The 55,842-nt window shown below is 59.5% G+C and carries 57 protein-coding genes and 1 pseudogene (1 of these 58 only partly in view); 39 read left to right on the top strand and 19 right to left on the bottom strand.

Annotation, left to right across the window (positions count from 1 at the left end; all coding sequences use genetic code 11):
* The 8 genes from GLP52_RS17770 to GLP52_RS17735 form a co-directional block, all read left to right on the top strand.
* Nucleotides 1–368 carry the end of an NAD-dependent epimerase/dehydratase family protein gene (locus GLP52_RS17770; RefSeq protein WP_237273902.1) on the top strand. Its footprint begins 550 nt before the window's first position, so only the last 368 of its 918 coding nucleotides appear in the window; its start codon lies beyond the left edge, outside the window; the stop codon is at nt 366–368.
* A gap of 128 nt (nt 369–496) precedes the next feature.
* Complete coding sequence (locus GLP52_RS17765; protein ID WP_237273934.1) at nt 497–1,336, top strand: shikimate dehydrogenase family protein; 840 nt, start codon at nt 497–499, stop codon at nt 1,334–1,336.
* Between the two features lie 38 nt (nt 1,337–1,374).
* Nucleotides 1,375–2,502 carry an ABC transporter substrate-binding protein gene (locus GLP52_RS17760; protein WP_199908050.1) on the top strand — a complete coding sequence of 376 codons (1,128 nt, stop codon included), beginning with the start codon at nt 1,375–1,377 and terminating at the stop codon, nt 2,500–2,502.
* Between the two features lie 125 nt (nt 2,503–2,627).
* Nucleotides 2,628–3,758, top strand: a complete 1,131-nt coding sequence (locus GLP52_RS17755) for an ABC transporter substrate-binding protein (protein WP_237273901.1) — start codon at nt 2,628–2,630, stop codon at nt 3,756–3,758.
* An 86-nt stretch (nt 3,759–3,844) separates the two neighbouring features.
* Nucleotides 3,845–4,723, top strand: coding sequence for a branched-chain amino acid ABC transporter permease (locus GLP52_RS17750; protein ID WP_107717308.1), 879 nt, complete (start codon nt 3,845–3,847; stop codon nt 4,721–4,723).
* Nucleotides 4,720–5,691 carry a branched-chain amino acid ABC transporter permease gene (locus GLP52_RS17745; RefSeq protein ID WP_107717306.1) on the top strand — a complete coding sequence of 324 codons (972 nt, stop codon included), beginning with the start codon at nt 4,720–4,722 and terminating at the stop codon, nt 5,689–5,691. The genes GLP52_RS17750 and GLP52_RS17745 overlap by 4 nt, the downstream gene beginning before the upstream one ends.
* The gene (locus tag GLP52_RS17740) at nt 5,691–6,440 is read left to right on the top strand and encodes an ABC transporter ATP-binding protein (RefSeq protein ID WP_237273900.1); all 750 of its coding nucleotides are present in this window, start codon (nt 5,691–5,693) and stop codon (nt 6,438–6,440) included. Before GLP52_RS17745 ends, GLP52_RS17740 begins: the two co-directional genes overlap by 1 nt.
* Before the next feature lies 1 nt (nt 6,441).
* Complete coding sequence (locus GLP52_RS17735; protein WP_237273899.1) at nt 6,442–7,173, top strand: ABC transporter ATP-binding protein; 732 nt, start codon at nt 6,442–6,444, stop codon at nt 7,171–7,173.
* Nucleotides 7,174–7,195: 22 nt separating this feature from the next.
* Here the strand turns inward: GLP52_RS17735 and GLP52_RS17730 are convergent, their stop codons facing one another.
* Together GLP52_RS17730 and GLP52_RS17725 are read right to left on the bottom strand one after the other, a co-directional pair.
* Nucleotides 7,196–7,972: an SDR family NAD(P)-dependent oxidoreductase gene (locus GLP52_RS17730; RefSeq protein WP_107717303.1), complete on the bottom strand. Its 777-nt coding sequence runs from the start codon at nt 7,970–7,972 to the stop codon at nt 7,196–7,198.
* The gene (locus GLP52_RS17725; protein ID WP_237273898.1) at nt 7,973–9,664 is read right to left on the bottom strand and encodes an FAD-dependent oxidoreductase; all 1,692 of its coding nucleotides are present in this window, start codon (nt 9,662–9,664) and stop codon (nt 7,973–7,975) included.
* A 158-nt stretch (nt 9,665–9,822) separates the two neighbouring features.
* Here GLP52_RS17725 and GLP52_RS17720 point away from each other — a divergent pair, with 158 nt between their 5' ends.
* Both GLP52_RS17720 and GLP52_RS17715 read left to right on the top strand, forming a co-directional pair.
* Entirely contained in the window at nt 9,823–10,728 is a 906-nt protein-coding gene (locus GLP52_RS17720) for a helix-turn-helix domain-containing protein (RefSeq protein WP_237273897.1), read from the top strand.
* An 81-nt stretch (nt 10,729–10,809) separates the two neighbouring features.
* Nucleotides 10,810–11,376 (top strand): NIPSNAP family protein, encoded by a 567-nt coding sequence (locus GLP52_RS17715; protein ID WP_237273896.1) that lies wholly within the window; start codon nt 10,810–10,812, stop codon nt 11,374–11,376.
* Here the strand turns inward: GLP52_RS17715 and GLP52_RS17710 are convergent.
* On the bottom strand, nt 11,373–12,128 hold the full coding sequence (locus tag GLP52_RS17710) for an SDR family NAD(P)-dependent oxidoreductase (protein ID WP_237273895.1): 756 nt from the start codon (nt 12,126–12,128) through the stop codon (nt 11,373–11,375). The two genes, GLP52_RS17715 and GLP52_RS17710, sit on opposite strands and share 4 nt — an antisense overlap.
* A gap of 179 nt (nt 12,129–12,307) precedes the next feature.
* On the opposite strand from GLP52_RS17710, the gene GLP52_RS17705 reads away from it, so the two are divergent.
* A complete protein-coding gene (locus tag GLP52_RS17705; protein ID WP_237273894.1) occupies nt 12,308–13,081 on the top strand; it encodes an SDR family NAD(P)-dependent oxidoreductase in 774 nt (257 codons plus the stop codon).
* A gap of 4 nt (nt 13,082–13,085) precedes the next feature.
* Here GLP52_RS17705 and GLP52_RS17700 read toward each other — a convergent pair whose 3' ends face one another.
* From GLP52_RS17700 to GLP52_RS17675, 6 genes are all read right to left on the bottom strand, one after another.
* A complete protein-coding gene (locus tag GLP52_RS17700; RefSeq protein ID WP_237273893.1) occupies nt 13,086–14,972 on the bottom strand; it encodes a bifunctional sugar phosphate isomerase/epimerase/4-hydroxyphenylpyruvate dioxygenase family protein in 1,887 nt (628 codons plus the stop codon).
* Nucleotides 14,973–14,992: 20 nt separating this feature from the next.
* Nucleotides 14,993–15,826 carry a shikimate dehydrogenase family protein gene (locus GLP52_RS17695; protein ID WP_237273892.1) on the bottom strand — a complete coding sequence of 278 codons (834 nt, stop codon included), beginning with the start codon at nt 15,824–15,826 and terminating at the stop codon, nt 14,993–14,995.
* Nucleotides 15,823–17,325: a tripartite tricarboxylate transporter permease gene (locus GLP52_RS17690; protein WP_237273933.1), complete on the bottom strand. Its 1,503-nt coding sequence runs from the start codon at nt 17,323–17,325 to the stop codon at nt 15,823–15,825. Before GLP52_RS17690 ends, GLP52_RS17695 begins: the two co-directional genes overlap by 4 nt.
* Nucleotides 17,326–17,337: 12 nt before the next feature.
* Nucleotides 17,338–17,898: a tripartite tricarboxylate transporter TctB family protein gene (locus GLP52_RS17685; protein WP_237273891.1), complete on the bottom strand. Its 561-nt coding sequence runs from the start codon at nt 17,896–17,898 to the stop codon at nt 17,338–17,340.
* A gap of 104 nt (nt 17,899–18,002) precedes the next feature.
* Nucleotides 18,003–19,007, bottom strand: coding sequence for a Bug family tripartite tricarboxylate transporter substrate binding protein (locus tag GLP52_RS17680; RefSeq protein WP_237273890.1), 1,005 nt, complete (start codon nt 19,005–19,007; stop codon nt 18,003–18,005).
* A 167-nt stretch (nt 19,008–19,174) separates the two neighbouring features.
* Nucleotides 19,175–20,089, bottom strand: coding sequence for a LysR family transcriptional regulator (locus GLP52_RS17675; protein WP_107717919.1), 915 nt, complete (start codon nt 20,087–20,089; stop codon nt 19,175–19,177).
* A gap of 126 nt (nt 20,090–20,215) precedes the next feature.
* Between GLP52_RS17675 and GLP52_RS17670 the strand changes: the two genes are divergently transcribed.
* Together GLP52_RS17670 and GLP52_RS17665 are read left to right on the top strand one after the other, a co-directional pair.
* Nucleotides 20,216–21,910 carry an FAD-dependent oxidoreductase gene (locus tag GLP52_RS17670; RefSeq protein WP_237273889.1) on the top strand — a complete coding sequence of 565 codons (1,695 nt, stop codon included), beginning with the start codon at nt 20,216–20,218 and terminating at the stop codon, nt 21,908–21,910.
* Nucleotides 21,911–21,912: 2 nt separating this feature from the next.
* Nucleotides 21,913–22,713, top strand: a complete 801-nt coding sequence (locus tag GLP52_RS17665; protein WP_237273888.1) for a sugar phosphate isomerase/epimerase family protein — start codon at nt 21,913–21,915, stop codon at nt 22,711–22,713.
* A 201-nt stretch (nt 22,714–22,914) separates the two neighbouring features.
* Here GLP52_RS17665 and GLP52_RS17660 read toward each other — a convergent pair whose 3' ends face one another.
* Nucleotides 22,915–23,670, bottom strand: a complete 756-nt coding sequence (locus GLP52_RS17660) for an IclR family transcriptional regulator domain-containing protein (protein ID WP_237273887.1) — start codon at nt 23,668–23,670, stop codon at nt 22,915–22,917.
* A gap of 108 nt (nt 23,671–23,778) precedes the next feature.
* Between GLP52_RS17660 and GLP52_RS17655 the strand changes: the two genes are divergently transcribed.
* Genes GLP52_RS17655 through pcaF form a run of 3 tightly spaced genes read left to right on the top strand, consistent with a single transcriptional unit; the run spans nt 23,779 to nt 26,389 of the window.
* On the top strand, nt 23,779–24,498 hold the full coding sequence (locus tag GLP52_RS17655) for a 3-oxoacid CoA-transferase subunit A (protein WP_237273886.1): 720 nt from the start codon (nt 23,779–23,781) through the stop codon (nt 24,496–24,498).
* Nucleotides 24,498–25,193 carry a CoA transferase subunit B gene (locus GLP52_RS17650; protein WP_272903662.1) on the top strand — a complete coding sequence of 232 codons (696 nt, stop codon included), beginning with the start codon at nt 24,498–24,500 and terminating at the stop codon, nt 25,191–25,193. The genes GLP52_RS17655 and GLP52_RS17650 overlap by 1 nt, the downstream gene beginning before the upstream one ends.
* Entirely contained in the window at nt 25,190–26,389 is a 1,200-nt protein-coding gene (gene pcaF / locus GLP52_RS17645; protein ID WP_237273885.1) for a 3-oxoadipyl-CoA thiolase, read from the top strand. The genes GLP52_RS17650 and pcaF overlap by 4 nt, the downstream gene beginning before the upstream one ends.
* Before the next feature lie 9 nt (nt 26,390–26,398).
* Here pcaF and GLP52_RS17640 read toward each other — a convergent pair whose 3' ends face one another.
* Nucleotides 26,399–27,316, bottom strand: coding sequence for a LysR substrate-binding domain-containing protein (locus GLP52_RS17640; protein WP_237273884.1), 918 nt, complete (start codon nt 27,314–27,316; stop codon nt 26,399–26,401).
* A 79-nt stretch (nt 27,317–27,395) separates the two neighbouring features.
* Between GLP52_RS17640 and pcaD the strand changes: the two genes are divergently transcribed.
* From pcaD to GLP52_RS17615, 5 genes are all read left to right on the top strand, one after another.
* Nucleotides 27,396–28,178, top strand: a complete 783-nt coding sequence (gene pcaD, locus GLP52_RS17635; RefSeq protein ID WP_237273883.1) for a 3-oxoadipate enol-lactonase — start codon at nt 27,396–27,398, stop codon at nt 28,176–28,178.
* A complete protein-coding gene (gene pcaC / locus GLP52_RS17630; RefSeq protein ID WP_237273882.1) occupies nt 28,175–28,573 on the top strand; it encodes a 4-carboxymuconolactone decarboxylase in 399 nt (132 codons plus the stop codon). The genes pcaD and pcaC overlap by 4 nt, the downstream gene beginning before the upstream one ends.
* Entirely contained in the window at nt 28,570–29,313 is a 744-nt protein-coding gene (pcaH, locus tag GLP52_RS17625) for a protocatechuate 3,4-dioxygenase subunit beta (RefSeq protein ID WP_237273881.1), read from the top strand. Before pcaC ends, pcaH begins: the two co-directional genes overlap by 4 nt.
* A 1-nt stretch (nt 29,314) precedes the next feature.
* Nucleotides 29,315–29,920, top strand: coding sequence for a protocatechuate 3,4-dioxygenase subunit alpha (pcaG, locus tag GLP52_RS17620; protein WP_237273880.1), 606 nt, complete (start codon nt 29,315–29,317; stop codon nt 29,918–29,920).
* A gap of 69 nt (nt 29,921–29,989) precedes the next feature.
* Nucleotides 29,990–31,045, top strand: coding sequence for a 3-carboxy-cis,cis-muconate cycloisomerase (locus GLP52_RS17615; protein ID WP_237273879.1), 1,056 nt, complete (start codon nt 29,990–29,992; stop codon nt 31,043–31,045).
* 18 nt (nt 31,046–31,063) lie between these two features.
* Here the strand turns inward: GLP52_RS17615 and pobA are convergent, their stop codons facing one another.
* Entirely contained in the window at nt 31,064–32,239 is a 1,176-nt protein-coding gene (gene pobA / locus GLP52_RS17610; protein ID WP_237273878.1) for a 4-hydroxybenzoate 3-monooxygenase, read from the bottom strand.
* A gap of 87 nt (nt 32,240–32,326) precedes the next feature.
* Here pobA and GLP52_RS17605 point away from each other — a divergent pair, with 87 nt between their 5' ends.
* Entirely contained in the window at nt 32,327–33,181 is an 855-nt protein-coding gene (locus GLP52_RS17605; RefSeq protein WP_237273877.1) for a helix-turn-helix domain-containing protein, read from the top strand.
* On the opposite strand, the gene GLP52_RS17600 is transcribed toward GLP52_RS17605, so the two are convergent.
* The 4 genes from GLP52_RS17600 to GLP52_RS17585 are packed head-to-tail and all read right to left on the bottom strand — an operon-like array spanning nt 33,178 to nt 38,995.
* Nucleotides 33,178–34,728, bottom strand: a complete 1,551-nt coding sequence (locus GLP52_RS17600; protein WP_237273876.1) for an acyl-CoA dehydrogenase family protein — start codon at nt 34,726–34,728, stop codon at nt 33,178–33,180. The genes GLP52_RS17605 and GLP52_RS17600 overlap by 4 nt on opposite strands.
* Nucleotides 34,725–35,573, bottom strand: a complete 849-nt coding sequence (locus GLP52_RS17595) for an amidohydrolase family protein (protein WP_237273875.1) — start codon at nt 35,571–35,573, stop codon at nt 34,725–34,727. Before GLP52_RS17595 ends, GLP52_RS17600 begins: the two co-directional genes overlap by 4 nt.
* An 11-nt stretch (nt 35,574–35,584) precedes the next feature.
* Entirely contained in the window at nt 35,585–36,106 is a 522-nt protein-coding gene (locus GLP52_RS17590; RefSeq protein WP_237273874.1) for a hypothetical protein, read from the bottom strand.
* The gene (locus tag GLP52_RS17585) at nt 36,107–38,995 is read right to left on the bottom strand and encodes a Tn3 family transposase (RefSeq protein WP_237273873.1); all 2,889 of its coding nucleotides are present in this window, start codon (nt 38,993–38,995) and stop codon (nt 36,107–36,109) included.
* Between the two features lie 120 nt (nt 38,996–39,115).
* Between GLP52_RS17585 and GLP52_RS17580 the strand changes: the two genes are divergently transcribed.
* On the top strand, nt 39,116–39,727 hold the full coding sequence (locus GLP52_RS17580) for a recombinase family protein (protein ID WP_237273872.1): 612 nt from the start codon (nt 39,116–39,118) through the stop codon (nt 39,725–39,727).
* Here the strand turns inward: GLP52_RS17580 and GLP52_RS17575 are convergent.
* A complete protein-coding gene (locus GLP52_RS17575; RefSeq protein WP_237273871.1) occupies nt 39,692–40,054 on the bottom strand; it encodes a LysR family transcriptional regulator in 363 nt (120 codons plus the stop codon). The genes GLP52_RS17580 and GLP52_RS17575 overlap by 36 nt on opposite strands.
* Nucleotides 40,055–40,228: 174 nt before the next feature.
* On the opposite strand from GLP52_RS17575, the gene GLP52_RS17570 reads away from it, so the two are divergent.
* From GLP52_RS17570 to GLP52_RS17550, 5 genes are read left to right on the top strand one after another with little or no spacing between them, the layout of a single operon-like run.
* Nucleotides 40,229–40,774, top strand: coding sequence for a MarR family winged helix-turn-helix transcriptional regulator (locus GLP52_RS17570; protein ID WP_237273870.1), 546 nt, complete (start codon nt 40,229–40,231; stop codon nt 40,772–40,774).
* Entirely contained in the window at nt 40,771–41,316 is a 546-nt protein-coding gene (locus GLP52_RS17565) for a GlcG/HbpS family heme-binding protein (protein ID WP_237273869.1), read from the top strand. The genes GLP52_RS17570 and GLP52_RS17565 overlap by 4 nt, the downstream gene beginning before the upstream one ends.
* A gap of 16 nt (nt 41,317–41,332) precedes the next feature.
* Nucleotides 41,333–42,178: a siderophore-interacting protein gene (locus GLP52_RS17560; RefSeq protein WP_272903661.1), complete on the top strand. Its 846-nt coding sequence runs from the start codon at nt 41,333–41,335 to the stop codon at nt 42,176–42,178.
* A gap of 8 nt (nt 42,179–42,186) precedes the next feature.
* Entirely contained in the window at nt 42,187–43,293 is a 1,107-nt protein-coding gene (locus tag GLP52_RS17555; RefSeq protein WP_237273867.1) for an NADH:flavin oxidoreductase/NADH oxidase, read from the top strand.
* A gap of 44 nt (nt 43,294–43,337) precedes the next feature.
* Nucleotides 43,338–44,063, top strand: coding sequence for an SDR family oxidoreductase (locus GLP52_RS17550; protein ID WP_237273866.1), 726 nt, complete (start codon nt 43,338–43,340; stop codon nt 44,061–44,063).
* A gap of 211 nt (nt 44,064–44,274) precedes the next feature.
* Here GLP52_RS17550 and GLP52_RS17545 read toward each other — a convergent pair whose 3' ends face one another.
* Nucleotides 44,275–44,625, bottom strand: coding sequence for a TetR/AcrR family transcriptional regulator C-terminal domain-containing protein (locus GLP52_RS17545; RefSeq protein ID WP_237273865.1), 351 nt, complete (start codon nt 44,623–44,625; stop codon nt 44,275–44,277).
* Between the two features lie 12 nt (nt 44,626–44,637).
* On the opposite strand from GLP52_RS17545, the gene GLP52_RS17540 reads away from it, so the two are divergent.
* The 4 genes from GLP52_RS17540 to GLP52_RS17525 all read left to right on the top strand — a co-directional run bounded on the left by GLP52_RS17540 (nt 44,638) and on the right by GLP52_RS17525 (nt 47,972).
* The gene (locus GLP52_RS17540; RefSeq protein ID WP_237273864.1) at nt 44,638–44,814 is read left to right on the top strand and encodes a cytochrome b/b6 domain-containing protein; all 177 of its coding nucleotides are present in this window, start codon (nt 44,638–44,640) and stop codon (nt 44,812–44,814) included.
* Nucleotides 44,815–44,845: 31 nt separating this feature from the next.
* Entirely contained in the window at nt 44,846–45,004 is a 159-nt protein-coding gene (locus tag GLP52_RS17535) for a hypothetical protein (protein WP_237273863.1), read from the top strand.
* A 23-nt stretch (nt 45,005–45,027) separates the two neighbouring features.
* The gene (locus tag GLP52_RS17530; RefSeq protein WP_237273862.1) at nt 45,028–46,266 is read left to right on the top strand and encodes a sensor histidine kinase; all 1,239 of its coding nucleotides are present in this window, start codon (nt 45,028–45,030) and stop codon (nt 46,264–46,266) included.
* Nucleotides 46,267–46,355: 89 nt separating this feature from the next.
* On the top strand, nt 46,356–47,972 hold the full coding sequence (locus GLP52_RS17525) for an ISL3 family transposase (protein WP_076981265.1): 1,617 nt from the start codon (nt 46,356–46,358) through the stop codon (nt 47,970–47,972).
* Nucleotides 47,973–48,109: 137 nt separating this feature from the next.
* Here GLP52_RS17525 and GLP52_RS17520 read toward each other — a convergent pair whose 3' ends face one another.
* Nucleotides 48,110–49,177, bottom strand: coding sequence for an OprO/OprP family phosphate-selective porin (locus tag GLP52_RS17520; protein WP_009827261.1), 1,068 nt, complete (start codon nt 49,175–49,177; stop codon nt 48,110–48,112).
* A 422-nt stretch (nt 49,178–49,599) separates the two neighbouring features.
* On the opposite strand from GLP52_RS17520, the gene GLP52_RS17515 reads away from it, so the two are divergent.
* From GLP52_RS17515 to GLP52_RS17485, 7 genes and pseudogenes are all read left to right on the top strand, one after another.
* Nucleotides 49,600–49,962 (top strand): NADH-quinone oxidoreductase subunit A, encoded by a 363-nt coding sequence (locus GLP52_RS17515; RefSeq protein ID WP_009827260.1) that lies wholly within the window; start codon nt 49,600–49,602, stop codon nt 49,960–49,962.
* A gap of 59 nt (nt 49,963–50,021) precedes the next feature.
* A complete protein-coding gene (locus GLP52_RS17510; protein WP_237273861.1) occupies nt 50,022–51,893 on the top strand; it encodes a heavy metal-binding domain-containing protein in 1,872 nt (623 codons plus the stop codon).
* Nucleotides 51,890–52,789, top strand: a complete 900-nt coding sequence (locus GLP52_RS17505) for a complex I subunit 1/NuoH family protein (RefSeq protein ID WP_067939422.1) — start codon at nt 51,890–51,892, stop codon at nt 52,787–52,789. Before GLP52_RS17510 ends, GLP52_RS17505 begins: the two co-directional genes overlap by 4 nt.
* Nucleotides 52,786–53,301, top strand: a complete 516-nt coding sequence (locus tag GLP52_RS17500) for an NADH-quinone oxidoreductase subunit J family protein (protein WP_067939419.1) — start codon at nt 52,786–52,788, stop codon at nt 53,299–53,301. Before GLP52_RS17505 ends, GLP52_RS17500 begins: the two co-directional genes overlap by 4 nt.
* Complete coding sequence (nuoK, locus tag GLP52_RS17495) at nt 53,298–53,609, top strand: NADH-quinone oxidoreductase subunit NuoK (protein WP_237273860.1); 312 nt, start codon at nt 53,298–53,300, stop codon at nt 53,607–53,609. Before GLP52_RS17500 ends, nuoK begins: the two co-directional genes overlap by 4 nt.
* A gap of 116 nt (nt 53,610–53,725) precedes the next feature.
* Entirely contained in the window at nt 53,726–55,501 is a 1,776-nt protein-coding gene (locus GLP52_RS17490) for an NADH-quinone oxidoreductase subunit 5 family protein (RefSeq protein ID WP_237273859.1), read from the top strand.
* Nucleotides 55,502–55,518: 17 nt separating this feature from the next.
* A pseudogene (locus tag GLP52_RS17485) lies at nt 55,519–55,842 on the top strand (NADH-quinone oxidoreductase subunit M); the annotation flags it as partial.

Here is a 55,842-nt window from a genome sequence, read left to right as displayed (position 1 = left end):
CCGGGCCTTCGATTGCATTGCGCGCTGCCGCTCTTGGACAATCTGCCACAATTCAGTTTTCCGGTCCTGTGGGATTTGTCCATGTCTCAGACGTTGCTCGGGCCTTTGTGGCTGGGCTTTTTGACGCGTGGGAGGGGGCACAGGTCTATGATCTTCATGGGGTTTCGGCCACGGTTGATGGCTTTATCTCAGCACTCAAGCGGGCGGTGCCGGATGCTGCGGTTTCGGGCACGGGGCCACGGCTCAAAACGCCGGTATTGCTCCAAGGTGGGGGGCATTCGGATTGGTTTGATGCGCTGCGGGTGACCTCTTTGGAGGAAGGGATTGCCGAGACTTTGAGCCATTGGCGCAAGGCTTCTGAAATATAGGCTGCGTGTCAGTGAGAAGGCGATGGCCCCGGCTTTGGGGTCTAGCGAATTGTCCAAGTTATATGGAGCGCCGTCCATTCTTAAATCGGCGAAGGATTGCAATTTTGAGAGCCAGGTGACGTAGCGTGATGCGCGTCAGGGAGGATGATGGGATGGACGTGACGCTTACGGGGGAGACCGTGTTGTTTCCGATCGCCGGGGATCCGATTGGCCAGGTGAAATCGCCGGGCCTGTTGACGGACATCCTTGTGGCGCGCGGGATTAATGGGCTTGTTATCCCGACGCATGTGACGGCGGCGGCGTATCCGGCCTTTGTGGCGGTGATGAAAACGACACGAAATGTGCGCGGCTTGATCGCGACTGTGCCCCATAAACAAGCCACGCTCGCGCTGTGCGATTTTCCCACCGAGCGCGCTGAATTCGCGGGTTCCGTCAATGTGATGCACAAACGTGAGGACGGCACTTGGGAAGGCGATAACACCGATGGTCAGGGCTATCTGAACGGCGTTGCGGCCTGTGGCTATGAGGTTGCGGGCAAACGCGCGCTTTTGGTTGGTGTCGGCGGCGCGGGCGCTGCGATTGCTTATGAAATTCTCGCACGCGGTGCCGCTTATCTTGCGATTCACGATGCGGACGAGGCGCGCCGAGACGCCGCGATTGCACGACTCGACGCGCGGTTCCCCGGACAGGTGGGGGCCGGATCGGCAGACCCGACAGGCTATGATTTCATCGGAAATGCCACGCCCGTGGGGATGCGGGATGGAGATCCGCTGCCGATTGAGGCCGACAAATATCAAAGCCATCAATTTGTGGCCGATTGTATCACCAAACCAGAAATCACGCCGCAGCTTGCGATCGCGCAGGCCAAAGGATGCGTCACCATGCCCGGGCTCGGGATGTTCAATGCGCAAGCGGATCTTTTGGTGAACGCTATGACAGGAATGAAAGCGGGAAAACAAAACACATAGCCCCGTTTCAACGACCAGCATCAATCAGGGAGGATACTATGCTGAAAACACTTCTGACAGGGACCGCGCTTGCCGCAGGTCTGGGATGGGCCGCGCAGGCGGACACATTGAAAATTGCCAATATTGCCGAACTATCAGGTGCCGGGGCCGCCGCCGGGTCGGTTTGGGCTGATGGTGTGCATCTGGCCATTGATGAGATCAACGAAAACGGCGGCATTCTTGGGATGCAGGTCGATATGTCGGAATACGACAGCCAAACCGACCCGTTGCAAAGCCGGGCTTTGGTGCAAAAGGCCATTGATGAGGGCGCTTTTGCGCTTTTGGGGACGGTGTATTCCTCGTCGACCGTGGTGAACATGTTGGTCGCGCAACAAAACGGCATCCCACAATTCACCGGCTCCGAGGCTCCCTCGATCACGCAGAAAGGCAACCCTTATATTTTCCGTACCACCTTTGGCGCGCAAAAGGGGATGCCGAAAATTGGTGCTTATCTCAAAGACGGCCTTGAGGTGAGCAAAGTGGCGATCGCTTGGGCCAATACGGAATACGGTAAGGGCGGCCATGATGCCTTTGTCGATGTGGCCAAAGAGATGGGGCTTGAGGTTGTGTCTGATGTGCCCTCCGAGCAAGGACAGGCCGATTTTTCTGCCGATATTCTGAAGATCAAAAATACCGGCGCCGAAGCCGTGTTTATTTATCTGACCGAAGAGGAAAGCGCGCGGTTTTTGATTGAGGCCAAGAAGCAAGGCCTCACCATTCCGATGATCGGCGACACGGTGTTGGCATCGCAAAAAGTCATTGATCTGTCCGGGGGAGCGGCTGAGGGTGCCTTGGGTCATGTCGCACTTTCGGCTGATGCCCCCGTGCCGCTGTTGCAGGCAATGAGCGCGAAGTTCACCGAGCGGTTTGGCTATCGCCCCGATCACAACGCGATCAAAGGCTACATCGGTGCCTATGCCATCAAATACGGTACAGAGATCGTTGGCGAGGCGGACAGCCAAAAATTGACGGATGCACTGCATGGCACGTGTTTGGATGCAGCCACCTATCCCGGCGTTTTGATGGACATTTGCTGGGATGAAACCGGCGAAGTGTCTCGCGAAAGTTTCATGGTTGAAGTCAAAAACGGCGCACAAGAAATCACAACCATTTTGCCGCCGAACTGAGACAGGGCACCAGCTCTGCACCTGTGACGCGCAGGTGCAGAGTGATCTGGCAAGGGTGCGCAATGACACCAGCCGGATGCACCGTTCTGATGGATCATCAGAGGACTAAAATGGGAGGAATGGATATGAAACGCAGGGTTATTGCGGGTGTGAGCCTGAGCGTCATGATGATGGCGATGTCTGCGCATGCTGAAACGGTGAAAATCGCCAATATTGCGGAACTGTCGGGGCCGGGGGCTGCCGCAGGGTCGGTGTGGTCCGATGGCGTGGATCTTGCGATTGACGAGATCAATGCAAATGGTGGAATCCTCAGTATGCAGGTCGATATGTCAAAATACGACACACAAACCGACCCACAGGTGAGCCGCGCCTTGGTGCAAAAGGCCATTGATGAGGGCGCTTTTGCGCTTTTGGGGACGGTGTATTCCTCGTCGACCGTGGTGAACATGTTGGTCGCGCAACAAAACGGCATCCCACAAGTCACCGCCTCCGAGGCCCCGTCGATCACGCAAAAGGGCAACCCTTATATTTTTCGAACCAATTGGGGTGCGCAAAAGGGGATGCCCAAAATTGCGGCCTATCTCAAGGATCAGCTGGGGGTGAGCACAGTGGCCGTTGCTTGGGCCAATACGGAATTTGGCAAAGGTGGCCATGACAGTTTCGTTGAAAACGTTAAGGCGGTCGGTTTGGACGTTGTGGCGGATGTGCCCTCAGAACAAGGTCAAGCGGATTTTTCCGCCGATGTTTTGAAAATCAAAAACTCCGGCGCTGAGGCGGTTTTTATTTACCTCACCCAAGAGGAAGCGGCGCGGTTTTTGATGGAAGCGGTCAAACAGGGCCTCGACATCCCGCGCATTGGTGACAGTGTTTTGACCTCTGAGAAGGTCATTGATCTTGCGGGTCCGGCGGCCAACGGCGCCAAAAGCCACGCCGCCCTCACCATCGCCGCCGATGATCCTTTGGTGCACGAATTTGCCACAAAGTTCTCTGAACGGTTTGGCTATAGCCCCGATTACAACGGGATGAAGGGTTACATCGGCGCGTATACAATCAAATACGGCACGGAAATGGTCGGCGAAGTGAACAGTCAAAAACTTGCCGATGTCATGCACGGGCTGTGTCTTGATGCCAAGACCTACCCCGGCGTTTTGATCGACATGTGCTGGGATGATGCCGGTGAGGTGTCGCGCAAAAGCTACATGGTGGAAGTTCAGGATGGCCGCGAAACGGTCTCCGAAGTTCTCCCCGCAAACTGAGTTTCGCAACGCATGCGGGGCCGCTCCGCGACCTCTGTTCCATCGGAGCAGAGGGTCTTTTAACACTCAATTGGGAAGGAATGGCGATGGCCGAACTTCTGCAAATTCTCATATCGGGCCTGTCGTCTGGTGCGATCTATGCCTTGGCCGCCGTGGGGTTCACCCTGTTGTGGCAGGCCTCGCAAACCATCAACTTCGCGCAGGGCGAATTCGTCATGTTGCCTGCCTTCTTCGTGTTGGCGGGGATGACCTTGTTTGGATTGCCGCTTTGGGCGGCAATCCTGACTGCCTTTGTGATGTCAATTGTGATCCTTGGCGCGATGTTCAAAAAGCTGGTGGTTGAGCCGATGCTGCCGCATGGTTCAATGCCTTTGGTGATCGCCACCATCGCCTTGGGGCTTTTGATGAAAGAAAGCGTCAAGGAATTCTATTCCGCCCAAGGTCAGCCCTTTCCGCCGCTGTTTCCGCAGCATGTGATGAATGTCTTCGGTGCGTCGGTGTCGGTTCAGGATCTCTGTAACCTTGCCGTGGCCTTTGCGGCGATCATCTCCCTGCAATTGTTCTTGCAACGCACCCGCACGGGCCGCGCCATGCAAGCCACCGCGCAAGATCCGCGCGTGGCCGAAATTCTTGGCGTCGATGTCAAACGAATGGTGATGTACACGTTTTTGATCAACGGCGCGTTGGCGGCCATCGCGTCCATTCTGATTTCACCAGTCTATCTGGCCAAATTTTCCAACGGCGAAACGCTTGGCATGATTGCCTTTATCGCGGCCATCGTTGGCGGGTTTAACCAAATCAGGGGCGCGCTTGTCGGCGGGCTTTTGATCGGCGTGCTCGACAATCTCGCCGCCGTTTATATCTCCGCCGAATATCGCTCGGCGATCCCGCTTATCCTACTCATCGTCATCATCATGGTGCGCCCACAAGGCATCATGGGCACGTCCGAAGGGAGGACCGTATGACCGCTTTTCGCATTCTTTTCCTTATTGCTTTTGGTGTGGCTCTCCTGCTCGCACCGATGGGGCAGGGCAACTACATCATCTACATCCTGTGCTCTTGGTTGATCTTTTCGATCTCCGCTATGGGGCTGAACCTGACACTTGGCTACGCGGGCCAAATCAGTTTGGCGCAGGCCGCGTTCATGGGGATCGGGGCCTATGTCACCGCCCTTTTGACCATGGCAGGCGTGCATTGGCTCGTTGCGGTGTTTTGCTCGATCTCGGCCACGTTCTTGATCGGTCTGGTTTTGGGCTATCCGGCGCTTCGGGTACAACACCATTTTCTTGCCTTCGTGACACTTGCATTCAATGCGCTCGTCTTTCTTGTCTTGCGCAATGAGGATTGGCTTACGGGTGGCTCGCTTGGCCTCGTCGGCATCCCGCGTCCGGTGTTTGGTCCGTTCGATACGATGAAGCAACTGCCGTTCTATTACTTCACGGTTGTGTGTTTCTTGGTGACGGCGGGAGCGATGGCATGGATGTTGCATTCGCCTTGGGGCCGCGCGTTCAAAGCGCTGCGCGAAAATCCGATCCGGGCCAATTCCTTGGGTCTCAACACCACCCGTATGACGCTTTTGGCCTTTGCGATTGGCTCCTCTATGGCCGGTCTGGCTGGCGCACTGCAAGCGCCCTTGGTGCAGTTCATCGAACCCGGCTCGTTCACGTTGATCCTGTCGCTCAAAATCTTGCTCATGGTGATTGTCGGCGGCTCTGGCTACTTCTTTGGTCCTATCCTCGGCGCGGCTCTTGTCGTGCTGCTGCCGGAAATGCTGCGCTTTACCGATGGCTATTACCTCATCATCTACGCGCTTTTGGTGCTCGTGGTCATGATCTTCTCACCGCAGGGGCTTTTGGGCCTTGGGCGTAAACTCCTGATCGCGATGAAACCTCGTAAAGAGCGCGGCGATCTCAAACAGGGAGCACAGTTGTGATGCAAACTGAAACCGTTCTATCGGTCAAAGACATGACCAAGCATTTCGGACCGATCAAAGCCGTCAATGGCGTTTCATTCGAGGTGAAAAAAGGTGAAATTCTGGGTCTTATTGGCCCGAATGGTTCCGGTAAATCGACGCTGTTCAACTGTATTCTCGGACAGCTTGCCCCCAGTGCCGGCACGGTGCAGATCAATGGTAAATCTGTCGCAGGGGCACAGGCGCATGACCTCAACCGGCTTGGCGTTGGGCGCACGTTCCAACAGCTTTCGGTGTTTCCGCAAATGTCGGTGATCGAGAACATCATCATGGCGGGGCAGGAACACCACGGCACGATGCTGACGCGACTGTTTGGCAAATCGGACGCGGGGCTGACGGGGGCTGCTGAGGATATGATCGAATTCTTCCGTCTCGGGCATTTGCGCGACGAGATGGCGGGGTCTTTGTCCTATGGCCAACAAAAGCTGCTGGACGCGGCCATGGCGTTTATGGCGGGGCCGGGGCTGGTGTTGCTTGATGAGCCCGCGGGCGGGGTCAATCTGACCATGCTGCAATATCTCAAAGAGCGTTTGATCACATACAACCACGAACATGGCACCACCTTTGTGGTCATCGAGCACAACATGGAATTCGTGATGTCGCTGTGCACGCGGATCATCGTGTTGGCCGAAGGCGAAATCATTGCTGAAGGCGCGCCCGAAGACATTCGCTCAAACCAAAACGTCATCGACGCATATCTGGGAGGCTGACATGTCGGCAATGTTGGAACTGAAAAACCTCTACGGGGGCTATGGCAAAATCACCATTCTCAATGGCACCACGTTTTCTATCCCGCGTGGCACGATCACCACGGTGATTGGTCCGAACGGTGCGGGAAAGTCGACGGTGTTCAAAGCCATTTTCGGGATGCTGGATATTCAATCGGGCTCTATCATGTTTGATGGTGAGGATGTGACACGCTCGACTCCGAAACAGATGATCGGTCATGGGGTCACCTATGTTCCCCAAGGCCGCAATGTCATCCCGCAGCTTTCTGTGTGGCATAATCTGGAAATGGGCGGGATCACCTCCTCCGATCAACCGAGCGTGAAACGCCGGATGGAACTGGTCATGGATCAATTCCCGATGCTGCGCAAATTCAAAGACCGTAAGGCGATTGAATTGTCGGGCGGACAGCAAAAGCAGCTCGAAATCGCGCGCTCCCTGCTTCTAGACCCGAAACTTGTGTTGATTGATGAGCCGTCGATCGGTCTGTCGCCCAATCTGGTGCAGGAGGTGTTTGAAACCCTCAAAACCCTGCGCGACGAAGGCGTGACGATCCTGATGGTCGAACAAAACGCCAAAGCCGCACTTGCGATGTCGGATGATGGGATCGTGTTGGAACTGGGGCAAATGCGGATGCATGAGCGGGCCGATGTTTTGCTCAACAATCCCAGAGTGGGCCAGCTTTTCCTCGGCGGTCACATGGAGGAGGTGGCGTAATCGCCACCCCCAACTTTTGACGCTATTGCGTATATCCCGGGCGGGGGACACTCCCCATCAAGGTTTGGCTCAACCCCCCGTCCACCACAATCTCCTGGCCATTGATATAGGATGCCCGCGCCGATGCGAGGAAGACGGCCGCATTGGCCATGTCTTGTGCAGTGCCAATGCGGCCTGTCGGCACACGGCGCTCGCGTGCGGCTTTGACCTCAAGATTGGCATAGAACGGCTCGGACATCGGGGTCAGAACCAGACCGGGAGAGACCACGTTCGAGCGCACGCCTTTTGGGCCCCATTCATAGGCCAGCGCCCGCGACAGCATCGCTACACCGGCCTTACCGGGCGAATAGGCGCCCGAAAAGGGCTGGGGCTGACTGGCAGAAATCGAAGCGACATGAACCAAGGCGCCCACGCCCTTGGCGATCATCTGTTTGCCAAAACTCTGAGCCGTGATGAAACACCCGTCCAAGTTGACCTTGAGCATGGCTTGCCAATCCTCAATCGCCAGATCCTCAAGCGGGCCGGGCCGCAGGATACCGGCGTTGTTCACCAACACATCCGCACCACCGAGTTTGGCGATGTGATCTGCCGCTGCCTCAACAGAGCGCAGATCGGACACGTCACAGCCAAAGCCATATCCGCCAACCGCATGGGCTGCCGCTTCGGCATCCTCTGTGCGGTAATCGAGGGCCACCACCGTGGCCCCCAAGGCTTTGAACGCGTCCAACATGGCGCGGCCAATCCCGCCCGAGCCGCCAGTGACGACAACGATTTTTCCTGTAAAATCAATCCAGCTCATTCAGGCCACTCCCGCCAGATGACGGCCCGTGATGTAACCAAAGGTCAGCGCCGGGCCGAGCGTGATCCCCGCACCGGGGTAGTTACCGCCCATGATCGAGGCACGGTCATTGCCCACCGCATAAAGCCCGTCAATCGGCGTGCCTTGGGTGTCGAGCACTTGGCCTTCGACCGTGGTGGCCAGCCCGTCAAACGTGCCCAAATCGCCCATGACGAGTTTGAGCGCATAAAATGGCCCCTCGGTGATGGGCGCGACACAGGGGTTTGGGCGTACGTCGGGGTCGGCAAGATAGCGGTTGAAACTGGTCGCTCCGCGGCCAAATTCGGGGTCCTCGCCGCGCACAGCATCTTTGTTATAGGCGGCCACCGTTGCCACAAGCCCCTTGGCGTCTATCCCTGCGTTTCGTGCCAAGTCCTCAAGCGTCTTGCCCGAGACAAGATAGCCATTCTTCAGATAGGGCGTGAGTGGCACCGGGGCAGGTTTGGCAAAGCCAAGACCGTATTTGCGGATCGTCGGACGGTCTGCAATCAGCCAACACGCGGTCTCTGTTTCACCTTCGCAGGCTTTGATCATCGCGGCACCGACATCGTGATAGCTGGCACTTTCATTGGTAAAGCGTTTGCCGGATTTCAACACGCCGATGATGCCCGGTTTGTAACGATCAATCAGATGTGGAAAGGGTTTGAACCCGGTTTTTGTTGGCACTTTCGAGACCGGCATCCATGCGGAGGTTTCCGGGAACCGCACCTCAAACTGGCCCCCGACAGTGCGGCCAAGATCAATGCCGTCGCCTGTGTTGTCTTCGGGTACGGGCGAGAGATGTTCGCCGCCGCGTTTGAGATGCGGATAGGCCTCGCGGATTTTTGCAATGTCATGGGCAAAGCCCCCTGCGGCCAAGACCACGCCTTTGCGCGCCCGCACAATCACATCGCCCATCTGACCTTTGACCTTGGCGCCGACAACCGCCCCGTGTTCGGTCAAAAGGTCCCGTGCGGGGCTGTCGGTGTAGATCGGAATGTTCAGATCAAAACAGCTTTTCGCCAAACGCGCGGCCAAGGCATTGCCCGAGGTTACATGCGTGCCGCGACCATAGCGGACCACTTCGGCGGCATGCGCGGCAAGGCGTTTGGCGACATAGGCGAAAGAGCGCACACTTTTGGTCGCGTTAAAGAAATGTTTGATGTCGGCATTCGAGGAATTGAACATCATCCCCATGAAGGTGATCGTCGACAACGGCGGGCGCAGGCGTTTGAGGTTGTCCCCCAAGGCGCTGGTGTCATAGGGTGTTGCTGTCAGCGAACGACCCACGTCGGCCCCACCCGGCGCATCCGGGTGATAGTCGGGATAAAGCGAGGGGCTGAATTTGACCTCGGTTTCGCGTTCAAAAAACGCAAGCATTTCGGCACCGGTGTCGAGATAGGCATTCACCGCGCTTTCATCATAAAAATTTCCGGTCTCGTGTTTCATGTATTCGCGCGCCTGTGCGATGTCGTCCGGCGGGCAATTGGGATTGCCGGGTATCCAAACAACGCCACCGGAAAAGGCGGTTGTCCCACCAAAGACTGGGGCTTTTTCGATAATGATGACATCAAGCCCCTGTTTGGCGGCGGTGATGGCGGTGGCCATCCCACCGGCCCCCGACCCGATGACAAGTACATCGCATTCCGTGCCATCCCTGAGACGCGTTTGCATGATTTCTCCTCCTTTTGTGCGGCGCGGATCAGCCGCCTCCCATGGTTGAGATATGGCAAATGCCCTGTGTCGCGCGAATGGACGGACGCCGATATTCATTGCACTATTCACAGGTGCTCCCGGGGGAGGAACTGGGAGCAAAGAGGAGGATACGCCCCATGCTGATCTCAGCAGAGCAACCGATTCCGCGCTACTATCTCTACGGAGATACCCTTGCGGAGGTGGAGCTTGACTTCATTCACGTTGAACCGATCCGCGATCGGTCCGGCGCCAATGATTGGACAATTCGCGCCCATGCGCATCCAGATCACGTCCAGCTTTTGTTCGTGGAACGCGGCGGTGGCGAGATCCAGATCGAAGCCCGGACCTATGCAATCCCCGTGCCTGCGATGGTGGTCATCCCAGTGGCAATGGTGCATGAAATCCGGTTTTTGCCGGGCACGGATGGCTTTGTGATCACCGCCGCGTGCAGCTACGCCAAGGCAACGACCCAAGGCGATGCCCGCTTTGCCGATGCTTTGGAACATCCCGCAGCCTATGCTTTGGCGGAGGGTGACCCAAATTGTGGCACCTTGCGCGAGAGTTTCGACTGGATGCGCCGCGAATATGCGTGGAATGCGCCGGGGCGGCGCTTGGCGATCAAGGCCCAGTTCGAGCGTATCCTCGTGGCGCTGATGCGGTTGCGGCTTGAGGTCGGGGCCGAGGAAACCCAGCGCGTGGACCGTGATTATGATCTCCTGTGCAGATATCGCGAAATCTTAGAGACCCATTTCAAATCCGAGAAAGGGCTTGAATTTTATGCCTCTCAACTGGGTGTTTCCATCCAACGGCTCAATCTGGCCTGCAAAGCGCGGGTGGGCAAAACCGCCTCACAGCTTTTGCATGAGCGGGTGGTGATCGAGGCTAAGCGGTGTTTGATCTACATGACGATGACCGTGGCTGAGGTGGGATATGATCTTGGCTTCGAAGATCCGGCCTATTTTTCGCGTTTCTTTTCGCAACGTGTTGGCGTCCCGCCCGGCGCTTATCGTGAGACCTATCAATCAGAGCGGAAAAAGGCATGAATCGTCCAAGGCAAACCGCGCTCTTTGCATTTTGCGCTGTCGTTTTCTGTGGAATTGTCCAGGCGCAATATGGAGGGTGATATGATTTACGAGCTGCGGGTCTATGACCTCAAACCCGGCACCGGGCCAGAGTATTTGGCGTTGCTGATGCGGAGCGGGGTGAAGGCGCTGACCTCACATTTGCCGATGGCGGGATATTGGCTGACCGACACTGGCGCGCTCAACCGGCTTTACCATTTGTGGATTTACGAGAGTCTTGAAGAACGCGCCGCAGCGCGGGTCGGGTTTGCGGCGAATCGTGACTGGACTGAGGGGTTCGTGCCATATGGCTTTCCGCTCATCGTCACGCAGCGCAATATGATGATGACGCGATTGCAAGGCAGCGCTGCCTTGGACGCGGCAGAGGCGGGACGCAAAACCCAGCACCCGAATGACACGACGGGCCCGCTGTTTGCGCCCGGACTTCAAAGCCTGACTTTTGGCAATGAGGTGCAAAGCGATCAGCCCTTGGTCGCCCGCTGGCGGGTCATTTCCGGTGAAACACCAGGCGAGACCGTCACGCTGTGGGGTGGCGATCCGATGGCCACATCACAAGGCGCGACGCGCCACGAAATCCTGCGCCCGATTGCGGTTTCCCCCCTGCGCTAAAGATCATCTGCGGCGCCATAGGCCATCCAACCGGCATCGACCGAAAGCACGGTGCCGGTGATGGCAGAGGCGGCATCGGAGGCGAGAAAGGCAATCGCTTCGCCAATTTCAGACGGGTCGATCATCCGGCCCAAAGGGGTGCGCTTGAGGATTTTGTCTTCCGCCAAAAGTCCATCCCGGATCAGCCCGCGCACGAGCTCGGTTGCGACATAGCCTGGGGCCACCGCGTTGACACGAATACTTTGACGACCCCATTCGGCGGCCATGGATTTTGTCATCGCCACAAGCCCCGCCTTTGCCGCGCCATAGGCATTGCGCCGGGGTAAGCCAGTGAGGGCTGCGATGGAGGCGAGGTTGACAATGGCCCCGCCGCACCCTTTGTCGATCATGCCCCGTGCCACTTCGCGGCTCATCAAAAAGCTGCCCGCAAGATGGATGTCGAGCAAGCGCCGGACATGGGCGAGGGTTTGGTCGACCGTGGCTGTGTTGACGTCGCCGAGACCTGCGTTGTTGACCAAAATGTCGATTTGGCCGATCTGACTCAAGGCCAAGATCACCGCCTGCTCGTCGGTTACATCGACCCCAAGGCCAATATGATCCGGTCCCAATTCTGCGGCGCGGTGCTGGGCCAGATCGCCGTTTAGATCAAGCAGTGCGACACGGGCACCCCGCGCGGCGAAAAGTGTGGCGCTGGCCCAACCGATACCGGCTGCGCCCCCGGTGATCACAACCGTCTTGCCTGTGAAATTCATCTGCGATGCCTCTCCTATATGACCGGGACATGTTGATGGGATTTGACGGGGGTCGCGATGCACGGGGCATGAAAAATCTTGGATATTTACGAAGGGTTTAAGGCTCTTAGGGAAATGTCCATTGCGGTCCCGTCGGGGAATTGAAATCCTGCCGTAAACGCGCGACTGGGAGGACGATCATGCGGATTATGTTGACAGGTGGAAGCGAAGGTATTGGTGGCGCGACATTGCGCCAAATGGCACGGGAGGCGCAGGCTGCGGGCACGTCTGCAAAGATTGTGACAACGGCATCGGGGCGCAATCCCGCCCCCGCAGCACTGATTGCCGATCTTGAAAATTACGGGGCCGAGGTTTTGTTTTTGACCGGAGATTTGGGTGATGCCGCTGTCGCGCGCGATATTGCGGCAAAGGCGCTTGGGTTTTTGGGCGGGCTGGATGTGTTCGTCTCAAACGCCGGGGCCGGAAAGCCCGCGCCTTTGGCCGAGCAATCGCTTGAGGAATGGGACCGTATGTTCAACCTCAATGTGCGTTCAACCTTCGTTCTGGCACAGGCGTTTTATCCCGCGCTCAAGGCGTCCAAGGGCACGATTGTCGTCGTCGCGTCGATGTCGGGGATGCAAGCGCATTTGGGGCAGGCGGCCTATGCCCCTGCCAAGGCAGCGGTGATTTCACTGGTGGAAAATCTGGCGATGGAATGGGCGTCCGATGGCATTCGGGTCAATGCGGTGGCCCCGGGGATGATCCGCACGCCTCTGACGGCGGCAATCTATGCCAAGGAAGGGTTGGAGCAAGCCCGCGCGCAAAGAGTGCCTTTGGGCCGGGTTGGGCGGCCTGAAGACATCGCCGCCATCGTCGCCTTTTTGGCCGGGGACGGTGCCGCCTATGTCACGGGCCAGACCCTTTTGGCCGATGGCGGCGTGTCGGCGACAGGGCTGAACAACCTGCCGAGCTGATCGGTCAGCGCAACGGCATACCTTTGGGGCGCAGGCGCCGTTTTTGGGCGGCAATACGGAACGGCGCGTTCGGCGCGCCAAATCCCATGTAGCTTCCACGTTGAAGGATTTCAAAGAACAACCCACCGGCGAAACTGCCGGAATAGAGCTGAAAGAACTCGCCTTTCTCATCGCGATCATAGAGCACATGCGCGGCTTTCATTTTTTCAAGAAGGCCCGGCGGGAAATCGAACCGCGCGGCGAGATCGTCATAATAGTTGGGAGAAATCGGCAGGGGCGCAAAGCCGCGCTCTGCCAATCTCGCGGCGGTGTCAAAAATATCAGCCGTTGCCAGCGCGATGTGTTGCACCGAAGCGCCAAAGGTATCGGCCAGAAACCGCCCCGCCAAAGTGCGATGCGTGTCCGCGCCGTTGAGGGTGATCCGAAATGCCCCATCGCGGGTTTCGATCACCTGTGATCGCACCAACCCGTCCGGGTCGATGACATCGACCATCGGACTTTTATTGACGTCGAAAATGGCGGTGTAGAACAGGGTCCAACTCAGCATATCTTCATAGCTCATCGTCTGGGCTATATGGTCGATATTCATCAGACCGACCCCAGTCAAATCGGGCGCCTCTTCGGCCCTAAATTCCACCTTCCAGACCCGATCCAACCCCGTCTCTTTGTCGATGAAATGCATCACAGAGCCGCCAAGGCCCTTGATCGCCGGAATGTCCAATTCACCAATGTCGAGATCTTGGGAAAAACTCTGTGCTCCCGTGGCTGTGGCGCGGTTAATCACGTCCTGTGCGGCGTTGACCAAGATGCCAAGATCACAAACGGTGGTGCCCCGCGCGTTATAGGCATGGGCAGCATGGCCGTCGGTTTCCTCGTTGACGACAAGGCGGATGTCTCCCTGTTGCCACAGTGTGACGGCTTTGTTGCGATGGGTGGCGGCGTGGGCAAACCCGAGCGTTTTGAGCAGCTCACCCAGGGTTTCGGCCTCTTTGCCACGGGAGGCGAATTCGATGAAGGACACGCCTTCGGGCTTCACGCGTTGGGGCAGTGTGGGCAGATTGAGTTTGAGGCCGGGTTCGGCGCGATGCACATCATCCATCAAGGCGATGAGCGAGCGATACCCATCATTGGCAACTTGTTTGGTGTTGGAGCCACGGAAATGATCGTTGAAAATCTCCAGAGAAATCGGCCCCGTATACCCCGCTGCCATGACGGCGCGGGTGAAGCCCGTCACATCAAGATCACCCTCGCCGGGCATATTGCGGAAATGGCGCGACCAATAGAGCAGATCCATGTCGATCATCGGCGCATCGGCCATCTGAACGAAAAAGATTTTGTTGCCGGGGATCGACCGAATGCTGTCGGGCGAAATTTTGCGGGCCAGCGTGTGAAAACTGTCGAGGATGACACCGATGTTTGGATGATCAGCCCGACGCACGATTTCCCATGCGTCGCGATGATCGTTCACATGTTTGCCCCAACACAGCGCCTCATAGCCGACACGCAAACCGCGTTTGGCAGCCCGTTCACCCAGCGCGTGAAAATCGGCTGCGGCGCGGTCAATCCCGCCCAAAGCCTGCGGATGGCACGATGAACAGACCAGCACCAAGTCGGTGCCAAGCTCCTGCATGAGGTCGAATTTGCGTTCGGCCCGGTCAAAGGCCTTGGCGCGTAGCGGTTCGGGTAGGCCCTCGAAATCGCGAAAGGGTTGGAACAGCGAAATCTCCAACCCGTGATCGCGGATCATATTTCCCACATCGCGTGGGCTGCCGTCAAAGGCGATGAAGTCTTGTTCGAAAATCTCGATCCCATCAAAGCCTGCCGCCGCAATGGCGTCGAGTTTTTCGCGGAAATCGCCGGAAACAGAAACGGTCGCAATCGAGGTTTTCATGGCAGGACTCCTTGGACGGCTTAGGACAAAAGATCTTGGCGCAGGCGGTCTTGGTCAAGCGGTAGGTCGGTGAACAGCCCCCAGGCATGAACGCCTTGGAAAAAGAACAATTCCCAGCCCGAGATGATGTCGAGGCCACGGGCCGCGGCATCGGTCAAAAATTCGGTCTCGACAGGTGTGTAAACCGCATCAAAGGCCCATTCGGCCGTGCCCATTGCTGTGGCGGGCAGGGGGGTTCCCTCTTTGCCAACCATACCAACGGGCGTGCAATTGATCAAACCGGCGGCCCCTTTGGCAGCCTCAACTGCGCTGTCAAAAACCGTGACCGTGGTGTCGGGCGCGGCGTTGCGCAGATCGGCGGCAAGGGCCTCGGCTTTGCTGCGGTCCATATCGACCAGACGGATTTCAGCCGCACCAAGGGCAATGAGGCCAAAGGCCACAGCCCGGCCTACTCCGCCTGTGCCGATCATCAGCGTGACGCCCGTTGTGGCATCGCCGCGCTGGCGTTTATAGGCGGCGACAAAGCCGGAATAGTCGGTGTTAAAGCCTTTGGCATGGCCGCCCTCGAAAATCGCGGTATTGACCGCGCCGATGGCCCGCACCAGCGGATCGTCGATCTCGACTTTGGCCACAACCTTTTCCTTGTAGGGATAGGTCACATTGGTGCCGCGATAGCCCTTGGCCGCCAGCCCCGCGAAAATCACCTCCCAACTTGCACCGATGTCATGCGGAACAAGCCGGTCATAGCGGACATGTTTGCCGTTTTGTGCGCCGCAGAGCTCATGCAGACGCGGGGAGCGGGAGGCGGCGATATTGTCACCAATCAGGCCGAGGAGGATGTCGGGAGCACTCATTTTGAAGCGGTCTCTTTCTTGCGGAATTTGGTCCAAAGCGGGGTTTGCGACACAAAGATCAGGATCACGGCCACAAACAGCACGAGCGACAGTGGGCTGGTCAGGATGCCATGGAAAAACCGACCCAAATCTTCGCGTTCAGAGATGATGGCGCGTCGCCAGTTGTCATCCAAAAGGCGCGACAGGATCACACCGAGGATCACGGGACCAAGCGGATAGCCATAATGGCGCATGAAGTAGCCGAAGACACCAAAGCCAAGCATCCAATAGACATCGGTGATCGAATTGTTCACGGCATAGGCCCCGACGATGGACAAGAGCAGGATCAACGGGATCAACACCGCGCGCGGCATTTCGACGATCTTGGTGAACAGTTTGATGCCGGTGAGGCCAAACAGCAGCATAAAGAAGTTGGCCATGACCAAAGCGCCGACGATGAACCAGAACATATCGGGTTGTTCGACCATCAGCATCGGGCCGGGGTTCAACCCGTGAATGAACAGTGCGCCGATCATGATCGCGGTCACCGCATCGCCCGGAATGCCGAGCGTCATCATTGGGATAAAGGCGCCTCCCACGGCGGCATTATTGGCGGTTTCAGGTGCCACAAGACCCTCAATCGCGCCTTCGCCAAAGGGACGCGACGGGTTTTTGGTGACGCGTTTGGCGTGGTCATAGGCCATCAGCGCCGCGATATCGCCGCCGGTTCCGGGGAGTGCGCCGATCAGAACCCCGATGGTCGAGGTCTGAAGTGAAAGTGGCAAGTGTTTGCGGATCGTGCCAAAGGAGGGAACGATCCTGTTGATTTTTTGGCGGATCGCGGGGGTATCGACGTGATGCAACTGCATCAGCGCCTCAGAGACACCAAACATGCCGATCATCACGGCGATAAAATTGATGCCACCGCGCATCAACGGGATGTCAAAAGTGAAACGTTCGGTAAAGGTCAACGGGTCCATGCCGACCGCGCCAATGGCAATCCCAAGAGCGCCGGCAAAGATGCCTTTGACCAACGACCCAGAGGACAAAGAGCCGACCAGCAAAATCCCGAGAACGGCCAAAAGCATATAGTCACGCGGTTGGAATTTAAGAGCGAAATCCGAGACGAACGGGGCCAGGACGGCCAGCACAACGATCCCGACCAAACCACCGAAAAATGACATGACAGTGGTGGTGCCGATGGCTTCACCGGCTTCGCCGCGCTGCGCCATGGGATAGCCGTCCATCGCGGTGGCGATGGCGGAGGGCGCGCCGGGGATATTCAATAGGATTGCCGTGCGCGAGCCGCCGTACACGCCGCCCATATAGATGCCGATCATCAGCGAAATCGCGGGTAAAACATCCCATGAGAAGGTGAAGGAAATGAGGATCGACACGGCCATGGTCACAGACAGGCCGGGGATCGCGCCGACGTAAACGCCAGCGAAGGTGCCCACGCCAACCAGCAACAACAGCTCAGGATGGGTGAAAATCGTCAGAAATGCCATGAACGCGTCCATCATGCACCTCCTTTAAAAAGATTGCGCAACAGCTGAAAGCATTTCAGCCTCGGGAACGATGCCTGCGGGCATCAGCACGGTGAACACGATGCGGAACACCAAATAGATCGCGAGCAGGCTGCCCAGCGAGACGAGCAGGGTGAAGCCCCAGCTACGTTTGGAGAGAAGTTTGATCGACGCGATTAGGAAGAGCGCAGATGTTGGCAAAAATCCAAGCGGTTTCAAGAGGATGCCATAGGCGACGAGAAACAGGGCAAGGATGATAACGAGCGGGGGCGTGATGTCTTCCATCACGGTTTCGTCTTCTGTTTTCGACAGTTTTACAGTGCGCCAAAAGACAATCGCCACACTGATCAGCATCACGGCCGCTGTGGCCATGGGGACAGAGCCCGCGCCGGACAGCGCCTCAAAGCCGGAGATTCCATAGGCGTTCCACAGCAGAACACCGCTGAAGATCACGAGACATGCGGTAAAGACAAGCTCGCCAGGACGACGTTTGTCGACGATGCCACCAGGGGTGGCGTCAGATGAACCGTCCCGCGTCGAGTCATGATGATGAACGTGATCTTGCATCTCTCCTCCAAGAGTTTGTCTGCTGTGAATTGAAACACCGCCCCTTACCGGAAAGGGCGGTGCCCGTGTTCGGCAAAGCCGAACGTGTTTTGGACGTCTGGTGCTTATTCGCCCGGACGGGAGATGCCGAACTCTTCCGGTGAAGATTTGGTCATGCCAGCATCTTGCAGCAACCACGTGGTGCCTTGCTGCCATTTGGTCAGGAAGGCCTCGGCTTCGTCGCCCGAAATGCTCATCAAGGTAAAGCCACGGGTTTCCATCAGGTCGGTAAAGTCCGGGTTGGTCGCGGCCACGGCAAAAGCGCCTTCGAGTTTTTTGACGACATCATCCGGTGTGCCTTTTTTGACGAAAACGCCAAAAAACGGTCCCCAGGGCAGATAGGTCGCAAAGCCTTCGTTGGTTGCTGTCACCGGAGCAACGCCCGGAAGGTATTCGTTTTCTTGCACATCGACCACGGCGAGGGCCTTGATTTTACCGGCGCGCACGCTTTCAATTGCAGCTCCCAAAACCGCAGGCATCACGTCGATGGCGCCCCCTTGCAGGGCGGTCAATGCCGGGCCGTCACCATCGTAAGGCACAGAAATCACGTCCAGATCACCTTCGACGGTTTCGATCATCGCGGTGACAACAGAGGGCACACCGCCCGGACCTGTGGAGCCAAGGCGCACTTCACCCGGATGCTCTTTGATATATGCGATCATGCTGGCGTAATCGTCAAACGGCGCATCAGTTCCAGCCACAAGAATGGGCGTGCCGCGGGCCAGAATGTTGATCGGGGTAAAGTCGGAGTAATCTTTGTCGCCAAAGCCCATGACTTTGTACAACAGCGGGTTTTCGGCACCCATCAAGATTTTGTAGCCATCGGCATCTTCGGTTGCGACATGGTTCAACGCGATTGCGCCAACACCACCTGTCATGTTCTGCAACACGATCGTGCCATCCAAGATGTCTTCCGCATGTGGCGTCACAGCGCGCATCACTGTGTCTGTAGAACCACCGGCTCCCCATTGGATGATCCCTTGGATTTCCTTAGCTGGGTACTCTTGTGCCACGGCCGCAGCAGACATAAGGCTCAGTGCAGAGACTGCGCCGATTAAAAAACGTTTCATAGATGTCCTCCCATCAATGTTTTGCAGAGCCTCTGTCCTTGGCTCCCCTATGCATAACAGATATGCAAATTGTGAATAACGTCAAATACCGAAGCTTTGATATTATTAACATACTGTTATTTTTGTATTTGCCATCGCACAGTTTTGTGCGCAAAAGTGGTGTGATCTTAGGAGCTTAGTGGCTCAGTCGCTGCGAGCACCAGTTCTTTGCGAAACTGTGTTATCGCGTATTCGGCAAAGCTGGATAAAACGCGCCCCTGCTTTTTGACCACGTAGCTGCGGATGCAACTGGCCTCCTTCAGAGGGCGGCGCACGATTCCTGGCATGTACACTTCGGCAACAGAAAAGCGGTCGATCAACGCAACGCCAAGACCATGGCGCACGAGACTGACAACGGTTTGGGCGAAGCGCCCACGCATACTGTGCTGCATATCTATCCCGTGATCCAGAAACGGTTTGATGAGCAAAGCACCATAGGGGTCATCGGGATCGACCCCGACAAGAGGTTCATGGACCAGATCGTGCACCGAGATTTCGTCTTTCTCCGCCAAAGGATGCCCCTCAGGCAACACACAGACCAATGTGGTCGCGGCGATTTCTTCGGTTTCGATGCCCGGGTTGTCGACCTTGGAACTCATGATCACAAACTCTCCGCGTTCCAACAAAAGGTAGTCGACGGTCTCTTCGATCTTGAGAATGTTCAGATCGATATACAGATCGGGGAAACGGGAACGCACGTGGCGCAGAGCACGGGCGGCGATGAACTGGGCGACGGAAGGGGCAGAGGCAAAGGCGAGTTGAACGTTTTCGCCTTTTTGCAGGCTCTCAAGAGACAGTTGCAGGTTTTCAACGCCTTTATATACGGCGCGGATTTGGTCGAACACGGTCTGCGCCTCGACGGAGGGGACAAAAAGCCCGGAGCGGCGTTCAAAGAGCCGCAGGTTCAGCGTTTCTTCGGTGTGTTTGATCAACCGGCTGACGCCCGGTGCCGACACGCCGAGGTACTCCGCCGCGCCCATAATCGTACCGCGCAACATGACGGCGCGAATGACTTCGATTTGTCTCAGGGTGATATCACGCATGGATGGGTCCTCATCGGGTGCTGACGCTAGGCTATGAATAACACAATGTTAATGTTGAAATATACATGATACTTGACGTTAATTCATGCAAGTATGAAAAGTCTTTCCAGTTTGGAGGAAAATATCATGACTGCTCACGCGATCCCTTCCCAAGAGACCTTCGATTTGATCGTGATCGGGTCCGGTGCGGGCGGGCTGAGTGCCGCCGTGACCGCCGCGCACATGGGGCGCTCCGTTGTCGTGCTTGAGAAAGAGCCCGTGATGGGCGGGACCTCGGCCTGGTCTGGCGGATGGATTTTTGCACCCCGTAATCCGGTGGCACAACGCGCTGGCATCGTCGAAGATATCGACGCGCCGCGTCAGTATATTAAGGCCGTCACGGGCAACTATTACAAAGAGGAAAAGGTCGAGGCCTTTCTTGATGCAGCGCCGAAAATGGTCGCCTTTTTCGAAGACAACACCGCCCTGCAATTTGACGGCGGCTTGGTTATTCCCGACACCTATGGCCATCAGCCGGGTGCGGGCATGGGCGGTCGATCGGTGATTGCCAAACCCTTTGATGCGCGGGCTTTGGGCGCGAGCGTGAACATCCTGCGCAAGCCTCTTAAAGAGACCTCGTTCAAGGGCATGACGATTCAATCCGGCCCTGATCTTAAGGCCTTTATGACCATGACGCGCTCCGTCAAATCCTTTGCCTATGTGACTGGCCGGGTGTTGCGACATTTTCGCGATCTCGCGCTTTACAAACGCGGCATGGATCTGCGCAATGGGGCAGCTTTGATTGGACGCTTGATGAAATCGGCCAAGGATGCAGGGGTCGATCTTCGCGTGTCTCAATCCGTCTCTGATTTGATTTTTGAGGAGGGGCGCATCACAGGCGTGCGCCTGAAGGATGGGCCAATACTGATCAGCAAATGTGGTGTCGTTCTGGCCTGTGGCGGTTACGGTCACGATCTGGCGCGTCGCGCGGAAACCTTTGAGCGCAATGACGAAAACCTGACCCTCGCCGTGCCCTCGGCTACAGGCGACGGGCTGCGGCTTGGCGAAGCTGTCGGCGCCGTGATGGATCTCAATCTGGCCAGCGCCACCGCCTATTGTCCGGTCTCGCATGTTGTGTGGCCGGACGGGTCCAAAGGCCCGTTTCCGCATATCATTGATCGCGGAAAGCCCGGTGTGATCGGGGTGTTGGCCAATGGTAAACGGTTTTGCAACGAAGGCCTTGGCTATCATGATTATGTGACATCCATGATGGATGCGGTCGCTGGCGATGCCCCGGCGCGCTCTTGGCTGGTCTGTGATCATCGTTTCTTGCGTCGTTTCGGACTAGGTGTCGTGCGGCCTGCGCCGGTGCCCTTTGGCTATTGGGTCAAGTCCGGCTACCTAAAAACCGGCAAGACGATTGCCAGCTTGGCCAAAGCCTGTGGCATTGATTCGTCCGGGTTGGAAGCAACGGTTGCAGAGTGGAACGAGGGCGCCCAGCGTGGCGAAGATCCGGCCTTTGGGCGCGGAAATACCGCCTATATGCGCCTTCAGGGTGATCCCGAATATACCCCAAACCCGAATGTCGCCCCGATCAAGCAGGGTCCGTTTTATGCGGTGGAGGTTGTGCCGGGCAGCTTTGGCACTTTTGCTGGCCTGAGCACCGATGGATCGGCCCGCGTATTGGACGCGCAGGGCCAGGTCATCGCGGGGCTATACGCGGCAGGCACGGACAATGCGAATGTGTTTGGAGGGTTTTATCCGGCGGGTGGGATCAACCTTGGGCCTGCCATGACCTTTGGTTTTGTGGCCGGGCGTCATGCCGCCACACAGGAGATTTGATCATGCCCCGTCCATTAAGTGCCGCCCATCTCACCGCTATCGATCTTAATCCGCCGCATTTCATCGAAGCCGCCGCAAAAGCCGGGTTTGATGGCGTGGGACTGCGGTTGTTGCGCGTGACGGACACCTCACCCGGCTATCCGCTGTATGACGATCTCGCAATGCTGCGTGCCACCAAGGCTGCGATGGCGGCCACGGGGCTCACTGTCGGGGACATCGAGTTTCTTAAGGTGACGCCTGACACACGGGTTGCGGACTATGAGTGGTTGTTTGACGTGGGGGCGGACCTTGGGGCGCATCACCTGATCACCGCCCCTTATGACTCTGATCTGTCGCGATTATCCGACACGCTGTCTGCGCTGGCGGAGGCGGGTAGATCGCGCGGCGTGGCGATCATTCATGAGTTTTTCCCTTGGACCAATGTGCCCGATCTAGACACCGCGTTGCGGGTGGTGGAGAGGGCCGGACCGGAGGTCCATCTCCTGGTCGACAGTTTGCATTTTGACCGCTCAGGCTCCTCGCTTGTTCAGCTTGCGGCGATTTCGCCCGAGCGTCTTCCCTTTGCGCATCTGTGTGACGCGCTTGTAGCCGAGCATTATACAACCGATGAGTTGTTGTTAACCGCGCGTGAAGCACGGCTTGCGCCGGGTGAGGGCCAGATTGATCTACGCGCTTTTGTGGAGGCTCTGCCTGACGATCTGCCACTGTCGCTTGAGGTGCCTATGGTCTCAGCGGACGGGCCGGAGGCGGTTTTGGGCCATGTTTGCGAAGTCACACGGAATTGGCTGGCTCAGGGAGCCTGATTTATCAGGAGCGGGTAGGTTAGAGGCACATAACCACGTCCAGCACTTTGTGGTTACAGATCAAGTATGGCAGTGAATTGAGTCGCATCTTCCGGGTAAGGTTGGCGATGTATTAGGCAGCACACTCATTAATTCTTGTTTATACTCGGATCCTCAATGACTCCGAGTATAAATGTATGAGGAGAGCGCAGCCCATGCCCATTACAGCAAGCGGCGCAGGCCGGCTTGCACTTGCAACAGGTTGGGCAGGTAGCGCGGCACCAGTGTGGCCACATCATCTTGCGTCGCGGCCATCCCAGTATTGAGCGCGGCAGCGGTGTTCCCTCGCCCGTCAAAGAGCGGCACAGCAATCGAACGCAATCCGATTTCCACCTCCTGGTCGATAAGCGCATATCCTTGATCATGGGCTTCCTTGATGCGCCGCATGATTGTGGCAGGATCGGTTACGCTGAACCTTGTTCGTGGCGAAAGATCGGAGGCCTCGACGATTTCACGCGCCTCGTCGTAGGGCAACGCGCCAAGCAAAATACGCCCCATAGAAGTGCAATGGGCCGGCAATCGTGATCCGGGCATAAGGCCGATGGACATCACACGTTTTTGAGCGGCCCGAGCGAGATAGACGATTTCGGCCCCGTCCAGGATCGACACGGAACAGCTTTGTCCGGTTTGCTCGGTAAGCTGGTCGAGCCAAGGCTGCACTATTTGCGGTAGAGGCAGTGAGGAGATCGCCCCCATGCCTAGCCTCAATGCGCGCGGTGTCAGGGTGAAAAACTTGCCGTCATAGTCCGCATATCCTTCGGCATATAGCGTCAAAAGACAGCGCCGCGATGTTGAGCGATCAAGCCCCGTGACTTTGGAAACATCCGTGATCGAGAGCTTGGGTGTCTCGGCGCCGAAGCATTCGAGGACGCGCAGCCCCTTCGCCAAGGATAAAATTGTATCAGATGATTTGTTCATAATGCGCACCAAATTCTTCGCAATATGAACAAATGTCAATATGCGCACAAAATGACTCGCAGCCTTTGCGACACAGGTCTAAATCAAAACCGTAATCTGGAGGACATTATGGATAAAACGATCTCTTCTGTTGCTGAAGCCGTCGCAGATATTCCAGACGGCGCTGACGTGATGATCGGCGGTTTCGGTGGGTCCGGCGCTCCAATCGAGTTGATCCACGCCTTGATCGACCGTTTCCGCACCACGGGCAGCCCGAAAAACCTGACGGTAGTCAACAACAACGCCGGAAACGGATATATCGGCATTGCCGCGATGATTAAGGCGGGCATGGTCAGGAAAATGGTCTGCTCCTTTCCCCGCAGCTCCAACGCCGACGCATTCAACGAAAAATACCTTGCCGGCGACATCGAACTGGAATTGGTGCCACAGGGCACATTGGCAGAACGCATTCGCGCTGCGGGGGCTGGCATTCCCGCCTTTTACACGCCGACTTCCTTCGGGACCGAACTTGCCGAGGGCAAGCCCACTGAAGAATTCGACGGCAAGATGTATGTCCGCGAACGCTGGCTGAAAGCGGATTTTGCACTCATCAAAGGTGAGAAAGGCGATGCTTTCGGCAATATGACCTACCGTATGGCGGGGCGTAATTTTAACCCGCTGATGGCTATGGCGGCCGCGAAAACCATCGCTCAGGTCGCCGAGCTTGGTGAGCCGGGATCCATCGACCCTCAGCAGGTTGTCACCCCGGGTATATTTGTCGATGTAATCGTTCAGGTCTCCGAGCCTCAACAGGAAGAAGTTCTCGTGCGCACAGGAGTGGTCTACTGATGTCAGATTTCAACATTATGGAAGACAAACTGTCCAACGCGCAGATCGCATGGCGCGCGGCTCAGGACATTGATGACGGCTCCTATGTGAACCTTGGTATAGGCTTCCCCGAAATGATCGCCAAGTTCCAGCCTGAAGGACGCGATGTCACTTACCACACTGAAAACGGTGTGTTGGGGTTCGGCGAGGCCCCTGCTGAGGGTGAAGAGGATTGGGATCTTATCAACGCCGGAAAGAAAGCGATTACGCTCAAGCCGGGAGCATCATTTTTCCACCATGCCGATAGTTTCGCCATGGTCCGCGGCGGTCATCTGGATCTCGCTGTATTGGGAGCCTATCAGGTTGCGCAGAATGGCGATCTTGCCAACTGGCGCGTTGGTTCTAAAGGCGTACCTGCCGTCGGTGGAGCCATGGACCTCGTCCACGGGGCAAAACGCGTTGCTGTGGTAACAGACCACATCACCAAAAAGGGCGAGCCGAAACTGGTGGAACAGTGCACCTTCCCGCTCACCGGAGTGGGGTGCGTGACCCGCGTTTACACTTCTCTGGCTGTGCTCGATATCAGCGAAGGGAAGTTCATCCTGCGTGAAAAACTTCCCGCAATTTCCATGGACGAGCTACAAGCGGTAACTGGCGCAACTCTCCACATCGACGACGATGTGGCTGACCTGATCGCACCGGAGAACCTGAAATGACTGACGTATATATCTGTGACTATATCCGCACCCCCGTTGGCCGTTATGGCGGCGTACTGTCATCCGTGCGGCCCGACGATCTCGGAGCAATTCCTCTAAAGGCTCTGGCCGAACGCAACCCGTCAATGGAACTGTCAGCCATCGACGACGTGATTTTTGGATGCGCAAACCAGGCAGGCGAAGACAACCGCAACGTGGCCCGTATGTCCTTGTTGCTGGCGGGCTATCCCGTGACCGTGTCAGGCACGACAATGAACAGGCTTTGCGGGTCGGGTATGGATGCGATCATCACTGCCGCACGCGCAATCAAAGCGGGTGAGGCTGATCTAATCATTGCGGGAGGTGTGGAAAGCATGTCCCGCGCACCCTTTGTTATGCCGAAAGCGGAAATCGCCTTTTCCCGCGCGAGTGCGGTCTATGACACCACGATCGGCTGGCGCTTTGTCAACAAGCAGATGTTGGCGCAATACGGCGTCGATTCCATGCCGGAAACCGCCGAGAATGTCGCTGAAGACTTCAACATCTCGCGTGAGGATCAGGATCTCTTCGCGCTCCGCTCCCAGCAGAAAGCAGGCGCGGCGATGGAGAACGGACGTTTGGCAAAAGAAATCGTGCCGGTGACGATCCCGCAACGCAAAGGCGATCCGATTGTGGTTCGAGCAGACGAGCACCCGCGCCCGTCAACGACCATTGAGGCACTGAGTAAGCTCAAGACATTCGTCAAAGCCGACGGAACCGTCACGGCTGGAAACTCGTCAGGTGTAAATGATGGGGCGGCGGCTCTGGTTCTTGCCTCGAAAGAAGCGGCCGAAAAGCATGGTCTAAAACCCATAGCCAAAGTTCTTGGCGGCGCGGCCGCAGGTGTCCCTCCCCGCATTATGGGCTTTGGGCCCGCGCCGGCGTCCAAAAAGCTGATGGCGCGGCTGGGGCTCAAGCAAGAGGACTTCGCTGTGATCGAACTCAATGAAGCTTTCGCCTCGCAGGGCCTTGCAACGCTGCGCGATCTTGGCATTGCAGACGACGACCCGCGCGTAAACCCAAACGGGGGCGCGATTGCTCTCGGTCATCCCTTGGGCATGTCCGGTGCGCGGATCACCGGGACGGCGATGCTGGAACTGAAACCGGGTGAAAAATCGCTGTCAACGATGTGTATTGGCGTTGGTCAGGGCATCGCGATTGCTTTGGAAGCCGTCTAGGAACAGGTGTCAGCGGGCAGAGAAATCCTTTGCCCGCTGATGTAGAAGTCCGGCCAGGAAATCTGCCGGACTGCCGCGCGTGAAATCGAATTTCCGTGTCAGACCGACGGCACCCCTCATATACTCCACGCCCAGATCAAGCATATCAAGGCGACCTTCGGAAAGCTCGCGTTCGACAACGCCGCGTGAAATGAACCACAGAATATCGGAGTTCTCCACCAAGGGCAGGCCAACGGGTCTGGCCACGGTCTCGAAGCGCACGGAAAGACTGTCGTCCAGACCCGACGCAATCAGATATTGCATCACCTGCTGGCGAATGATTGAGCCGGGGTTCGGCAGGATCACCGGGTACCGCCGCAGCGCCTCAACGGGTGAAAGCGATCGTCCGGGATGGTCCTTACGTCCGACCAGATAGACGGTTTCATCATAGAGATACTCGAACGACAGCCCCGCCATCTCCCGCGCGGGCGCCATTCGACCGACCACAAGATCAAGCCCGCCAGAACGCATCCGCTCGATCAGATAGCGGTTCGGCCCGGTGATGATGGCGATGCGGGCATCGGGGCGCAGTTCGGAGAATTCCAGCGCCACCGTGGGGAAAAGCCCACTGGCCACCGTCGGCAACACGCCAACTTTGACCACATCCGTCCGCCCGCCGCCGGTGATTGCACGAACACCGTTTTCAAGACTCTGAAGCGACGACAATGCGTGTCGGCGAAACGCCTCTCCTGCGGGAGTCAGAACCGCCTGCCGCCCGGTGCGTGTAAAAAGCGGCGTCCCAAGCTGGGTCTCCAACTCGGAAATGGTTTTCGACAGCGCCGGTTGCGAGACATTCCGTCCGCGCGCTGCCGCCGTGATGGTGCCCGCCTCTGCGACAGCCAAAAACGCCTCAAGGTGGCGCAGTTTCATGCCGTTAGGTATATTCATTTGGTTATGCTTTTTGCGCCATATTGTATTTTCACCATGCAAATACTTATGGCAAACTTAAGAAAAAAGGAAATCCAGAATGCACGCACTGACACGAGCTTGGGGTACGATGCATATCAGCCACAAAGCGGGCGACGGCATCTCTCTTGTTTTCATAAACTCGCTCGGCACCGATTTACGCATGTGGGACAATGTCTGTTCGCACCTACCAACCAATTGGGCAACCCTGCGCATGGACAAGCGCGGCCATGGTCTGTCGGATACTGCGCCGGATGGCTACGGTATTCCAGAACTGGCAGAAGATGTGATTGCGGCGATGGATGACGCCGGCTTTGACAGCGCCGTTCTCGTTGGCTGCTCCATCGGCGGCCTGATCGCGCAACATATTGCTCTGATGGCCCCCGAGAAAGTGCAAGGTCTGGTCTTGTCCAACACCGCTTCGATGCTTGGGGCGGCCGAAGGCTGGCACGCGCGGATCGACGGCGTGCGCGAAAACGGCATGGCAGCGATGGCCGAAGGCATCTTGCCACGCTGGTTCGGGCCCAAAATGCTCGCCAATCCGAACGCGGCTTTGTGGCGCACTCTGCTGGCCCGCACCGACCAAGACGGCTACATATCCACCTGCGCGGCGATTGCGGGAACGGATATCACCGACCGTCTGGGCGAGATTACGCAGCCTGCGCTGGTCTTTGGTGGCAAGCACGATCTGGCGACGCCGCCGGAGATTGTCGAAGCACTGGCGCGCAACCTGCCGCGTGCCGATCTCGTGATGTTTGAAGAAACAGGACACCTGCCCGCCATCGAGGCACCGGAGGCCTTTGCCGGGGCATTGACGAAATTCGTTGAAAGGATCGCCAAATGACCGAGAAAACCGTGAGCGCAAAATTCGATCAAGGGATGAAAACGCGGCGCGAGGTTCTGGGGGATGCGCATGTCGATCGCGCCGAGGCCACGAAGACCGAGTTTGACCTGCCTTTCCAAGGCCTGATCACCGAAGGCGCTTGGGGAACTGTGTGGTCCTCGGATAAGATTTCGCGCCGCGAACGCTCGATGCTGACCATCGCGCTTTTGGCCGCGACCGGAAATTTTGAAGAAATTCCGATGCATATCCGTGCCACCCTGCGCACGGGCGCGTCGAAAGACGATGTGGCGGAAGCGCTGCAACATGTGGCGGTCTACGCAGGCGTGCCGAAAGCAAATCATGCGCTCAAGCTTGCCAAGCAGACCTACGCAGAGATGGAGGAGAGTGAAGAATGACCAATATAATCACGCAGGATCAGGGCCCCCTGATTCCACGCAATCGGGCGATCCATCCGGAGCCTTACGATCCGGCCTATAAGACATCCGTGTCGCGTTCGCCGAACCTGCCGCTTTTGTCGATGGAAAGCTCGCCGTCAGAGGAAACCGGCCCGACTTTCGGTCACAACAAACTTGGCGCTTTGGACAACAATCTGATCCTGAACTGGACCAAAGGTGCCGCGCCAGCCGTGGGCGAACGCATCCTGTTGCATGGTCGGGTGCTTGATGAGAACAATCGCCCGGTGCCCAACACGCTCATCGAGATTTGGCAGGCCAACGCAGGCGGGCGTTATCGTCACAAGAAAGACACCTATTTCGCACCGCTCGACCCGAACTTTGGCGGCTGTGGTCGGACCATCACCGATGAGAACGGCTATTACGAATTCCTGACCGTGCGTCCGGGGGCCTATCCGTGGCCGAACCGCGTGAATGATTGGCGGCCGATGCACATACATATCTCGGTCTATGGCCATAGCTTCGGTCAACGCCTGATCACGCAGATGTATTTCGAGGGCGATCCGCTCATTGATCACTGCCCGATTGCCGCGACGATCAAGGATCGCAGCCAGCTGGACCGCCTCGTCGCGCCACTTAATTTCTCGAAATCGCGTCCGCTCGACTTCCTCGCCTATAAGTTCGACATCGTCCTGCGTGGTCGCCGTCAGACCATGTTCGAAAACAAGATGGAGGGCATGTGAAATGACCCAGAAACTTGATATTTTGCAAGAAACCCCGTCGCAAACCGCAGGCCCCTACGTGCATATCGGCTTGATGCCGACCTATGCGGGCAATGGCGGCTATTTCGAGGAAGAGATTGGCACAACGCCATTCCATGATGAAAGCAAAGCCAAAGGCGAGATCATCGAGATCGTCGGCTCTGTGTTCGACGGCACCGGCTGGGCGTTGCGCGACGCGCTGATTGAAAGCTGGCAATGTGATGCGGCGGGCGTTTTCCCCGGCACGGAGGGGGCCGACCCGGCCTTTACCGGCCATTGTCGTTTCGCGGCTGACGCGGTGACAGGCGAGTTTACGCTTCGAACCGTGAAGCCCGGTTCTTATAAGGGCCGTGGCGGGATTGAGAGTGCACCGCATATCTCGCTATGGGTTGTGGCCCGGGGCATAAACATCGGGCTCAACACCCGGATTTATTTCGAGGATGAGAACAATGACAACGAACCGCTGTTAAACCGTATCGAACAGGGTCCGCGCGTGAACACCCTAATCGCGAAAAAGATCCAAAACGGAAAATACCGTTTTGACATCCGCCTTCAGGGGCAGGACGAGACCGTATTTCTTGACCTGTAAAACTTGCACAAACTCAACTATAAGGGGCGGCAATGACCGCCACTTTGCTGCTCAAACAGGACTTATCCAATGAGCCTATCCGTTTTCGATCACCCTTGGTTGTCTGGTCTTTTCGGCGACCCGGAGATGGCGGCGATCCTCGCGCCCGAGCGTCAGATGGCGCATATGTTGGCGTTCGAGGCGGCTTGGTCGCGGGCCTGTGGCAAGGTGGGGCTCTTCGATGCGACAAAAGCGGAAGAGGCGGCGGCTGCGATTGAGACGGCACAGATTGATCTGGCTGACATTGCCGCCGGAATGGCACAGGATGGCGTGCCGATCCCGCGTCTGGTGAAACAGTTAAAGGCGATCGCACCGGCCGAAGCGCTGCACAAGGGCGCGACCTCACAAGATGTCGTCGACACGGCCATGGTCCTATCCCTGCGGGAGGCGTCCTTTCTGATTGCCGGGCGTCTGATGGAACTGGAAACTCATTTGAAAGCCATTGAAGCTCGGTTTGGCGACGCGCCTCTGATGGGCCGCACCCGGATGCAAGCCGCGACTGAGATAACCGTGCGGGAGCGTATTCTGGCGTGGCGTTTGCCGCTAGCGGATCACCTCAAGACACTAAACCAAAAACGCGCGGATGTTGAAAAAGTGCAAATTGGCGGGGCCTCGGGCGACCGAAAAGCACTGGGCGACAAGGCTGATTTTGTAGTCGCGGATGTCGCGAAAACGCTGAGCCTCACCCCCACCGACAAGACCTGGCAAACCATGCGCCACGGGATTGCGGGCTATGCCTCTTGCCTGTCACTGGTGACGGCAAGCCTTGGTAAAATTGGTCAAGACATTGCCCTCATGGCGCAGCAAGGCATTGAAACTGTGTCAATTTCCGGCGCAGGCGGGTCATCTGCCATGCCGCACAAACAAAACCCGGTGGCCGCCGAACTTTTGGTCACTCTGGCCCGGTTTAACGCCACGCAGGTCAGCGCCATACATCATGCTGTGGTGCATGAACAGGAACGCTCCGGGACGGCTTGGAGCCTTGAATGGATGGTTCTGCCGCAGATGCTAATGGCCACGGGGCGGTCGCTCTCCATGGCCATCGAACTTGTTCAAAACATTCAGAGATTGGGCGATCCGGCGTAATCCGCCGGACTGGTTTTCTCAGAACGGCAAACCGATGTAATTCTCTGCCAGATCGCGCCGAGCGGTCTCAGAAGTGGCAAGATGGTTCAGCGTCGCCTTGCGCATCTGCTCGGCAAAGGCGTCTTCGCCATCAAACCGGTGCAGCATAGTCGTCATCTGCCAACTAAACCGCATCGCCTTCCAGATCCGTGCCAGCGCCTGGGTCGAATATTCGTCGATGCCCGTGGTCTTGCCCTTAACCGCGTCAATCAGGGCAGTATAGAGATAGTACACGTCAGAGGCGGCGAGGTTCAGCCCCTTGGCGCCCGTCGGCGGCACGATATGGGCGCTGTCGCCCACGAGGAAGAGATTGCCCCAACGCAGCGGCTCCGACACGAACGAGCGCAGCGGCGCAATAGATTTCTCAATCGAGGGGCCAGTAACAAGACGACCCGCCGCCTCGGACGGAATGCGGCGGGAAAATTCATCCCAAAATCGCTGATCCGACCAGTCCTCGACCTTATCCGACAGCGGCACCTGTACATAGTAACGCACGAGATTCTCGTTGCGCATAGACGCAAGTGCGAAACCATGGCGGGAATTCGAATAGATCAACTCGTCATGAACCGGCGGGGTTTCCGACAAAATGCCAAGCCAACCAAAGGGATAGAGGCGCTCGAATTCCTTGCGTTTCTTTTCTGGAATGGTCTTGCGCGACACACCATGGAAGCCGTCACATCCCGCAACATAGAGACACTCAAGGCGTTTGCGTATGCCTTCATGGGTGAAATCTACATAGGATTTTTCTTGGTCCAGATCGTGGATCTCCACGTCAGACACCTCATGCAACACACGCGTCCCCATAGCATCCTGAGCATGGTACAGGTCGGTCGTGACCTCTGTCTGACCGTAAACCATGACCTGCTTGCCTGTCAGCTCCTTGAAATCGATGTGCACCATCAACTCCTCGTCGGTCATGTAGCAACCGTCATGTGGGATACCCTCCGCATCCATTCGCGAGCCAACACCCGCCTCATGCAAAAGTTCGACGGTGCCCCATTCAAGAATGCCAGCACGAATACGGGCCAACACATGGGCGCGTGTAGAACGTTCAAGAATGACTGTGTCGATACCGGCCTTATTCAAAAGCTGGGACAAAAGCAGCCCCGACGGGCCGCCGCCGATGATGGCGACTTGGGTGGTCAAATTGGACATGTGCGTCTCCTCCATTTTGAAAAGACAGTAATCCAGAAAGCAAAAAACAGAATGGACCCGCTCGGCAATGAATGGTAATTTTCCGGCATGAGTGAGATCAGCCCCATTCCCGTTTTCAACCTGTTCGGAGAAACCAGCGCCTTTCCGGATGTGATCCATTGCGAACGCATATTCGACCGCGCGCGCCTGCACGGCTGGAACATCTCACCGCATCGACATCACCAGATGGCGCAGGTGTTTCATATCGAGACGGGATTTGCACGGGTGACATTGGATGGACGGGAAAGCTCGCTAAAAATTGGTGAATTTCTCTACGTACCGCCAAAAATTGTGCATGGTTTTGCTTTTGACAGAGGCACGGAGGGGATCGTGCTATCTCTGCCTTCCCCTGTCGTCCATAGACTCGGCCCAGCGGCTCCGGCCATGGCATCGTGGCTCAACGGCGTGCATCGCGGGGGCCTGTCGGAAATGGCCAGTGCACTGCTGTTACAGATTGCACTTTTCCACGATAAATCGGGCACATTTCGCGCACAAAGGCTGGTCGCGCTGTCACATGCGCTCTTGGTCACACTGGCAGAGGACACTGCCCCCAGTGACACGCAGGAACAGGGTCAGCCCCACCGGATGCAGCGCCTCGACGCTCTGATTTCAGAACATCTAACAGAGGGCTGGGGGGCGGCGGAGTATGCCCGCGCGCTCCATATGACCGCCGGCCATTTGAATCGGATCGTGCGCAAAGATACGGGCATGACGCTGACGCAATATCTGGAAACCGCCGTGATGACAGAGGCCTGCCGCCATCTTGCCTTTACCCGCCTGCCGGTGGCTGAAGTGGGCTACCGGCTTGGTTACACTGATCCGCCGTATTTTTCGCGCAGGTTCCGGGCGCGCATGGGAGAGACTCCCACAGAGTATCGCGCTCGGGTCGCGGGAGAAGTTTAGGTGGCCAGCGGCAAACGGACCGGCAAGGGGCGGCGTTCCACATGTTTCGACAGGCGGACAATCTCGGCCTCGCCCGAGCGTGCGAGTTTGCACCAAACCGCCTGAAACAAGAGCTCGGCACACAACGCCATGAAATCATACGCTTTTTCTATTGCACTCTCTGACATAGTGGCGCGTGCGGCCTGCCAATCCGCGAGCAAGGCAAGACAATCTGCATTGTCATCCGCGAGGGTTTCGATCAAGGCCGCGAAAGCGTCTGGACCATCCGGCGCACGCAAACCGCGGGTCGCAATGGCGACGGCATGGATGCCATTCGCGCCTTCGTAAATCGAGGTGATGCGCGCGTCCCGCCAGGTCTGCGAAACGCGATATTCGGTGAGATAACCATAGCCACCCAACACCTGAATACCGAGATCAGCGGCGCGGATACCAGCCTCGGTGCAGAACACCTTGCAGATCGGGGTCAGGAAATCGACCAGTGCGTAGTTCTGGCCAAGCGTGAGCTCAGCCATAGTGAGATAGGCCATCGCACGCGCCCCAAGCGCGAGGGACTTCTGTTCATCGAGCATTCGCCGCACGTCCGGGTGATCAGCCAACACCGCCTCAGACCCGTCCGCTTTACGGCCTTGTTTGCGCTCAGTCGCGTAGTCCATCGCGATATGCGCAGCGCGCGCAGCATGCGCGACACCTTGCAGGGACACATCGAGACGCGCGTGGTTCATCATTGTGAACATCGCCATAAGCCCCGCCCCCTCTTCGCCAATCAATTCGGCCTGAGCGCCCTCAAAGGCCAGCTGACAGGTGGGCGAGGCATGGAGGCCCAGCTTTTCCTCTATCCGGGTGACCGTGACCGCATTGCGCGTGCCGTCCTGATGAGAGGGGCAAAGGAAAAGCGACAAGCCTTTCACCCCTTCCCCGCCGGTACGAGCAAGCACCAGATGCAGCGTGTCTTCAGACATGTCCTGATCGCCACCGGAGATAAAAATTTTCTCCCCCTCGATCCGCCAGCTCTCACCCGAAGGCGTGGCTTTGGTGCGGATACGAGAGAGATCGGACCCCGCGCCCGGTTCGGTCAGGCACATGGTGGAGAGCGTTAAACCTGCCGCAAGACGCGGAATCCAATTCTGTTTTTGTTTGTCCGTACCGAATTTCAACAGCGTGGAAATGGCACCGGGGACAAGGTTGCAGACCATCTGCATGGCATGGTTCGCACCCGAAAATATCTCCGACACACCCGCCGCCAAAAGCGCGTTTTGCCCCAGGCCGCCAAAGTCTTCCGGTGCTGTTAGCCCCTGCCACCCGCCCTCGGCAAGTTGCGCATAGGCCTCTTTGAACCCGTCAGGCATGGCCACACGACCGTCCGTAAGAGTACAGCCCTGTGCATCACCCACCTCGTCTATAGGGGCCAGAACACCCTCCGCAAAAGAGGCGAAATGCTCCAGGATGCCCTCAGCCAGTTCCTCATCCCAATCGGGAATACGGTCGGCCTCGGCGACATGGCGCAGGCAAAAGAGGATGTCATCCAGAGGCGCCTTGAACGGGATCATTCGGAAACCCCCAGAAGCCGCATGGCATTTTCCTTGAGGATAAGCGGCCGCACCTCGTCACGGAACTCCGCCTTATCAAAGGCAGAAAGCCATTTTTCCGGCGCGATCATTGGCCAATCAGAGCCGAAAAGCATCTTCTTTTTCAAAAGCGTGTTGGCGTAACGCACAAGGATCGGCGGGAAGTATTTCGGCGACCAGCCGGAGAGATCAATGTAGACGTTAGGCTTGTGGGTCGCGACCGACAAGGCCTCCTCCTGCCACGGAAACGACGGGTGCGCTAGGATGATCGGCATGTCGGGAAAATCTACCGCCAGATCGTCCATATACATCGGGTTCGAATATTTCAGGCGCATCCCGTTGCCACCCTTCATCCCAGATCCGACCCCGGTCTGACCGGTGTGGAAAAGCGCTGGTTTGCCGGACTCGGAGATCGCCTCATAGAGTACATAGGCCGACCGGTCGTTGGGGTAAAACTCTTGAATGCCGTGGTTTTCGACCAGATCGCGGGCCTCCCGCGCGCCAAGCTTGCCCTTCGCGGGATCAATTGAGGCAAAGGGAATCAGGATATCGGAATGTTTCGCACAGGCCTCCGCCACTTCGTAATTGTTGTAGCGGCGATAGCCCGTTTCGCGCTCGGCATCGACCGGGAAGATCACCGCGGCAATATTTTTCTCGCGATAATGTGCAGCGGTCTCGTCAATCGTGGGCGGATGGGCCCAGGGCGCGTTGAAATATGTCGCCATGGCCGATTGCAGATCGTCGTATCCGTCATCGTGGTGACAGCCACAGGCCTCCTCGGCATGGGTGTGAAAATCAATCGCGCGGACTTTGGAAAAATCTACCATATTACAATTCCTTACACTCGGATCAGGGCCGGGTCTTCGTTGTCGTAGAGACGCTCCAAAAGATCGGCGCGGCGGGTGATGATTTTACGCGTATTCAACGACCCTTTATCGGTGATTTCACCGTCTTTGAGCGAAGGCGGTTCCGCCAGGATGATCGCCCGCGCAATGCGCTTGGCCGAGCCTGACGCGGCGCGGGCCATTTTGCGCAAGACGTGGTGAATTTCGGCCTGAAGATGTTCGTCGATGACCGCGCCCTCCGACGTGTTATCGTCATGGACGTGATCGGGTCGCGGAAAAACAAAGAGGCCAATCTCGCCGCGATCATGACCACAGACCACGACATCAAGCACAAGGCCGCGCAACGCCTCCAAAGCATCAAGCCGCAGCTTGCCCGCCTGTACCCATGTGCCGGTCAGAAGCTTGAAATCCTCGGAGACACGCCCATCAAAGACGAGGCCCCGGTTCGGGTCGTCCGGGTCGAGAAACTGGGGTAGACTCCGGCTGGGTGCAGAATAGTACGTTAAGCGCCCCATTCACCTGTTTTTCCATCTATATTCGCCTGTGAGGAGGATATGTGCCCATCCGAGAGGCGAGATGTGGCCCAGGAGCTCTGGAGAGCTGTCAAACCCGGCGCGTTTTCGTGCCGCAACGGCCTGCCCGAGATGCTTGGTGTTCCAGTAGATGATGATGGCCGCCAGCAAGTTCAGCCCTGCCATGCGGTAGTGCTGACCTTCGACGGTCCGATCGCGGATTTCGCCCTGCCGCCCGATGCGCAGGGCGTTCTTGAGGGCATGATGAGCTTCGCCCTTGTTCAAACCGATCTGGGCACGGCGCTGCATGTCTGCATCGAGCAGCCAGTCGATGATGAAGAGCGTGCGCTCGATGCGACCGATTTCACGCAGGGCAAGTGCAAGCTCATGCTGTCGTGGATAGGCCGCAAACTTCTTGAGCAACTGACTGGGCGGCATGATACCCGCCGCCATCGTGGCCACGGCCCGCAGGATATCCGGCCAGTTCTGGACGATGAGGTCCTCCCGGATCTTGCCGCCGATCAGGCCGCGCAATTCCTTGGGCGCTGCAGCGGGTTCGAAGAGATAGAGCCGCTTCGAGGGCAAGTCGCGGATGCGTGGAATGAACCTAAAGGCCAGCAGCGAGGTGACGGCAAAGACATGGTCGGTGAAGCCGCCGGTGTCGGCATACTGCTCTTTGATGTTGCGGCCTGTTTCGTTCATCAAGAGCCCGTCGAGGATGTAAGGCGCCTCACTCACGGTGGCGGGGATGTTTTGCGTTGCGAAGGGTCCAAACTGATCGGAGATATGCGTATAGGCCTTTAAGCCCGGCTCAGAACCGTATTTGGCGTTGATAAGATTCATCGCCTTGCCCTGCCGCGCGGCGGGGAAGAATTGCCCGTCACTGGACGCAGTGACGCTGGCACCCCAGAACCTGGCCATGGGTAAACGCGATTGCGCTTCGATTACCATTGCAAGCGCCCGGTTGATGGCGTCGCTTTCGATGTGCCAGCGGGACAAGCGCGACAGCTGCAAGTAGTCGTGGGTGTTGGTGGCCTCGGCCATCTTGCTCAGTCCAAGGTTCAGGCCCTCGGCCAACAACACGTTCAACAGCCCGATGCGATCCTTGCATGGTGAACCGGTGCGCACGTTTGTGAAGGCGTCCGTGAAGCTGGTTGCATCGTCGACCTCCAGCAGCAGATCGGTGATGCGCACAGCAGGCAGACGGTCATAGAGATCGAGAACCAGAGCCTCGGCCGCCTCTGGCACCGCTGAGGTTAGCCGGTCAATTTTCAGGATGCCGTTTTCGATGGAGCCGCCGGGGATGGCACCCGACCGTGCCGCCTTGGCCAGACGGTCCAGTCCATCTGCCAGCCGACTTTTACGATCCACCAGCCAGCTTTCCGGATCAAATGGAACGGTCAATCTGGGCGTGGCCTGTGCGGCTTCAACCGGAATCAAGGCCTGTTTCAGATCTGCATAGCGACGTGAATGGGCCAGCCAGATATCGCCCGATCGAAACGCTTCGCGGAGATGGGACAGAACGGCCACCTCCCAGAGCCGATGATCATCGGCCGCCTGAGCATTAAAGTGGCGGTGCCACTTGGAACCACGCCGCAGGAAGCTGGTGGACGGGGATTTGCCATTCCGATTATCAGCAACGATCCGTGCCGCCTCTACCAAGGGCATGGCCACGGTGGCCGATTGTATATCCAGCGCCCGCAGCATGCGCGGTGCGTATGGCCGGAACCGATGATACCCCTGTACAACATGAGCGATAGGGTCAGCGGACATCGTATCCGTCAGTTCGGCCGCGGTTGCCACAAGGCCTTCAAGCTGAAGCCAACCACAGGACGTTTCGGTCGCGGTATGAAGAGAGGCCTCATCCCCCTTGGCTTCGAGAAGGGCTGCGCCCAGATTTTTGAAGGAGCAAAGTGTGTCGTGCAGAGCAGATTTTGCATCCGCGATGCGCGCATCGCACAATCTCTTCGCATCCTGCCAGGTCTTACCCACGATCCGGTCATGGGTCTCGACCACCGCATCGGCAATCCCCGCGTACCATTCCACCGTACAGACCGCCAGAATGGCAAGACGCCGGTCGCTGGTGATGTCTCGCAGGCCATCGGCAAAATATCGTTCGCCTTGGCGGCGCAGTTGCGTGACACGGTGGGGCGGCAGACCATCCAGAATATCGGGCGACAACCCTATTCCCTGTAAAAACTCCAGGCGATCCAGAAGACGGCTGGCCCCTGCCGAGTTTTTGCCGACCTCGAACTGCCGAAGCCAGATGAACCGGCTGACAGTGCCACCGACCATTTCAGTTAACAGGTCATCCAACCGCCCCTTCATCGTTTCATCCAGCCGGTCAGCGATCCGGCTTTCAATCCGGCGCTCGGCGGCGACAAGAGCGTCAGCACAAAGCCGTTCGATGACAGACACGCCGGGCAGGACTATCTGGGTGCATCGGCATTCCTCGATAAACCGCCGGGCAAGGTCTTCATTGGATCGAGCGGTCTCTGCCTCGCGTTCAAGCCAGTCTTTTAGATCACGCGCGCCGCGACCGGAGAACATTCGATAGCCGTAAACCCCACGCAAGGTTATCAAGTGGTCGCGGCGGGTTTCTTCGCGGGCGCCGTAGTAGATCAGATCATCTGGCTGTAGCCCAAGCTGCGCTGCTAAAAAGCGTGTGACTTCCATCGGAATATTCTCACCTGGTGCCAGCAACCGACCGGGGTATCGCAAAGCGCAAAGTTGCAGCGCGAAGCCGAAACGATTGTGAGGGCCGCGGCGGACACGGATTATTTCGAGATCTTCGTCCGCCAAGGTGTAGTGACGCAGCATCGTCACTTCATCAGTGGGAAGGTCAAAAAGTGCCGAACGCTGGCGCTCGGTCAGAATGGTGCGATGCGCCATGTTTCTTTTGCTTTCTTTTTATGGTTTGCTTATTGATGATTAAGATGCTGAATAAGGAACTATTCTGATGGCTGAAAGCAGAGCTGTTTCCAGAGCATCTCAAACGAACGTTCGTGAAACATGCTGATCGGCTATGCACGCGTCTCAAAAGCTGACGGCAGCCAGTCCCTCGACTTGCAGCGGGATGCCTTGATCGCGTCAGGTGTCGAAGAGGACCAGATTTACTCGGATCTGGCATCCGGAAAGAAAGATGACCGCTCCGGCTTAGAGGCCTGTCTCAAGGCATTGCGGGATGGCGATGTTCTGGTTGTGTGGAAGCTCGACCGCTTAGGCCGCAGCCTGCACCACCTTGTCAAAACCGTCAGCCTGCTGTCCGAGCGGGGCGTTGGCCTCAAGGTGCTCACCGGACAAGGCGCGCAGATCGATACAACAACTGCGGCAGGACGACTTTCATTTGGCATCTTTGCGGCCTTGGCCGAATTTGAAAGCGAGTTGATCCGTGAGCGCACAATGGCCGGTCTTCAGGCAGCCCGAGCGCGCGGTAGGAAGGGCGGACGAAAATTCGCGCTATCAAAATCACAAGTGCGCACGGCACAGGCCGCCATGGCAAACCGCGACACGTCTGTTTCAGACCTTTGCAAGGAATTAGGCGTGAGGCCCGTTACTCTCTATCGCTACGTCGACCCTAACGGCAATCTACGAGACTACGGCAAACGCGTCCTCGGCGCCTAACGTACTATTCTGCACCCAGCCGGAATCTACCCGAATCCGCAGCAAACCGATCTCGCCGCGGCCATTCGCACCAGCTTCTTGCGTTGCGATGTCGATCTGTCTCAGCGCGTGTCGCTTTCGGCTTACGAAATGTTGACCGGCCTGAGTCAGGCGAACGCCAGCGGAATGCCGAATGAACAGGGTCGCACCTACGTCGTCTTCGAGATCGCGTATCCGTCTGCTTATGGCGGATACCCTTACACCTTCGGCCAAGGCAGCCTGCCGAAAGCTTCCATGCTCGGCTGCTGCAGCAACGTATCGAAGGTGGCGCAATTCAATCGTCTTCACGCGGTAAGTCCTTGCATGTGGTTATTCCGAATGTGGGCGCTGACGCGTGCCGGTCTGCCTCCACGGCGTACCAAGAAATTGTCTTGTGCGTTGTGCAGCACCTTGACGTCACCCTAGCGGATATCTATTTATTTGCCTAGGCAGATTAATGGCGGTAAGAGGATGTTGAACACAATGACGATCGGCGAGACCTTGCTCCCACCGGTTTCCGAGCGAGGCTACAATCCGGTTCATAACGTCGGCCGGGCGTTGATCGATGCTGCGTCGTTGATGACGCGTGCCGTGGATCGCCGCGCCCAGGAGGTCGGCATCAGCGGCCCGCAATGGGTGGTGCTGATCCGGATTGGTGGCGGCATCGGCAATACGGCAACCGAGCTGTGCCGGTCCCTTGGTTACGACAGCGGCGCGATGACCCGGATGCTGGACCGCCTAGTCAAGCTTGGGCTGGTGCGGCGGGCGCCTTCGCCAGGTGACGGCCGGGTTGCAACCCTTTCTCTCACTCCCGTCGGTGAGGCGCTCTATCCGCGACTGCGTCCAATCGCAGTCGAGGTGATCGACGAGCATCTCGTGGGCTTCTCGCCCGAGGAGATCGCGCAGTTCATGAACTATCTCGACCGCGTGGTTGCCAACGGGCAGGCCGCGCGCGGTGGTGGGAATGATTGCAATGACGGCCCGTCCTCCGGCGGGACCCAACTAACCACAAGGAAAGGTGCAACATGAATCGGATATTCTCAGGTTCGAAAAGAGCCACGCGCGTTTGTGCCGCGCTTTTGATCGGCGGAGCCTTCCTCGGGCAAGGTGCTCTTGCCCAGACCAATTCAGGAACCGGAGTTATTACAATGCAGGCAGGACAGGTTAATACGGTGCGCGAGGTGTCGCTTGCAGCGGCGCAAAGGCTTGTTGCGAATGGCCTGGATCATGCTGCCGGCAACGAGATGCGGTTGGCCATCTCCGTTGTCGATCGCGCGGGCAATCTTCTTGCCTTCGCGCGGATGGATGGTGCCTCGATCGTCACGGTCGAAGTCGCCATAGGCAAGGCGCGGACGGCTGCGTTTCTCCAGGGACCGTCAAAGCGCTTCGAGGACATGATCAATTCGGGCAGTCCGTCCATGGCGACAGTGCCCGGCTTGCTGCCTCTGCAAGGCGGGGTGCCGATCGTTCACGAGGGCGAGGTTATCGGCGCGGTCGGTGTGAGTGGCTCGACCGGCGACAACGATCAGGCGGCGGCGACGTTGATCGCCGACTCCTTTACGCAACTTTAGAAGAGTGAGCACCCGAATGCGCGGTTTTCATCATCATGATTCTCAAAAGGAGTCGACGCCGGAACGGCGGCCGCGGCGGGTTCGGCACGAGCTTCGGTTCCGTTTGCTCGAGGTCCGGAATGCGGAAAGACTGACGCCGCATATGATGCGGATCACGCTTGGCGGCGGCGATCTTGAAGGCTTCCACAGCCCGGGCTTCGACGATCACATCAAGTTGTTCTTTCCGGCGCCGGGCGAAGAAGCCCCGCCACGGCCCGATCTCAGCGAGAGGGGGGTGTCGTTTCCCGCAGGCCAGGTCCACCCTGCGGTGCGGGATTTCACGCCACGCCATCACGATCCGGTCGCGGGCACGCTTCAGATCGACTTCGCGCTGCATGAGACGGGGCCGGCCAGCGAATGGGCGCGTCAGGCACGTCCCGGTCAGAAACTCGGCATTGGCGGGCCGCGCGGCTCCTTCATCCTGCCGATGGATTTCGACTGGCACCTGCTGATCGGCGACGAGACTGCGCTGCCGGCGATCGCCCGGCGCCTGGAGGAACTGCCTGCGGATGCACGCGTCATCGTGCTGGCCGAGGTCGATGGCGAGGCCGACGAACTGACGTTCGGGACGCAGGCCGCAGCGACCGTCCATTGGGTCCATCGCGGCGCGGCCCCGAGTGGTACGGCCCCGCTGGTCGAGGCCCTGAACACCGTCGCCTTTCCGGAAGGTCACTATTACGCTTGGATCGCCTGCGAGTCGTCCTCGGCCAAGTGCCTGCGCCAGGCGCTGATCGCCGAACACGGCGCCAATCCCAAGTGGATCCGGGCTTCCGGCTACTGGCGTCGGGGCACGGCCGGCGTTCACGACAGTTTCGATGAGTAGGGATGGCCATGAGGCGGTTGTTTTCTGAAGTTGATGTTGGCCCGTTGCGGCTTGAGAATCGCATCGTCATCGCGCCGATGTGCCAGTTTTCGGCTGCCGACGGTCAGGCCGGCGACTGGCACCTGATGCATCTCGGCAGCCTGGCGCTGTCCGGGGCGGGCCTATTGATCATCGAGTCGACGGCGGTGCTGCCGGAAGGGCGGATCACTCATGCGGACCTCGGCCTCTGGGACGATCTGACCGAGACGGCGCTCGCGAAAGTCATCCTGGCGGTGCGGGCGCATTCGCGCATGCCGATCGGTATCCAGTTGTCGCACGCCGGGCGGAAGGCTTCGTCCGGCGTAACGAGGCAAGAGGGCGTCATCGCCCCCGACGACGTGCGCGGCTGGCGGACGGTCGCGCCGTCGGCGCTGCCGCTGATCGAAGGCGGCGCATTGCCGGAGGTGCTCGACCTCGCCGGCATCGACCGTGTGGTCGCCGCCTTCGGCGATGCCGCCGCACGGGCGACGCGCATCGGATTGAACCTGATCGAGCTTCACGGTGCGCATGGCTTTCTGATGCACCAGTTCCTGTCGCCTATCACCAACCTGCGTACCGACGATTACGGGGGCAGCCTGGAAAACCGCATGCGGCTGACGCTCAGGATTTTCGATGCGGTCAAGGTGGCCGTGCCACAGGATGTCGCCGTCGGCATCCGTATCTCCGCAACGGACTGGATCGAGGGTGGCTGGGATCTCGACCAGAGCATCGAATTGGCCAAGGTGCTCGATGCCCGCGGTTGTGCCTATATCCACGTCTCCGGTGGCGGGCTCGATCCCAAACGCCAGACATTGCCGCCGCTGGTGCCGGGCTATCAGCTCCCCTTCGCCGAAGCGATCAGGGGGCATGTCGATATGCCCGTCATCGGTGTCGGGATGATCACCGAGCCGCGGCAGGCCGAAGCGGCGATCGCCGAAGGCAAGGCCGATCTCGTCGCCCTGGGACGCGGCATTCTCTACAATCCGCGCTGGCCCTGGCATGCGGCAGCCGAACTCGGCGCCACCGTGAGAGCTCCGACGCAATATCTCGACTGCGCCCCGCATGGCCTAAAGGTGCTGTTCGCCAATCCTGTCTGAGGTCACGCTGTCCACCAAACGAAACGAAAAGAAGGAAGAAATCCGTGAGCCTCAAAGACAAGACAGTGATCGTGATTGGTGGAAGCTCGGGCTTCGGCATGGCGACCGCTCTCACGGCCGTGGAACTGGGCGCGAAAGTGACCGTCACCGGCCGCGACGCCGCGAAGCTTGAGCAGGCGGTCAGCGATTTCGCTACAGCCGGGCATAGCGTCGCGGGGCATGTCCTCGATGCAGCCGATGTCGATTCGATTGCCGCTTTCTTTGAAGGGGTAGAGACATTCGATCACCTCGTCTCGATGGCGGGCGGCTTCATGGGCGGCGGGTTTCTTGAAGCCGATTTCAAGACGATCAGGCGGGCTGTCGATGAAAAGCTGTTCGCCAATCTTCAGATCGCCCGCCATGCCGCCAGGAAGATAGCCGAGGGCGGCAGCATGACTTTCACCGCCGGTTCGGGTGGCCGTCCGCACAACGCCTCGGGAGCGATCATCGGCAACGATGCCATTCGCACCCTGGTCCAGGGGCTGGCGGTCGAGCTGGCGCCGAAGGCGCGTGCGAACGCGGTGGCGCCGACCTGGACCGAAACGCCGCTGTGGCGAGACATGCCGGCATCCGACGTGGAAGCGACCAGGAAACAGTTCTCGCAAAGCATACCGCTGGGACGGACGGCAGAAATCGAGGAGGTTTCCTCGGCCTATATCTTCCTGATGCAGTGCGGCTTCATCACCGGCCAGACGATCGTCGTCGATGGCGGGCTGACCTTGGTAAGTTGACGGGTGACTGCGGCTGCATCAACTGATCGCCAGGCGATGATTGTGCTGAGGGGGCGTGAGCTCAACGCATTCATGCGGATTCGTTCGGCGAAAACCAGGAACCGCATTGTCCGCCTTGTCGAGGCCATCGCCAATCCATTTCACCTGCGTCCGACAGTGACGCCTGACGACGTCACGTGTCTGAAGCTCACTGGCCGGTCCTTATACCGGTTTACGGCGCGGAATCGTTGTGTAGATCGCGGCTAAACCCGCAGACACGTAACGATGCGTCAACATGGGCAGCGATTTGCTTGTTATCGAATTGTTCGGACTTGCCAAACAGCGCGAAGAGGTGAAGTTCGCCCAATGCCGCGCCAAGCAGCGCCATTGTCCTGCTCCTGACGTCGTCGATTTCAGGTGCAGTGCCCTCTTCGGCGATACGCTCAATGGCCGCCGCCACATAAGTCTGGCATTTTGCCATCACGCGATCGTGGAAATTGTCGGCCAGTTCCGGGACATGTTCGGCTTCCGAGATCAGTAGTCTGGTCATGCGGATCTGTCGCGGATTGAGCGTGAAGGTCACCTTCTCTACCTGATGCTGATCGCCCTGCCGCTGACCGGCCTTGCTGCCTGGTTCCTGCAAGTCGAGCTCGCGGGCGAGGCGCATGATCTTGGGCAGGCGCTCCTGCTCTGGATGCTGGGGCTGCATGTGCTGGGCGTCGCCGTGCATCAGTTCTGGTGGCGCACCGGCCTGCTGCGGCGGATGATCTGAGACGATGCAGAAGCGACAAGGTACTCAACCGATGCGGACGATCAGATTTCTGTCCGGCGTCGTCGCAATTGCTCTGAGCGGAGCCCTTGGCGGGATATCGTTATCTCCGGCCGCAGCGCAGCAGGCGATTTCGGTACCGCCCGCCGATGCGCAGACCCGCAGCATCGTTGCCGCCTCCTGCGCGAACTGATTCCCTCGCTGGCGCTGATCTGGATGGTGGCCTGCGCTTTCATCCTGCTGCGGAGCTGGAACGAGCTCGAGGAATCCTATCTCGATCAGCTCGATCATCTGGCGGTGACGCTGGCGCAAGTGCTCGATGCGCAGGCGCTCAACCCCGAGACCGTGCTCGACACGGTGCGCCAGCGCCATGACCGCAACATGTTCGTCATTCTGGTGCGCGAGGGGCTGCCCGTGCTGCGCTCGGCCGGCGCGCCGGAGGGGCTGGGGGCGCTCGACGATGGGGTCGGGGATTACTACCTCGCTGAGGCGACCGCGCGTGGCGGCACGTTGACCGTCATCTCGGGCATCGAGCGCGCGGAGGTCCGACAGCTCACCGCCGCCATCGTCGGAGGCGCGGCACTGCCGATGGCGCTAGGACTCATTGGCATGGCGGCAGTGCTGCTCGCGGCGATCCGCCGGGCGCTGAGCCCGGTGGCGCGGCTCCGCGAGGAGCTCGAGGCGCGACGTCCCGATGCGCTCGACCCGGTGCCCGACGCCGACCTGCCGGAAGAACTGGTGCCGCTGGTCGCGGCGCTCAACCAGCTTCTGGAGAGGCTCGATCAGGCCATCGCGCAGGAGCGCCGCTTCGTCGCCGATGCCGGCCACGAGCTGCGCACGCCACTGGCGGCAATCCGGGCACAAGCCGAGACCATCGATCGAGAGGCGCTTGATCCCGAGAGCCGAGAGACCCTCGATCAGATCTTGCGTGGGGTCGCGCGCTCGACCCGGCTGGCACAGCAGTTGCTGCGGCAGGCGCGGGCCGATGCGGTATCGCGCGATGCGCTCCCGGATTGCGCGCTCGACCGACACATCACCGAGATCGCCGCCGAGCTGTTCCCGCAGGCAGTGCGCCACGGAGCCGAGCTCGAGCTCGATTGCGCGCCGGGCACCGTCCGCGCCCGGCCGGGCGATATCGAGATGCTGGTCGGAAACCTCGTCGAAAATGCCATCCAGCACGGCGGCGAGGCGGCGCACATCCGGGTGTCCTGCGGCAGCGATGGCGGAGCCGGCTGGCTCCGGGTCGAGGACAGCGGCCCCGGCATCGCCCCCGAGGCACGCGCGGCTGTGTTCGGGCGCTTCCGGCGCGGCGCGGCGGCGCAGGGAGACGGGGCGGGGCTCGGACTGTCGATCGTGGCCGCAATCGTGGACCGTCTCGATGCGCAGATCGTGCTTGAACGTTCGCCGGAGCTTGGCGGGCTCAGTGCCGAGATCCGCTTCGCGCAGCAGCAGTGATGCGGGCTGTCGCGTTGCCCTTAAATCGGCTCTGCCTCAATCTGTGTGGCGGAACTATCCTGAAACTGGAAAATTCAGGAGGGATAGTTGTGAATTCGAAGAAGCACTGGTCGCCTGGGGGCGAAGTTTCGATTCAAAGCGTCGAGCGAAGTGATTCCGGCGGGTGGATTGTATCGGGCAGTCTGACACCAAACGGCATCTGCCCAGACTGTGGATTGCATTCACGCCGACGTCACGGCTGGCGGCGTCGGCGGCTGCAGGATTATCCCGCCCATGGAGACGAGGTGACGGTTGATCTCGCGGTTTGCCGTTGGCGATGTTTGGCGCCCGCTTGCCCACGCCGGACTTTCTCGGACCAGATCGCCTCGATTGCGCGTCCTTTTGCACGTCGTACTTCGCGTGCCGGGGAGATTGTCAGCCATCTTGGGCATGCGGCCGGCGGGCGGCCCGCCGAGCGGCTCTTGTACCGTTTGGGCCTTGGGGTCAGCGATGACACGGTGCTCAGGCAGCTGAAGAAGTGTGTTCAAGGCACCGCCGAGCCGCCGACGGTCATCGGGATCGACGACTGGAGCTGGCGGAAGTCGCAAACCTACGGCACGATCATTGTGGATCTGGAGCGTCGCGCGGTGATCGACATTCTCGAGGATCGAGATGTCGTCAGCTGCACCAACTGGCTGAAGCGTCACCCCGAGGTGGAAGTGATCAGCAGAGATCGGTGCGGTCTCTACGCCCAGGCTGCACGGCAAGGAGCGCCGCAAGCGAAGCAGGTCGCTGACCGGTTCCATATCGTGCAGAACCTGCGGCAGGCCATCGAGGAGCAGATGAACCTTCACGGCCGTGCGACCGGCAGGGCGCTGCTGTCCGACGCCGACAACATCACCGCCGCCGGAAGCCTTCTGAAGTCACGCCTTGCGCACAGGACGTCTCGGGAAGAGATTTTCACCACCATCCATGTGCTCCGAAATCAGGGGCTTACCTGCAGCGAGATTGGGCGGCGAACAGGGTTCCCTCGTCGCAGCATCGCGAAATGGCTGCAGTTCGAGACGCCGCCGGACCGCAGGCGGGCAGCTTTGAAGCCGACTTCGCCGTGGTACTTTGAAGAGTTCCTGAGCCAAAGCTGGAATGGCGGAATTCGAACTGGAAGCGCCCTGTTCCGTCTGATCCGAGAGCGTGGCTACGAGGGGAGCCCGACGCATTTGCAGCGGCTGCTGGCGGGGTGGCGCAGAGCCGAAAAGCAAGCGAAGGGCCCTGCCTTGGAGCACCAGATCCTGGAACCGGTCCGGGACCCGGAAACGGGGCACGCGATCTCCCCGGTCATCGCGGCAGCGCTGTGTATCAAACCCCGCGGAAAACTCACCCCGGATCAGGCGCGGAAAGTCGACGCGCTCAAGGCTGGCTCTCCCGCCTTTGCAACGATGCGCTGCCTCGTCATGCGGTTCAACGGTATCCTGCGTGGCCGCGAGGCAGACCCGCTCCCTGCATGGATCGACGACGCGATCGAAACCGACCTGGCGCCCATCGTGCGCTTCGCACGCACATTGAACCGAGATTTCGATGCGGTAAAAAACGCTATCGAGATGCCCTGGAGCAACGGCCAGGCGGAAGGTCAGATCAACCGCCTGAAAACCCTCAAACGCGCCATGTACGGTCGGGCCGGTCCAGAATTGTTGCGGGCGAGAATGCTACCGTTCCGCCACACAGATTGAGGCAGAGCCGATTTAAGGGCAACGCGACAGCTGCCAACATCCACGTAGTCCCGGGTGAAGATATTCGAATGCAGGACGGCGGCAATTTGATTAGCGCCATTGCCCGCGCCGCTCTGCATTCTTCTGTACCGGTCAGGTCAAAATACGATTTGCATTCGTGCCCTGATCTCTTTTCCGTTCTCGCCGCTGGCCTGCTTGCCATCCATGTAGCTCAGACCAAGGCGAACGGCGTTGTTCGGGTAATAGTTGATGCCGACGGTGGTTTGCTTACCCTCTGTCGTACCAAGACCGACATCGCTGAACTTGCCGTATCCGTCCTCGTAGCGAAGCACTGCTTCCCATGCACCTTTCGAACTGCTTGGCTTCACCCGCTTGAACACGCCGTTGCTGTAGGGACGGCTTTCACCGGTCAGAATCCATCCTGCCTGAATGTAGTATCCGTCCACATCAACCCCGCCCGTGTCAGCGTTGAAGTATTCGGCCTGCGTGTGAAAGGGCCCCGATGCGGCCGCCAATTCGATGTTGTACGCATCGGTTTCGTTGGCAGGCAGAGCGGCATCACGGCTGGTAAAGCCGGCGCCAAGATGCAAGACCAGATCATCGGTCTGGATCGGGGCATAGGTAACGCGGCCGGTGATGGCCGTATTGCCGAAATCATCGCTGCCGTTGCCGGCCGCCTCGAAAACGCCCAGGCCGTAGGTCCAGTTGTCACCTGCACCGTGCAGTTGCACACCGGCGTTGCGGCCGGGCGCGTAGAATTCGGTCAGGGCCGAGCGTTCAAGCGATGATATGTCCTTCGAACTGGTAAGTTGCTCAAAGCCAAACGGTTCTTTTTGCTTACCCACTGTGATCCGGGCCATCTTGCCAAAACCGGTGTAGCGCAGATAGAGGTCCTCGGCGCTGCCGCCGCCGGTACCGCTTTCGGCGAGATTGAACTGTGCCTTGAAGGCCCAGTCGAGATATTTACCCTGGAAAAAAATCCGTGCGCGACGCACATCGAAATCATCGCTCTTACCGCTGATGTCGGAATCGGTCGAATCGTAATCCCACTGCAGGCGCCCCCCCACCCGGAAAGACGCGGTACCATCAGCACTCTTGAAGGTTATCCCGCTCCCTGCCTTGAGGTTGAAACCAGAGGTTTCGTCGGCCTGCACGACGCCCGCCGCAGCGGCGAGCAATGCCGCCGGTATAAACTTCATTTTCATTTCGTGTTCTCCAATTCTGTCAGGGAAATGCCATCGAGGCATCCGCAAGAGTCTCTTTCAACCGGGTATCCGGCGGGGCTACAGGCTGGCGAATCCCGCCAAAGACCCTTGCCGCTGAATGGCAGGCGATTGTTACAGAATCATGACGGTTTCGGGCATCGCTTGGCTTCGCTTTTGGCCAGCGCGCAGACCGAAGCGGACGGCTTCTGAACGGGAATACACGCGCAGGGCCGACCCCAATTCGGCTCTTTTGTTTGCAGTGTCGTGGTGGCTGGCCGGACTGAGTTGAGCAAAGTGTAACGATCCGGGTCTGGTCGCGTCCTCTTGTTTGCTGTCTGCTGACCACTCGCCCCTACGAATTGACCGCATTGCAGAATCTTCTAGTATGAAACAGACTTGGGAAATCAAATGAGGTGCCACGGATGAGCGAACTTTCCCAATACGCGATCCTTTTCGGGCTGAGCGTCGGTGTATTCGGTTTCGTGCTCAGCCTCTATGGGTTCGCCCGGGCCATCGGGCGGGCGCGCGCGGAACCCGGCAAGGACGTGCCCGCCACCGCCGGCACCCTGTCGCGCGATCCGGTCTGGGTGCGCTACCATGCGCGTTATGCCGGTTATGCGCTGCTGTTTCTGGCCTTCGACATGGAGATGGCGTTCATGTATCCGTGGGCGGTCGTCTACCGCGAAGAAGGGCTGATCGCATTGCTCGACATGGGCGTTTTCCTGGCAATCCTGTTCTTGGGCCTGCTCTATGGCTGGAGCCAGGGCGCGTTGAGGCGGCAATGACCTTGGTCGGGGCGCGAGAGGGCGCGATGTCCGGGATCAGGCGGGCGGTCGCGGCGGCCATGGCGCGCGATCTGCCGGCCTTCGTGCTGCCCGGCCCCTCTGTCGCGCGGGCGATGGGGCTCGATCTGTCCGGGTCGCATCTGCGGCTTGTCGGCACCCCGCGCCATGCGAATCTGTTGATCGTCGTCGGCCCCTTGCCCCCCGGTCTGCGCGATGCCGCCGCCGTCACCTACGCGCAGATCCCGCGCCCCCGCGCGATCCTTGCGCTGGGTGCCGGCGACATCGCCCCGTTGCCCGATGCGGACGTGTCGGCCCCGCTGACCCAGGCCGGGCTGCACTCCGGGCTGGCCGATCTGCGCCGCGTGATCGCCGCGGGCGCGTTTCGCGCTGACAGCGGGGAGTTTAACGCCCCCGCTCTTGAGGTGCGCGTGGAATACACTTGCCCGATGCACCCCGAAATCGTCCGCGACGCCCCCGGAGACTGCCCCAAATGCGGCATGACGCTGGTGCCGCGCGAAACAGCGTCCGATGGACATGGTGGGCACGGTGGCCACGACATGCCCCCGGAGGACAGGTCAAACCCCGCCGATCACGCACATGCGGGCCACGCCGAGGACGCGGGCGGGGCGGGGGCATATACCTGCCCGATGCACCCCGAGGTCGTCAGCGACGCACCGGGCAAGTGCCCAAAATGCGGCATGTTTCTGGTGAAGGCGGAAGAGGGGGAAAGCCACGGTCACGGGCACGGGCATGGCGGTCACGGTCACGAGCATGGCAGTGAAGCGCACGGAGCGCATGGTCACGGCGATCACGGCGGTCATGGCAAACAACAGGACCATTCCGGCCACGATGGCCACGATGGGCATGCCGGACATGGCGGCCACTCCGAGGCCGCTATCGACGGGATCGAGCCGCATTTCATGTCGATGGTCGAGATGACCGAGGGCCAGCCGCGCAGCAGCGACGGGTTGCAGATGGACTGGATCGAGGTGCCGTTCGGGCCGTTCTTTCCGGGCCTGCCCGCGGGGCTGCGCCTGACCCTGACGCTGGACGGCGATACCGTGGCGGGCAGCGAGGTCAGGAGCCTTGTGGGCAGGGCGGAACTGGTGGATGGCCCGCAGATGAGGGTGGCCGATTTCGTCGAGCGTCTGGCCGCGATGATGCCGCTCAGCCCGGTGGCCTATCGGACGCTGGCCTGCGCGGCGATCGAGGAGGCCGCGAGCGTCGACCCCGGCCATGACGCGCGCCGTGGCCGCGCCGCCGCGGTGGAACGCGAGCGGATCGCCAGCCACCTGAACTGGCTGGCCGAGTTCGGCCTGCAGTCGGGTTTTTTGTGGCTCGCCGCGCGCGCTGGGGCGTTGCAACTGGCCGTTCAAGGTGCCGACGTCGCCGGGATCGCCGCGCAGGCTGGGGCGATCCGGCGGCTGACGCGCCGGGTGCAGGCGGCCCCGTTGATGCGGATGCGGCTGAGACGCATCGCGCGCATCGGCAAGGACACCCCGGCGAGCGGCCCGGTGGACCGGGCGCGGGGTGGCGGATCGGATGCCCGTACGGGTGATCCAACGCTGAAGGATCTCGGGTTCGAAACGCGCGTCCGCAACGGCGGCGATGCGCTGGCCCGGCTGCGGCTGCGCTGCGACGAGATCGCCCAAAGTCTCGACGTGATCGCGGCCGCCGGGAGGATTGCTGTGCCGCAGGTGCCGGATGTGGACAGGGTGTCGGGCGAGGGCGCGGCCCGCATCGAAACACCGCGCGGAGCGGCGCAGCTGCGCGTGAAGCTGACCGATGGCCGGGTGGTCGAGGCCGATCTCGACACGCCGTCAGACGTGAACATCGCCCTTGTCGAAACGGTGACGGCGCAGCAGGAACTGGGCGATGCCTTGGCCGCTGTCGCCTCGCTCGACCTGTCGCCATGGGAGGTGCGTGGATGAGCATTCTTGTCGTTCTCCTGTCGCTCGCCGCCGGGGCCTACGCGCTGGCCGTCATCGAACGATGGGCCGTGCATGGGCACCTGAGCCTGACCGGTCCGGCCTGGGCCGCCCTGGCGCTTCTGGGGCGGGAATCGCTGCTGGCGCGCAAATCCGACCGGTTGTTCTTTGAGCTTGGGCCGGTGCTGCTATTGGTGGCGGGGCTGATGGCGGTGGCGGTGATCCCGCTGGCGCCGGGGCTTATCATCACCGACCTGGCCACCGGGGCGCTGTTTCTGAACGCCGCGCTGGCCTATGTGCTGGTGGCGCTGATCATGGCGGGCTGGGGTCCGAACGGGGCCTACGCGATGATCGCGGGCTGGCGGTTTCTGGGCCAGTTCATCGCCTATGCGATGCTGATCGTGATGCCGATCACCGCCGTCGCCATGCGGGCGGAGTCGCTCTCGACGGTTGAGATCGTCGCCTCGCAGGAACAACTCTGGAACGTGCTGTACCAGCCGATGGGGTTCATCCTCTTTGTCGTGGCGGCGATGGGGCTCGCGTGGTTGCCGCCGCTGGACCTGCCCGATGCGACCGGCGAATTGGCCGGCGGGGTCGAGGCCGAGTATACCGGCGTGCGGCTGGCGGTGCTGCGGCTGGCGCGGATGGTCATCATCCTGGCGCTGGCGGGGGCGACCGTGACCTTCTACCTGGGCGGCTGGCTGGGCCCGTGGCTGCCGCCCTGGGCCTGGAGCGCGATCAAGATCCTGGTCGTGGCCGCGGCCATGCTGAGCGTCGGGCGCTACATGCCGCGCATCCGCGAGGCGCGCTATCTGGCGCTGAGCTGGAAGCTGGGGATCTCGCTGGCGCTGGCCAATATCTTTGTCGTGGGCGTGATTGCGCTGGTGGTGCCGATATGACGGTTCAGATGATCTTTCTGGCGTTCTTCGGCGGCGCGGCGGTATGGTTCGGCGTCGTGGTCTTCCGCACCCATTCGATGGTGCGTTCGGCGCTGGCGCTGCTGTTTTCGCAAACCGCGATCGGGGCGATGTTCCTGGTCATGCAGGCTGAGTTTCTGGGCGTGTTGCAGATCATGATGATGGCCACGGAAATGAGCGTGATGGCGATCTTCATGGTGATGTTCATGATGGATCCGGGCGGCATGGGCAAAATGGACATGACCCACCAGAAACGCCTGTCGCTCTGGGCCGGGGGCATCGGGCTGCTGGCCGCGCTGTTGCTGGTCTGGCTGCCCGATTGGGGTCCGGTCGCCCTGTCCGTGCCGGGCGCGCATGAACAGGCCGCCGATTTGGGGCGCGAATTACTGGGCCGGTCGATGTTAATCTTCCAGTCGGCGGGTCTGACGATTCTGACCGCCATGGTTGCGGCCACGATGGTGGCCATCGTCCCCAACGCGGAGCAGCGCAAATGATTCTGGAACTCATGATTGCCCTCAGCGTCGGCGCGGGGCTGTTCGGTATCGGACTTTATGGCGCGCTGAGTCAGACCAACCTGGTGATGATCGTCATGGGGGTCGAACTGATTTTGGCCGCGGCCCTGGTCAACCTGGTGGCCTTCTGGCGCTACCTGCATCCCGACGAGCCTGCCGGTCAGATGTTCGTGCTGATCGTCATGGCGGTGATGGCGGTCGAGATGGCGGTGGCCTTCGGTATCGCCATCGCCCGGTTCCGGGTGCGCGGCTCGGTCGAGATGGAAGAAGCGCGGGAGTTGAAGGGATGACGATGCTGGCGCTCACCCTCCTTGCGCCGCTTCTGGCGGGCATCGCGGTGCTGGCCCTGCGGCGCGCACCCGAAGCGATTGCGCTTGCGGGCGTCGGCCTCGGGTTCCTCGCGGCGATGGCGGTTCTAGCGGGTGCGATTGCGGGCAATGCGGTGCAGATGGTCCTGCCGGGCCTGCCGCAAATGCCGCTGCGGCTGGTCGCGACGCCGCTGACGGCGGTCGTTTCGGCCATGGTGGCGACGGTGGCGGCTTTTGTGGTGGTCTATGCCGTGGGTTACATGCGCAGCGACCCCGAAAGGCCGCGCTTTTTCGGCATCCTGCTGCTGTTTGTCGCGGCGATGCAGGCGCTGGTGCTGGCGGGCGACTGGATCACCGTGCTGGCCGCGTGGGAACTGATCGGCTTTTCCAGCTATCTGCTGATCGGCTTCTGGCATGGCCGCGACGGCGTGCCCGGTGCCGCGACGCGGGCGTTTCTGTACACCCGCAGCGCCGATCTGGGGCTTTATCTGGGGATTTTTGTGCTGATCGGCTGGGCCGGCACCTCGGAAATCTCGGCTACATTGTCGATTAGCGGCACGCCCGCACTGGTCGCCGGGTTGCTGTTGCTGGTGGGCGCGATGGGCAAATCGGCGCAGGTACCGTTGCAGGACTGGTTGCAGCGCGCCATGGCCGGGCCGACGCCGGTTTCGGCGCTGCTGCATTCGGCGACTCTGGTGGCGGCGGGGGCGATCCTGCTGATCCGGGTGGCGCCGATGTTGCCCGGCGGGGCCTTGCTGGCAATCGGACTGGTCGGCGGCGTCACCGCCGTCGTTGCCGGTTTGATCGCGCTGGCCGAGCGGGATCTGAAACGGCTGCTGGCGGCCTCGACCTCCAGCCAGTACGGGCTGATGCTGCTGGCCATTGGCGCGGGGGTGCCGGTGGCGGCGCTGCTGCACCTTATCGCCCACGCGGCGATCAAGAGCACGCTTTTTCTGGGGGCGGGTGTGTTCCAGCATGATCGCGACAGCACCGACATGGAAGCGGTCGCGGGCGCGGGCCGGGCACGACCGCTGGTCCTTTCCGCCTTCGCCGTTGCCGCGCTGGCGCTGGCGGGTATTCCACCGCTGGCCGGCTTCTTTTCCAAGGACGCGATCCTTGCCGCCGCGCTGGCGGCCCCCGGTGCTGCGTGGCTGGCACCCCTGGCGCTGGCGGGCACGGTGCTGACCGGGGCTTATATGGCGCGGGCGCTGCGGGTGTTGTGGGGCGGCGAGGCACAGCCGGTTTCCGGCAAGGGCATGGGCTGGATGTCTGCGGGCATGGCGGTGCTGACGGCGCTGGCGGCGGGGCTTGGGTTCGCCTTTGCGCCGCTGGAACATCTGCTGGGCGCCGAACTGCCGCCGGAAGGAACCGCGATGATCCTCGGGCTTTTGGCGGCGCTGAGCGGCCTGGTGCTGGGCTGGTTCATCCAACCTGCCCGCCTGATGGGGCCGGTTCTGCCGATGGCGCAGCGCGGCTTTGCCGTCGCGGGCGGTATGGACGGGCTGGTGCTGCGCCCGTCGCTGGCTTTTGCCGCCGCCTGTGAAGGTTTCGAACGGCGTCTGCTGGCGTCGCAACTTGGCCTTGTGCGCATCCTGAGCCTTGGCACCGCATCCCGCGTCGACGCAGCCGACAATCGCCTATACGCCGCGACCCTCGATCTGGGCCGGTTGAACCTGCGCCTTGGCGACGGCGCCGAAAACACCGACACCCATGGCATCGACGGGCTGATCTTCGGCCTTGTCGCCCGGACAATCGCCGCCGGCCGCCGCCTGCGCCTGCTGCAAAGCGGGCTGATCCACCGCGAACTCGCCCTGACAGTCATGGGCATTGCCGTCATCGCGGCGGTGCTGCTGATCTTACCGATGTCCTCCTGAAGAAAGACGACCCCGCCATGCCCCTTCTCTCGATCTCCGTCTTTCTGCCGCTTCTTGGTGGCGTGCTGCTGATGGCCCTGCCAAACAAGTCGGCGCGCATCGCCCATGGCGTTTCCATCGCCACCACCGGGCTGACCTTCGTTGTGACGCTGGCGATCTGGGCGCGGGGCACGCTGCCGGACGGTTTCGCGCAGGTCGAGGAAATCGCCTGGATCCCGGCCATTGGTGCCGCCTACCGGGTTGGCGTCGACGGGCTGAGCCTGCCGCTGATCCTGCTGACCTCGCTGCTGTTTTTCCTGTCGGCGATCTATGCGGCGCGGATCACCGACCGCCCGGCGGTC

It is taken from the genome of Sulfitobacter sp. M22, assembly GCF_021736025.1.
GTDB classification, from domain to species: Bacteria; Pseudomonadota; Alphaproteobacteria; order Rhodobacterales; family Rhodobacteraceae; genus Sulfitobacter; species Sulfitobacter litoralis.
The sequence above is the reverse complement of the archived record's forward strand: the minus strand, read 5'-3'. Positions and strand labels throughout refer to the sequence as shown.

Coding starts and splice junctions, on each gene's coding strand:
- GLP52_RS17650 (WP_272903662.1), top strand. CDS start 24,498: ATGTCAGATTTCAACATTATGGAAGACAAACTGTCCAACGCGCAGATC.
- GLP52_RS17560 (WP_272903661.1), top strand. CDS start 41,333: ATGCGCGGTTTTCATCATCATGATTCTCAAAAGGAGTCGACGCCGGAA.
- pcaD (WP_237273883.1), top strand. CDS start 27,396: ATGCACGCACTGACACGAGCTTGGGGTACGATGCATATCAGCCACAAA.
- GLP52_RS17530 (WP_237273862.1), top strand. CDS start 45,028: ATGGTGGCCTGCGCTTTCATCCTGCTGCGGAGCTGGAACGAGCTCGAG.
- GLP52_RS17735 (WP_237273899.1), top strand. CDS start 6,442: ATGTCGGCAATGTTGGAACTGAAAAACCTCTACGGGGGCTATGGCAAA.
- GLP52_RS17700 (WP_237273893.1), bottom strand. CDS start 14,972: ATGAAAACCTCGATTGCGACCGTTTCTGTTTCCGGCGATTTCCGCGAA.
- GLP52_RS17710 (WP_237273895.1), bottom strand. CDS start 12,128: ATGAATTTCACAGGCAAGACGGTTGTGATCACCGGGGGCGCAGCCGGT.
- GLP52_RS17725 (WP_237273898.1), bottom strand. CDS start 9,664: ATGCAAACGCGTCTCAGGGATGGCACGGAATGCGATGTACTTGTCATC.
- GLP52_RS17730 (WP_107717303.1), bottom strand. CDS start 7,972: ATGAGCTGGATTGATTTTACAGGAAAAATCGTTGTCGTCACTGGCGGC.
- GLP52_RS17510 (WP_237273861.1), top strand. CDS start 50,022: ATGGCGCGCGATCTGCCGGCCTTCGTGCTGCCCGGCCCCTCTGTCGCG.
- GLP52_RS17660 (WP_237273887.1), bottom strand. CDS start 23,670: ATGAACAAATCATCTGATACAATTTTATCCTTGGCGAAGGGGCTGCGC.
- GLP52_RS17555 (WP_237273867.1), top strand. CDS start 42,187: ATGAGGCGGTTGTTTTCTGAAGTTGATGTTGGCCCGTTGCGGCTTGAG.
- GLP52_RS17675 (WP_107717919.1), bottom strand. CDS start 20,089: ATGCGTGATATCACCCTGAGACAAATCGAAGTCATTCGCGCCGTCATG.
- GLP52_RS17765 (WP_237273934.1), top strand. CDS start 497: ATGCGCGTCAGGGAGGATGATGGGATGGACGTGACGCTTACGGGGGAG.
- GLP52_RS17655 (WP_237273886.1), top strand. CDS start 23,779: ATGGATAAAACGATCTCTTCTGTTGCTGAAGCCGTCGCAGATATTCCA.
- nuoK (WP_237273860.1), top strand. CDS start 53,298: ATGATTCTGGAACTCATGATTGCCCTCAGCGTCGGCGCGGGGCTGTTC.
- pcaF (WP_237273885.1), top strand. CDS start 25,190: ATGACTGACGTATATATCTGTGACTATATCCGCACCCCCGTTGGCCGT.
- GLP52_RS17715 (WP_237273896.1), top strand. CDS start 10,810: ATGATTTACGAGCTGCGGGTCTATGACCTCAAACCCGGCACCGGGCCA.
- GLP52_RS17640 (WP_237273884.1), bottom strand. CDS start 27,316: ATGAATATACCTAACGGCATGAAACTGCGCCACCTTGAGGCGTTTTTG.
- GLP52_RS17605 (WP_237273877.1), top strand. CDS start 32,327: ATGAGTGAGATCAGCCCCATTCCCGTTTTCAACCTGTTCGGAGAAACC.
- pobA (WP_237273878.1), bottom strand. CDS start 32,239: ATGTCCAATTTGACCACCCAAGTCGCCATCATCGGCGGCGGCCCGTCG.
- GLP52_RS17595 (WP_237273875.1), bottom strand. CDS start 35,573: ATGGTAGATTTTTCCAAAGTCCGCGCGATTGATTTTCACACCCATGCC.
- GLP52_RS17680 (WP_237273890.1), bottom strand. CDS start 19,007: ATGAAACGTTTTTTAATCGGCGCAGTCTCTGCACTGAGCCTTATGTCT.
- GLP52_RS17535 (WP_237273863.1), top strand. CDS start 44,846: ATGCGGACGATCAGATTTCTGTCCGGCGTCGTCGCAATTGCTCTGAGC.
- GLP52_RS17615 (WP_237273879.1), top strand. CDS start 29,990: ATGAGCCTATCCGTTTTCGATCACCCTTGGTTGTCTGGTCTTTTCGGC.
- GLP52_RS17580 (WP_237273872.1), top strand. CDS start 39,116: ATGCTGATCGGCTATGCACGCGTCTCAAAAGCTGACGGCAGCCAGTCC.
- GLP52_RS17745 (WP_107717306.1), top strand. CDS start 4,720: ATGACCGCTTTTCGCATTCTTTTCCTTATTGCTTTTGGTGTGGCTCTC.
- GLP52_RS17570 (WP_237273870.1), top strand. CDS start 40,229: ATGACGATCGGCGAGACCTTGCTCCCACCGGTTTCCGAGCGAGGCTAC.
- GLP52_RS17520 (WP_009827261.1), bottom strand. CDS start 49,177: ATGAAAATGAAGTTTATACCGGCGGCATTGCTCGCCGCTGCGGCGGGC.
- GLP52_RS17670 (WP_237273889.1), top strand. CDS start 20,216: ATGACTGCTCACGCGATCCCTTCCCAAGAGACCTTCGATTTGATCGTG.
- pcaC (WP_237273882.1), top strand. CDS start 28,175: ATGACCGAGAAAACCGTGAGCGCAAAATTCGATCAAGGGATGAAAACG.
- GLP52_RS17500 (WP_067939419.1), top strand. CDS start 52,786: ATGACGGTTCAGATGATCTTTCTGGCGTTCTTCGGCGGCGCGGCGGTA.
- GLP52_RS17750 (WP_107717308.1), top strand. CDS start 3,845: ATGGCCGAACTTCTGCAAATTCTCATATCGGGCCTGTCGTCTGGTGCG.
- GLP52_RS17515 (WP_009827260.1), top strand. CDS start 49,600: ATGAGCGAACTTTCCCAATACGCGATCCTTTTCGGGCTGAGCGTCGGT.
- GLP52_RS17695 (WP_237273892.1), bottom strand. CDS start 15,826: ATGAGTGCTCCCGACATCCTCCTCGGCCTGATTGGTGACAATATCGCC.
- GLP52_RS17600 (WP_237273876.1), bottom strand. CDS start 34,728: ATGATCCCGTTCAAGGCGCCTCTGGATGACATCCTCTTTTGCCTGCGC.
- GLP52_RS17705 (WP_237273894.1), top strand. CDS start 12,308: ATGCGGATTATGTTGACAGGTGGAAGCGAAGGTATTGGTGGCGCGACA.
- GLP52_RS17665 (WP_237273888.1), top strand. CDS start 21,913: ATGCCCCGTCCATTAAGTGCCGCCCATCTCACCGCTATCGATCTTAAT.
- GLP52_RS17690 (WP_237273933.1), bottom strand. CDS start 17,325: ATGGACGCGTTCATGGCATTTCTGACGATTTTCACCCATCCTGAGCTG.
- GLP52_RS17755 (WP_237273901.1), top strand. CDS start 2,628: ATGAAACGCAGGGTTATTGCGGGTGTGAGCCTGAGCGTCATGATGATG.
- GLP52_RS17565 (WP_237273869.1), top strand. CDS start 40,771: ATGAATCGGATATTCTCAGGTTCGAAAAGAGCCACGCGCGTTTGTGCC.
- GLP52_RS17490 (WP_237273859.1), top strand. CDS start 53,726: ATGGCGGTTCTAGCGGGTGCGATTGCGGGCAATGCGGTGCAGATGGTC.
- GLP52_RS17590 (WP_237273874.1), bottom strand. CDS start 36,106: ATGGGGCGCTTAACGTACTATTCTGCACCCAGCCGGAGTCTACCCCAG.
- GLP52_RS17760 (WP_199908050.1), top strand. CDS start 1,375: ATGCTGAAAACACTTCTGACAGGGACCGCGCTTGCCGCAGGTCTGGGA.
- GLP52_RS17505 (WP_067939422.1), top strand. CDS start 51,890: ATGAGCATTCTTGTCGTTCTCCTGTCGCTCGCCGCCGGGGCCTACGCG.
- pcaG (WP_237273880.1), top strand. CDS start 29,315: ATGACCCAGAAACTTGATATTTTGCAAGAAACCCCGTCGCAAACCGCA.
- GLP52_RS17720 (WP_237273897.1), top strand. CDS start 9,823: ATGCTGATCTCAGCAGAGCAACCGATTCCGCGCTACTATCTCTACGGA.
- GLP52_RS17685 (WP_237273891.1), bottom strand. CDS start 17,898: ATGCAAGATCACGTTCATCATCATGACTCGACGCGGGACGGTTCATCT.
- GLP52_RS17740 (WP_237273900.1), top strand. CDS start 5,691: ATGCAAACTGAAACCGTTCTATCGGTCAAAGACATGACCAAGCATTTC.
- pcaH (WP_237273881.1), top strand. CDS start 28,570: ATGACCAATATAATCACGCAGGATCAGGGCCCCCTGATTCCACGCAAT.
- GLP52_RS17540 (WP_237273864.1), top strand. CDS start 44,638: ATGCTGATCGCCCTGCCGCTGACCGGCCTTGCTGCCTGGTTCCTGCAA.
- GLP52_RS17585 (WP_237273873.1), bottom strand. CDS start 38,995: ATGGCGCATCGCACCATTCTGACCGAGCGCCAGCGTTCGGCACTTTTT.